Below are 42,036 nucleotides of genomic sequence, written 5' to 3'. Positions count from 1 at the left end.
GTTAATAGAGCCAAACAACTCTGCTCTACCAACTCCTTCTGGGCTTCGATGAACTGAAGCAAGTCGCTGTCGAATCTCGCGTAACCCTTTGTTTATCAAGGAGTTTTCCGTTTCGACTGCGCCGGAAGTGGGGCGAATTATAGACTTCCAGAATCTGCCGTCAACACCTTTTTTCACATTTCTGTCATATCGGTCAAAAAGCCCGCAAAAACGCGAAAGCCGGCCCCAAGGGGCCGGCTTTCTAGTTACCCAGCCTTACAGGCTAGGGAAGGCAAACTGCGACGCTTCATGACTGGCGCGCTGCGGCCAACGCTGGGTAATCGCCTTGCGACGGGTATAGAAGCGCACGCCATCCGGCCCATAGGCATGCAAGTCGCCAAACAGCGAACGCTTCCAGCCACCAAAGCTGTGATACGCGACCGGCACCGGCAATGGAACGTTCACGCCGACCATGCCCACTTCAATCTCGTCACAGAACAGCCGGGCCGCTTCACCGTCACGGGTGAAGATGCACGTGCCATTACCGTATTCGTGATCGTTGATCAGTTGCATCGCCGCTTCCAGGCTGCTCACCCGGACCACGCACAGCACCGGCCCGAAGATCTCTTCCTTATAGATACGCATCTCAGGCGTCACGCGGTCGAACAGGCTACCGCCCAGGAAGAAGCCCTCTTCATGCCCGGCAACACTCAAACCACGCCCGTCGACCACCAGCTCAGCGCCCGACGCCGCGCCGTCTTCTATATAGCCACTGACTTTATCCCGTGCCTGCCCCGTCACCAACGGCCCCATATCCAGGCCGCAGGATGTGCCCGCACCAATCTTCAGCGCCTTGACCTGCGGTACCAGCTTGGCGATCAACGCATCCGCCACCTGATCACCCACGCACACCGCCACCGAGATCGCCATGCAACGCTCGCCACAGGAACCATAGGCCGCGCCCATCAACGCGCTGACCGCGTTATCCAGGTCCGCATCCGGCATCAACACCGCATGGTTCTTCGCGCCGCCCAGGGCTTGGACGCGCTTGCCGCGTTTGGTTGCCTCGGCATAGATGTATTCGGCAATCGGCGTCGAACCAACAAAGCTCAGCGCCTTGACTTCTGGGGCCTCGATCAACGCATCCACCGCGCCCTTGTCGCCGTGCACCACGCTCAGCACGCCTTTGGGCAAACCGGCTTCCTGCAGCAGTTGTGCAATCAGTAGCGTCGAACTCGGGTCGCGCTCGGACGGCTTGAGGATGAAACAGTTACCGCAGACGATCGCCAGTGGGTACATCCACAGCGGCACCATCGCCGGGAAGTTGAACGGGGTGATGCCCGCCACCACACCCAACGGCTGGAAGTCCGACCACGCATCAATGTTCGGCCCGACGTTGCGGCTGTACTCACCCTTGAGAATTTCCGGCGCCGAGCACGCGTACTCAACGTTCTCGATTCCGCGCTTGAGCTCACCGGCAGCATCTTCCAGCGTCTTGCCGTGCTCTTCACTGATCAACTGCGAGATGCGTGCTTCGTTCTGCTCCAGCAATTGCTTGAAACGGAACATCACCTGGGCGCGCTTGGCCGGCGGGGTATTACGCCAGGCTGGAAACGCTGCCTTGGCCGAGTCGATCGCCTGTTGAATGGTTTCACGGCTGGCCAACGGCACCTGGTGAATGACCTGGCCGGTGGATGGGTTGTAGACGTCGGCACTTCGACCGCTGTCGTTGACCAACTCACCGTTGATCAAATGCTGGATAAGGCTCATGCAGGGCTCCTGAAAAGTTGTTCTATATAGAAGGAGAAATCAGTCGATCTTGTTCAGCACTTCGCCGACCGCATCGAACAGACGATCCAGGTCCTGCGGCTTGCTGTTGAAGGTTGGCCCGAACTGCAGGGTGTCACCGCCAAAGCGCACGTAGAAACCGGCCTTCCACAACGCCATGCCGGCCTCGAATGGACGCACGATCGCATCACCGTCACGCGGGGCAATCTGGATCGCACCGGCCAGGCCATAGTTACGAATGTCGATCACGTTCTTGCTGCCCTTCAACCCGTGCAGCGCATTCTCAAAGTGCGGGGCGACTTCGGCTACGCTCTGCACCAGGTTTTCCTTCTGCAGCAGGTCCAATGCCGCAAGGCCGGCAGCGCAGGCTACCGGGTGCGCCGAGTAGGTGTAGCCGTGAGGGAATTCCACCGCGTACTCAGGCGTCGCCTGGTTCATAAAGGTCTGATAGATCTCGCTGCTGGCAATCACCGCGCCCATCGGGATCGCGCCGTTGGTGACTTGCTTGGCGATGCACATCAGGTCCGGGGTCACACCGAAGCTGTCGGCGCCGAACATTGAGCCGGTACGGCCGAAACCGGTGATCACTTCGTCGAACACCAAGAGGATGTTGTGCTGGTCGCAAATCTCACGCAGACGCTTGAGGTAGCCCTGTGGCGGTACCAGCACGCCGGCGGAACCGGCCATCGGCTCGACAAACACGGCGGCGATGTTCGACGCGTCATGCAACTCGATCAGTTTGAGCAGCTCATCGGCCAAGGCAATCCCGCCCTGCTCCGGCATGCCACGCGAGAACGCATTGCTCGCCAGCAAGGTGTGCGGCAGATGGTCAACATCCATCAAGCCCTGGCCAAACAGTTTACGGTTGCCGTTGACGCCGCCCAGGCTGGTACCGGCGATGTTCACCCCGTGGTAACCACGGGCGCGGCCGATCATCTTGGTCTTGGTGGCCTGGCCCTTCAGGCGCCAGTAGGCACGCACCATCTTCACCGCCGTGTCGGCGCACTCGGAACCGGAGTCGGTGAAGAACACGTGGTTGAGGTTGCCCGGGGTCAGATCGGTGATCTTTTCTGCCAGCTGGAAAGACAACGGGTGACCGTATTGGAAGCCCGGGGAGTAGTCCAAGGTGCCCAACTGCTTGGCGACGGCCTCCTGGATTTCCTTGCGAGTGTGCCCGGCGCCACAGGTCCACAGGCCCGACAGCGAATCGTAGACCTTGCGGCCCTTGTCATCCGTCAGCCAACTGCCTTCGGCGGCGACGATCAACCGTGGGTCACGCTGGAAGTTACGGTTGGCCGTGTAGGGCATCCAGTGCGCATCCAACTTCAGTTGGCTGGCCAGGGACGAAGGGGCGTTTTCGGGCATGTTCATCAGCAAAACCTCGCAGGGCAAAAGGCAGCGTCGGGATTGAAAAGCGTTGTTGCAGCTAAATTGCCACGGGGATAAAGTCGGTGAAATCCAACTCTTCTAACCTTCAGTCAGGCCTTTACTAAACTATGAGCAGCCGTCGACCCGATCCTCTGGCCCAAGTCAGCGACTTCGATATTCGCCTGCTGCGCATCTTTCGCAGCGTGGTCGAGTGCGGCGGCTTTTCGGCGGCGGAGACCGTGCTCGGTATCGGCCGCTCCGCGATCAGCCAGCAGATGAGCGACCTGGAGCAGCGGCTCGGATTAAGACTCTGTCAGCGCGGCCGCGCCGGTTTTTCCCTTACCGAAGAGGGCCGCGAGGTCTACCAATCGGCGCTGCAGCTATTAAGTGCCCTGGAAAGCTTTCGTACCGAGGTCAACGGCCTGCACCAGCACCTGCGCGGCGAGTTGATCATCGGCCTGACCGACAACCTGGTCACCCTGCCCCACATGCGCATCACGCACGCGTTGGCGCAGTTGAAGGAACGCGGCCCGGACGTGCAGATCCAGATCCGCATGATCGCGCCCAATGAAGTGGAACAAGGGGTACTCGACGGTCGCCTGCACGTCGGCGTGGTGCCCCAGGCCAGCGCCCTCTCCGGCCTCGAATACCAGCCGTTGTACAGCGAACGCTCGCTGCTCTACTGCGCCGTCGGCCACCCGCTGTTCTATGCCGATGACAAGCAACTGGACGACGCGCGCATCGACACCCAGGACGCCATCGCCCCCACCTTCCGCCTGCCCGCCGAGATCCAGGCTCATTACCAGGCGCTCAACTGCACCGCCAGCGCCTCCGACCGCGAGGGCATGGCGTTCCTGATTCTGACCGGTCGCTACATCGGCTACCTGCCCGACCACTACGCCAGCCTGTGGGTGCAACAAGGCCGACTGCGTGCACTGAAACCGACTACACGTTTTTACGATTTGAGCCTCGCATCGGTCACGCGCAAGGGACGTCGCCCTCATTTGGTGCTGGAAAGTTTCCTGGAAAGCCTGGCAGCAACGCGCTAACTCGGGGCCTGCGCAAAAAGCTGAGCAGTTGGACAGTTTTTTGCAAGGGTACGAGGACCTTGAACCGTCCGCCTCGAGTTGCCCACCATGCCACCAGAATCCACCAGCCCCAGTGACCTGATCTACGGCCTGAATGACCGACCGAAACCGCTGCCCTCCCTGCTGGCCGCCTTGCAACATGTGTTGGCCGCTTTCGTCGGCATCATCACCCCGCCGCTGATCATCGGGTCCACGCTGGGCCTTACCGCCCACTTGCCCTACCTGATCAGCATGGCTTTGATGGTGTCCGGCGTAGGAACCTTCATCCAGGCCCGCAGGCCATTCGGCATTGGCGCCGGGATGATCTGCCTGCAGGGCACCAGCTTTGCGTTTCTCGGCGCGGTGTTGTCCGCAGGGTTCCTGGTCAAGCAACGTGGCGGCAGCCCGGAAGACATCCTGGCGATGATCTTCGGTGTGTGCTTTTTCGGCGCGGCGGTACAGATCGTGCTGAGTCGTTTCATCGGCCAGTTGCGCCGGGTCATCACCCCGTTGGTCACCGGGATTGTCATCACGCTGATCGGCATCAGCCTGATCAAGGTCGGCATCACGGATTTGGGCGGCGGCTTCAATGCCCCGGACTTCGGCGCCCCGACCAACTTGGCGCTGGGCCTGTTCGTGGTGCTGACGATCATCCTGCTCAATCGCTCCAACACGCCGTGGGTGCGCCTCTCGGCCATCATTATCGGGTTGGCCCTCGGCAGCCTGGCGGCATGGTTCAGTGGCAAGCTGGTGCCACACGCCCTGCCCGATTTGCCTCTGGTCAGCCTGCCGATACCGTTTCGCTTCGGCTTCAACTTCGACTGGAGCGCATTCCTGCCAATCGCGCTGATTTATCTGATCAGCAGTATCGAAACCGTGGGCGACCTCACGGCCAACTGCATGATCGCCCGTCAACCCATCAGCGGCCCTGCTTATATAAGCCGGCTTAAAGGCGGCGTGCTCGGCGATGGCGTCAGCTGCATGATCGCCGCCACCTTCAGCGCCTTCCCCAACACCACCTTTGCGCAGAACAACGGCGTGATCCAACTCACTGGCGTGGCCAGCCGTTACGTCGGGCTGTACATCGGCGTGGTGCTGTTCGCCCTGGGCCTGTTCCCGTTGATTGGCGCGGTGCTGCAGCAGATCCCCAAGCCGGTGCTGGGCGGTGCGACCCTGGTGATGTTCGGCAGCGTGGCCGCCGCCGGCGTGCGCATCCTGGCCCAGGCGCCGCTGGACCGGCGCAGCATGCTGATCATCGCCACTTCATTCGGCGTCGGCCTGGGCATTGCCGCCCAACCCAACCTGCTGCACTTGATGCCCGTCCTGGTGCAGAACCTGTTCGACTCGGCCATCACCAGCGGCGGGCTGACGGCGATTGTGTTGTGCCTATTACTGCCGGAAACCAAAGCGACCTCGGTTGCCGCAAACCGCGCGTCGGAAAGCGACAGCCTGGAACCGCTTTGACGGTTTTATTGCATCGGGACTTGTCTGAGGCTTGAGGGTGGGTTATCTGTGCACACGTCGCCATCATCGATCAGCACGGAAACCTCCATGAGCCTCGAAGTTCCTGCCCACAGCAACCCCGCCGGTAAACCCGCCAGCCGCATTCGGCAAAAGAACGAACAAGCGATTCTCCAGGCTGCTGAAGATGAGTTCGCGCGCCATGGCTACAAAGGCACCAGCATGAATACGATTGCCGCGAGCGCCGGGCTGCCCAAGGCCAACCTGCATTACTACTTCACCAATAAACTGGGCCTGTACATCGCGGTGCTCAGCAATATCCTGGAGTTGTGGGACAGCACCTTCAACGCCCTGACCGCCGATGACGACCCGGCTGTAGCCCTCACCCGCTACATTCGCACCAAGATGGAATTCTCGCGACGCCAACCCCAGGCCTCGCGGATCTTTGCGATGGAGATCATCAGCGGCGGCGAATGCCTGACCGAATATTTCAGCCAGGACTACCGCGCCTGGTTCAGCGGCCGGGCGGCGGTGTTCCAGGCCTGGATGGATGCCGGCAAGATGGACCCGGTCGACCCGGTGCACCTGATCTTCCTGTTGTGGGGCAGCACCCAGCATTACGCCGACTTCGCCACCCAGATCTGCCGTGTCACCGGGCGCACCAAGCTGACCAAGCAAGACATGGAAGACGCCGGGACCAACCTGATCCACATCATTCTCAAAGGCTGTGGCGTCAAGCCGGCCCCCTGAAGACGCGACTTATGCCTTTCACGCTTACCGGCCTTTGCGAGTTTCGCGAAGAAATTCGCAAAAGCCGCTTTATCACCCTCGCCGCACCGATCACCAGCCCGCAGGACGCCCAGGCGTTTTTCGAGCAACACAGCGACTTGAATGCCACGCATAACTGCTGGGCCTGGAAGCTCGCCGATCAATACCGCAGCAATGACGACGGTGAACCTGGCGGCACCGCTGGGCGGCCGATCCTTGCGGCCATCGAGGCACAAGGATTCGATCAGGTCGCCGTGCTGGTGATCCGCTGGTACGGCGGCATCCAACTGGGCACCGGCGGCCTCGCGCGCGCCTATGGCGGCGGCGCGAATAAATGCCTGCAGGCCGCCGAGCGCATCGAGCTGATCAGCCGCGTGCCGCTGAGTTGCGCCTGCAGCTTCTCCGAACTGAACCTGGTCAAGCTGCGCGTCGCCGAACTCGGCGGGCTCGTCGTCGAGGAAAACTTCACCGCCAACGGCGTGGAGCTGCAACTGGCCCTCGGCGAAACCCAGATCGACACCCTACAAACCCAGCTCGCCGACTTGAGCCGAGGACGTATCCTGCTGCAACGCTGAAACTGCTACTGTTGTGCACTGAATTCCCTGAACCGCGATTTCAAAGGAAGCCCTTCATGTCTACGCCAAAAACCGCACTGATCATCGGCGCCTCGCGCGGGCTGGGCCTTGGCCTGGTCAAGCAATTGCTCAAGGATGGCTGGGACGTGACCGCCACCGTGCGTGATCCGAACAAGGCCGATGCCCTCAAAGCCGTCGGCCCGGTGCAGATCGAGAAGCTCGACATGGACGATCAACAAGCCGTGATCGCCCTGAACCAGCAGCTCAAGGACCGCACCTTCGACCTGCTGTTCGTCAACGCCGGCGTCAAGGGCCCCGCCAATCAGGAGCCTGGTCATGCCACCCTGGCGGAAGTCGGCCAGCTGTTCTTCACCAACGCCGTGGCGCCGATCAACCTGGCCCAGCGCTTTGTCGGGCAGATCCGCAAGGACAGCGGTGTGCTGGCGTTCATGAGTTCGGTACTGGGCAGCGTAACCATCCCCGATGGCTCGGACCTGGCGCTGTACAAGGCGAGCAAGGCCGCGCTCAACTCGATGACCAACAGCTTTATCACGCAACTCGGTGACCACAAGCTCACCGTGCTGTCGCTGCATCCGGGCTGGGTGAAGACCGACATGGGCGGCGAAAACGCGCATATCGATGTCGACACCAGCGTGCGCGGCCTGGTGGACCAGGTGAACGCCTACACTGGCAAGGGCGGTCATCACTTCATCGACTACAAGGGCGACACCATCGCCTGGTAACGCCATTCCACTGTGGGAGCGTTTGCCGGCGATGGTCTCAAAGGCAGCGCGCTCCTACAGATAGACCCGAACATAGACTACAAGTAGACTCTGCACCTCGCCCTCACCGGCGACCCTGGATCAGCAGACAGGGCAACACTGAGCTGGCAAACCTGAACCCATCATTCAGAGGAGCCGGCCAATGCCTGCGACCCGTATCTGGTTAAAAAACCCCCTCGCTATTTTCACTGCCAACGGCCTCGACGCCCGTGGCGGCCTGGTGCTGCAAGACGGTGTGATCACCGAGGTGCTGCCCTTGGGCCAAGCCCCCGCACAACCCTGCGCGCAGGTGTTCGACGCGCGCGAACACGTAATCCTCCCGGGGCTGATCAACACCCACCACCATTTCTACCAGACCCTGACCCGCGCCTGGGCGCCGGTGGTCAACCAGCCGTTGTTTCCCTGGTTGAAAACCCTGTACCCGGTATGGGCACGGCTGACCCCGGAAAAACTCGCGCTGGCCACTAAAGTTGCACTCGCCGAGCTGCTGCTCTCGGGCTGCACCACGGCGGCCGATCACCACTACCTGTTCCCCGACGGCCTGGAAAATGCCATCGATGTGCAGGTGCAAAGCGTGCGCGAACTGGGCATGCGCGCCATGCTCACCCGCGGCTCCATGAGCCTGGGAGAAGCCGACGGCGGCCTGCCGCCACAGCAGACGGTGCAACAAGGCCAAGTGATCCTTGACGACAGCCAACGCCTGATCCGCGAATACCACCAGCGGGGCGACGGCGCGCAGATCCAGATTGCCCTGGCGCCCTGCTCGCCGTTTTCCGTCACGCCGGAAATCATGCGCGCCAGCGCCGAACTGGCCGACCAACTCGATGTGCGCCTGCACACCCACTTGGCGGAAACCCTCGATGAAGAAGACTTCTGCCTGCAGCGTTTCGGCCTGCGCACGGTGGACTACCTCGACAGTGTCGGCTGGCTCGGCCCGCGCACCTGGCTGGCCCATGGCATTCACTTCAACCCGGATGAAATCGCGCGCCTGGGAGCGGCCGGTACCGGCATCTGCCACTGCCCGAGTTCGAATATGCGCCTGGCGTCGGGCATCTGTCCGACCCTGGACCTGCTCGCCGCCGGCGCGCCTATCGGCCTGGGCGTGGACGGCTCGGCCTCCAATGATGCCTCGAACATGATTCTCGAGACCCGCCAGGCCCTGTACATCCAGCGCCTGCGTTATGGTGCCGAGAAGATCACGCCAGAAGGCGTACTGGGCTGGGCGACCAAGGGTTCGGCGCAGCTGCTGGGGCGCACGGATATCGGCGAGTTGGCCGTTGGCAAACAGGCCGACCTGGCGCTGTTCAAGCTCGATGAGCTGCGCTTCTCCGGCAGCCACGACCCGATTTCCGCCCTGCTGCTGTGTGGTGCAGACCGTGCGGACCGGGTGATGATCGGCGGCCAGTGGCGTGTGATCGACGGGCAGGTTGAAGGCCTGGATCTCAAAGGCTTGATTGCCGATCACAGCCAGGCGGCGCGTGAACTGATCAACCCAATTTAACGGAAGAAACGCCATCAACATGTGGGAGCGGGCTTGCTCGCGAATGCAGTAGATCAGTCAGCTTATGCATCGACTGACACACTGCCTTCGCGAGCAAGCCCGCTCCCACACTGGTTTCCAGGGTGCTCTGTAGAGCCGTTTACAAACCCAGCAACGACAGCATGATAAACGTCGCAAACAGCACAAAGTGGGTCATCCCTTCGATAGCGTTGGTTTCGCCATCGTTGAGGTTGATCGCGCTGACGATCAGCGTGATAAACACCATGACCGTCTGCACCGGCGTCATTGCCATCTGGAACGGCTGGCCGGTGTAGAGCGCCATGGCCTCCATCACCGGCACCGTCAGGATCACCGTCGACAAGGATGCACCCAACGCGATGTTGACCACCGATTGCATGCGGTTGGCCAGGGCGGCGCGCAAGGCCGTCAGGATTTCCGGTGCCGCTGAAATCGCCGCAACCACAATCGCAGTGATGACCGGTGGTGCTCCCGTACCTTCCAGGCCCAGGTCGAGCGTCTTGGACATCACCTCGGCCAGTGCGCCAATCACAATCACGCCAAACACCAGGGTGCCGATGGAGAACGCCAGGTTCACCGGCGGCGCCTGCTCCTCTTCCGGCAGTTTCTTGCGACGCTTTTCCGGGTAGCTGTAGCTGAAGAAATAACTGTGCGGCCCTACCTGCATTCTCAGGAACAGGGTGTAGAGCACCACCATCGCACCGATGGTGAAGGCCGAGTAGATTTTCCAGTCGGCCTCGGGGATAAATTCCGGCACCACCATCGACACGCCCATGGCGGTGAGGATCATCACGCTGTAGGTGCGTGCCGAATCATCGTTGTAGGACTGTTCGCCATGCTTGATGCCGCCCATCAACGCCGCCAGGCCGAGGATGCCGTTGATATCGAGCATCACTGCCGAATAGATGGTGTCGCGTACCAGGGTCGGCGACGGCTCATTACTCATCATGATCGCCAGGATCACCACTTCCACCAGTACGGCGGCGAGGGTCAGGATCATCGTGCCGTAGGGGTCGCCGACCTTTTCCGCCAACTGCTCGGCATGGTGAGCCACGCGCATCGAGGCCACCACGATAAACGCAATCAGCACCACGCCGGCCAGCAGCGCGACCATCTGCCCGCTGTGCAGCATCCAGTGCTCCAACGGGTAGGCGGCGATGGCGGCAATCAGCGCCAGCAACATGAATTTTTCTTGCTTGAGGGATGTGAGCATTCCGGGCCTTTTAGGACGGCAAATCAGTCATTGATGGGGTACAGACTGCGTCACGCCGCTAACGTTTCGTTACACCTTAGTTCACGCGGCCCTTGCGCGAACCCACCAAAACTCTTCTGCCGGTCAGGTTTTGCCGATTATTTCAGCCATGACCTGTAGAATGCCGCCATTGCACCTGATGAGAATTATAGAAATGTACGATTGGCTCAACGCCCTGCCCAAGGCTGAATTGCACCTGCACCTGGAAGGCTCGCTGGAGCCTGAGCTGCTGTTCGCCCTGGCCGAGCGCAACAAGATCGCGCTGCCGTGGAACGACGTTGAAACCCTGCGCAAGGCCTACGCCTTCAACAACCTGCAAGAGTTTCTCGACCTGTATTACAAGGGCGCCGACGTGCTGCGCACCTCCCAGGATTTCTATGACCTGACCTGGGCCTACCTGCTGCGCTGCAAAGAACAGAACGTGATCCACACCGAACCGTTCTTCGACCCGCAGACCCATACCGACCGTGGCATCCCGTTCGAAGTGGTGCTCAACGGTATCGCCGCGGCCCTCAAAGATGGCGAGCAGCAACTGGGGATCACCAGCGGCTTGATCCTCAGCTTCCTGCGCCACCTGAGCGAAGCCGAGGCCGAGAAAACCCTCGACCAGGCGCTGCCGTTCCGTGACGCGTTCGTGGCCGTGGGCCTGGACAGTTCGGAAATGGGCCACCCGCCGAGCAAGTTCCAGCGCGTGTTCGACCGCGCCCGCCACGAAGGCTTCCTCACTGTCGCCCACGCCGGCGAAGAAGGCCCGCCCGAGTACATCTGGGAAGCCATCGACCTGCTGAAAATCCAGCGTATCGACCATGGCGTGCGCGCCATCGAAGACGAACGCCTGATGCAGCGCATCATCGACGAGCAGATCCCGCTGACCGTATGCCCGTTGTCCAACACCAAACTGTGCGTGTTCGACGACATGGCGCAGCACAACATCCTCGACATGCTCGAGCGTGGCGTGAAGGTGACGGTCAACTCGGATGATCCGGCGTACTTCGGCGGCTATGTCACCGAGAACTTCCACGCGCTGTACACCTCGCTGGGCATGACCCAGGACCAGGCCAAACGCCTGGCGCAGAACAGCCTGGACGCGCGACTGGTAAAACCCTGACGTTGCCGGACGCGGGCTTGCTGGCGAAGGCGGCAGATCAGTCAAACACCGAGTGACTGACACGCCGCCTTTGCGAGCAAGCCCGCTCCAACGGCGACCTCTTCACCTCAAGCCTGCTCCGGCGCCGCGAGCCGAGTGATTTCCGCCAGCCCGGTCTCGCTGACCAGCAAGGCGCGGGACTCGTTGACCGCGCGAATCCAGCCCGACTGCACAAACAGTTGTAGCAACCCCGCACCCAACGCCCCTCCCAGGTGCGGTTGATGCTGGCTCCAGTCAAAACAATCGCACACCAGCGGTGACGCCAGCGCCGGCGTGAAAATACCCAGCCTCGCCAAACGCTGCGCGCCCTTGAACGTGACGTCGGTGCGCTGCTCAGCGCGCTCGATCCACCCTGCGTCGATCATCCGTTGATACAACCCCGCCGCCAGCTCGCCGCCCAGGTGACCATGGCATAACCGTGCGTGGCGCAGCGACGCAGGCGCCATCAAGGCCGGGGGCGACGACTCGGGGGCAGAACGCACGGCACTGGCCATGGTCGTCGTGGCCAGGGCATCGATGGCGCTGCTGACGTCCGCTGCCGCCATGCGAAACAGCCGCTGGCCGCGTCGAGCTTCGACCCGCAGCAGGCCGCTGCCGGTCAGCCGTGCCAGGTGTGCAGTGGCGGACGCCGGTGACAGCTCGGCGAGGGAGGCCAGTTCGGCGCAAGACTTGGCCGAGCCGTCCATCAATGCCCATAGCATGGCGGTACGCTTGGGCTCGGCGAGCAAGCTGGCGATCTGACTGATGCAAGGTGCCTGTTCCATCTATCCACTCCCTGTTGAATCATTTATCTGCTGCGGTTGGTGCCGAAGTATAGGTGCGCAAACCCGCGGTTCCGCGACGTCCGACAGCACGGATAGGGACAGGCTCTGAGTGAAATTTCCTGCTTTGATGGAGGCTACTGCGAAGCGCGCGGGCGCTCTGGCCTTTGCGCGGTCAATGTCGCACAGCGAGCCACAAGCATTTCCCGCAGCAGGTTGATGGGTTTACTCAACTGCGCACGGTGCGCGCACAGCAGATTCAGTGGCGTTCGCTCGCCGCGCAGCTCCGGCAGGATCAATCGCAGGCGCCCGGCCAGCACGTCGGTGCTCACATCCAGCCATGACTTGTAGGCAATGCCCACGCCAGCCACCGTCCAGCGCCGCACCACGTCGGCGTCGTCGCTGAAGCGATCACCCGAGACCGTCAGGCTGACTTCGCGCTTGCCGTCGTGGAAACTCCAATGGTCGTGGACCCGGCTGCCGAGCATGTACAACAGGCAGTTGTGCTGGGCCAATTGTTCCAGGTGCCGAGGCTCCCCGTGGCGTGCGAGGTAGCTGGGCGCGGCACACAGCACTCGGACATTCTCGGGAGCCACGGGCAGCGCAATCAGGCTTGAGTCCTCCGGCTCGCCATAACGCAAGGCGATATCCACCGGCTGGCGGAACAGGTCGGCGATCCGATCACCCAACAATAAACGTACGGTGAGTTGCGGGTGTTCACGCTGGAACTCATCCAGCCACGGCAGCAGCTGGTTGCGGCCGAAATCCGACGGCGCTGACAGTTGCAGCACGCCGCTGACATGGTCCTGGCCGCTGGCCAACAGGCGCCGCCCCTCATCCAGCGCGCCCAACGCGGCGCGCGCGTATTCGAGGAAACCCTCGCCTTCGGCAGTCAGGCGCAGGCTGCGCGTGGACCGGGCCAGCAGGCGCGTGCCCAGTTGCTCTTCAATCCGCTTGAGTGCTGCGCTGGCCACGGCGGGCGACAGGTCCATGACCCGCGCTGCAGCCGAAAGGCTGCCCAGGTCGGCTGCGCGAACAAACAACTGCAAATCGTCAAAACGCAGCATGCATCCCATCCATTATCAAAATTTCGTTGAAACAGACTGCTGTTTTAGCCGCTTTTATCTTCACGGGAAATAGCCAATCATCTGTGCATCCCGTTCATCACGTGTCTGGAGTTGCCATGTCCACTGCCTTTAACGTCATTGCCACGCTGATCGCCAAGCCCGGCCAACAGGCCACCCTGGAAACCCTGCTGCGCGGCCTGCTGGAACCCACTCGCCTGGAAGCCGGTTGCGAGCAGTACGACCTGCACCAGGACCTGCAACACCCCGAGACCTTCTACATGCTCGAACGCTGGGCCGATGACGCCGCACTGGCCGACCACGACCAGAGCGCACACATCCAGAGTTTTCGCGCCAAGGCCGCCGATGTGATCGAACACTTCGAACTCAAGCGCCTGAAATTTCTCGCCTGATCACTGCCCTTTTTCCGGAGCCATCATGAAAGCCATTGCCTACTACGCATCCCTGCCGATTAACGATCCCAGCGCCCTGCAAGACATCGAACTGCCAGCACCGGTCGCCGGTCCACGCGACCTGCTGGTGGAAGTCAAAGCCATCTCGGTCAACCCGGTGGACACCAAGGTCCGCCAGAACGTCGCCCCGGAAAACGGCGACGCCAAGGTGCTGGGCTGGGATGTGGCCGGTGTGGTCAAGGCCGTCGGCAGCGAAGTGACACTGTTCAAGGCCGGCGACAAGGTGTTCTACGCTGGCTCCCTGGTGCGCCCAGGTGGCAACAGCGAGTTGCACACTGTGGACGAGCGCATCGTCGGCCATATGCCCAAGAGCCTGGGTTTTGCCGAGGCTGCCGCGCTGCCCCTGACCGCCATCACCGCCTGGGAACTGCTGTTCGAGCGCCTGCAGGTCCGTGAGAGTAAAGAGGACGAGGGCCAGAGCCTGCTGATCGTCGGCGCGGCCGGTGGCGTGGGTTCGATCCTGACCCAGTTGGCCAGCCAACTGACAGCACTGAAAGTCATCGGCACCGCCTCGCGCCCGGAAACCCAGGCCTGGGCCAAGGACCTCGGCGCCGACCTGGTGATCGACCACAGCCAACCGCTGAGCGAAGCGCTGAAAGCCGCCGGCCACCCGCAGGTGACCCACGTTGCCAGCCTGACCCAGACCGACCATCACCTCGAACAACTGGTGGAAGCCCTGCAACCCCAGGGCAAGCTGGCACTGATTGACGATCCCAAGGCGCTGGACGTGAGCACACTCAAGCGCAAGAGCCTGTCGCTGCACTGGGAGTTCATGTACACGCGCTCGATGTTCGAGACTCCGGACATGATCGAGCAGCACAACCTGCTCAACCGCGTGGCCGAGCTGATCGACGCCGGTACCTTGAAAACCACGGTGGGCGAGCACTTCGGCGTGATCAACGCCGAGAACCTGCGCCGCGCCCATGCGCTGCTGGAAAGCGGCAAGGCCAAGGGCAAGATCGTGCTGGAAGGCTTCTAAAAACGGTCTGTCAGCGTCGTCCCTTATTCCTGTAGGTAAGGGACGACGCCGCTAGTCAGAGAGTTGATCTTTGTCATATTTGTGAGCGTATTCGGGTTTATATTGGCCGCCTTTGCCACGATTCTTTTACGTGAGGAAGTCAGCAATGAAAATCCTGATAAAAGCGTTAGCAAAATCCCCAGGCAATAAATGGCAAGTTCGTCTCGACGGCGACGCGTTTACGTTTCGCAGTGAAGCCGAGGCCCGAGCCTTTGCCGACACCTTGCAAGCCCGTATCCAGGCGCCCCACCGCTTCCCGCTCAGCCAGCAACGTTCCGCCGCTGGCTGACCCGCATTTCAGGCCTGCGCCTGCAGGGCCCTCGCCCGTTGCAGGCGCTGGGTCGACATCGCAATCGTCACCGCCAATACACCGCACAAGCTGATGACCATGGCCATCGGCATCGCCGTGCCGTCGTGCAATACACCGACCAACGACGCGGCGCCGGCCGCCACGCCAAACTGGATGCAGCCGAGCAACGCCGAAGCACTGCCCGCCCGGGCGCCCTGCCCAGCCATGGCGCAGGCCGAGGTGTTGGGCAAAATGCAGCCCAGGCTCGCGATGCAGATAAACAGCGGCACCAGCAGCGGCCACAGCGCGTCGGTGCGCAAGGCTGCGATACCCAGCAGCGTCAACGCGGCCAGCATGTAAAGCCAGACCGTGCGCGACAGTAAAAACGCCGGGCCGCGCTTGGCCAGCAGGCGTGCGTTCACCTGGGCCATCAGGATAAAGCCGGCTGCGTTGGAACCGAAGACCCAGCCGTAATGCTCGGCGGGCACGCCATACAACTTGATAAACACGAAAGGCGAACCGGCGATGTAGGCAAACATCCCGGCAATCGAGATGCCGCCGGTCAGCGCATAGCCGAGGTAGACCCGGTCTGACAGCAGCGAACCGTAGCGACGCAGCGATCCAGACAAAGGCTGGCGTGGTTGATGGGCCGGGAACGTCTCGGGCAACCCCACGGCCACGGCGACGGCGGCCATTACGCTGAAGATCGACAGCGCCAGGAAAATCGACTGCCAGCCCCACAAGCCGACCATCAGCCCACCGGCCAACGGCGCGAGGATCGGCGCCAGGCCGGTGACCAGCATCAGTTGGGAAAACACTTTGGCCGAGCCCACCGCATCACATTTGTCGCTGACCACCGCGCGGGAAATCACCATGCCGGCGCAACCGCCGAGGGCCTGCACGAAGCGCGCGCCGATCAGCCATTCCAATGACGGCGCAAAGGCGCAGGCGAAGGAGGCCAGGGTAAACAGGGTCACGCCGCTGAGCAGCGGGCCGCGCCGACCAAAGCGGTCCGCCAGCGGACCGTAGATCAATTGGCCGATGGCCAGGCCGCCGAAATACACCGCCAGGGTCAGCTGGATGTGTTTTTCGTCGGTCGCGAACGCGGTGGCCATGGCTGGAAAGCCCGGCAGATAAAAATCGATCGCCAGCGGCGCGAAGGCGCTCAAGGCACCCAGAATCAGGATTATACGGAGGTTCATCAGGCACCCAAGTGTGTCGGCAGCCCGACAGTCTAGCCGCGCTTGGGTGCATTTAACACGATAGCTCGCTAACTATTTGAGCGGATCACGCGAGCTTGGCGCTGTAGCCTTCTTCGCTGATCAGGCTGATCACCTGCTCGGCAGACAGACGGCTTTCCACCCCCACTTCCTTCGCCGCCAGGTCGACCTTCACGCTCGCGGCCGGGTCCTCGTTCTGCACCGCCTGGGTGACGGCCCGAACGCAATGGCCGCAGGTCATTCCTTCAACGCTGAATACTTGCATGACATGACTCCTTTGATGAGGTTGAACCCAGTCTCGACCTTGCCACGATGGCAAGGTCAAGTTCCAGGATGATCTGCCGGGCTGGTATTCGGCGGCGACGTCGGCCAAGCTTCACTCATCTTTGATTCAATCCACGGAGCATTCGCCATGCGCTGGTCGTTTTTTGGCCTTGTCGGCCTGATGAGCTTGTCTGCCGTTGCGCCCACGGCCAGTGCCGCAGAAGACTATGCGGTGCTGATCATTTCCCGCGAACGCCTGGAAGTGCCGACCAATTGCGAAATCGGCCTATATATCCAGGACCAGCTGGCAGGCCGGCTGTTCCAGGAGCAATCCACCTCATTCAACTTGCCCGCCGGCAACGTGTCGCTACGCCTGAAGCTGTTGCCGGGCCAGTCCCCGGGCTGCCTGCCGGGCATGCTCGCGCCACCGGCGCAGAACATCACGCTGAAGGTCGGCGACGTACGCAAATTGCGCATCGCGCAGGGCCCGGACGGTATGTACCTCAAGCCTGCCGCACTGGAATATTAAAGGCGCTTGACCTTCCCCACAGGTCAAGGTTGATCCTAGGGACAACTTCTCCTGGAGGACTGCCCCATGAATGGATCCACCACCTTTGACCTGCCCATCGGCGGCATGACCTGCGCCAGCTGCGCCGGGCGCGTCGAACGCGCGCTGGGCAAAGTGCCGGGGGTGCAAAGCGTCAGCGTCAACCTGGCCAACGAACGCGCGCATGTTGAAGTGCTCGGCCAGATGGACCCGAACGTGTTGATCGCCGCCGTCGACAAGGCCGGCTACAGCGCCAGCCTGCCCCAGAGCGAAGCCGCCACCGAGGTCGACCAGGCCCGGCGCCTGCACCGCGAGCGCTGGGCATTGCTGCTGGCGATCCTGCTGGCGCTGCCGTTGGTACTGCCGATGCTGGTGGAGCCTTTCGGCCTGCACTGGATGCTGCCGGCCTGGGTGCAGTTCGCGCTGGCGACGCCGGTGCAGTTCATCTTCGGTGCGCGCTTTTATATCGCCGCCTGGAAAGCCGTGCGCGCCGGTGCCGGGAATATGGACTTGCTGGTGGCCATCGGCACCAGCGCCGGCTACGGCCTGAGCATTTATGAGTGGCTCACCGCACCGGCCGGCAGCATGCCCCATTTGTACTTCGAGGCCTCGGCCGTGGTGATTGCCCTGGTGTTGCTCGGCAAATACCTGGAAAGCCGCGCCAAACGCCAGACCGCCAGCGCCATCCGCGCCCTCGAAGCGCTGCGCCCGGAACGCGCGATTCGCGTGGTCGACGGCCGCGAGGAGGACGTCGCGATCAACGCGTTGAAGCGCGGCGACCTGGTGCTGGTCAAGCCCGGCGAACGCTTCCCGGTGGACGGTGAAGTGGTCGACGGCCAAAGCCACGCCGACGAAGCGCTGATCAGTGGCGAGAGCCTGCCGGTGCCAAAGCAGCCGGGCGACTCGGTCACCGGCGGCGCCATCAACGGTGAAGGCCGCCTGCTGGTGCGCACCCTCGCCTTGGGTGCGGAAAGCGTATTGGCACGGATCATCCGCCTGGTGGAAGACGCCCAGGCCGCCAAGGCTCCGATCCAGAAGCTGGTGGATAAAGTCAGCCAAGTGTTCGTGCCGGCGGTGCTGGTGCTGGCGTTGATCACGCTGGTGGGCTGGTGGCTGTACGGCGCCTCCCTGGAGACGGCGATCATCAACGCGGTCGCGGTGCTGGTGATCGCCTGTCCGTGCGCCCTGGGCCTGGCCACACCGACGGCGATCATGGCCGGCACCGGCGTCGCCGCGCGCTACGGCATCCTGATCAAGGACGCCGAAGCCCTGGAGCGTGCGCACGCCGTGAGCGCCGTGGTGTTCGACAAGACCGGCACCCTCACCTCCGGCACGCCAAGGATTGCGCACCTGGCGGCGGTGGATGGCGACGAAGCATCATTGCTGCAGCACGCCGGTGCCTTGCAGCGCGGCAGTGAACATCCGCTGGCCAAGGCGGTGCTGGATGCCTGCCGCGAACGAGGACTGGATGTCGCCGATGTGAGCGCCAGCCAAGCCCTGACCGGGCGCGGCATTGCCGGCACCCTGGCGGGCCGGCAACTGGCGCTGGGTAACCGTCGACTGCTGGAAGAAAGCGGTTTGAACGCCGGTGAACTGTCCGGCTCCGCCACCGCCTGGGAAGCCGAAGGCCGGACCTTGTCCTGGCTGATCGAGCAAGGCCCGCAACCGCGTGTGCTCGGGCTGTTTGCCTTTGGCGATACCCTCAAGCCGGGGGCGCTTGCGGCCGTGCAGCAACTCAAGGCGCAGCAGATCAGCAGTCATCTGCTCACTGGTGACAATCGCGGCAGCGCCCGCGTGGTTGCGCAGGCGCTGGGCATCGAGGATGTGCACGCTGAAGTACTGCCCGCCGAAAAAGCCGCCACCGTCGCCGAGTTGAAAAAAACCGGCGTGGTGGCGATGGTCGGCGACGGCATCAACGATGCCCCGGCCCTGGCGGCTGCCGACATTGGCATCGCCATGGGCGGCGGCACCGATGTGGCGATGCATGCGGCGGGTATCACCTTGATGCGCGGCGACCCGCGCCTGGTGCCTGCCGCCCTGGAGATCAGCCGCAAGACCTACGCAAAGATCCGCCAGAACCTGTTCTGGGCCTTTGTGTATAACTTGATCGGCATTCCGCTGGCGGCGTTCGGCCTGCTCAACCCGGTGCTCGCGGGCGCGGCCATGGCCTTGTCCAGCGTCAGCGTGGTCAGCAATGCCTTACTGTTGAAAACCTGGAAACCCAAGGACCTGGAGGATCAACGCCCATGAACATCGGCCAAGCCGCCCGCCAGAGCGGGCTGAGCGCCAAGATGATTCGCTACTACGAATCCATTGGTCTGTTGAAAGCCGCCCACCGCACCGACAGCGGCTACCGCGTCTACAGCGGCGACGATTTGCACACACTGGCGTTTATCAAACGCTCACGGGACCTGGGGTTTTCCCTGGAGGAAGTTGGCAAGTTGCTGGCCCTGTGGCAAGACCGCCAACGCGCGAGCGCGGACGTGAAAGCCCTGGCGCGCCAGCACATCGATGAGCTCAATCAGAAAATTCTGGAGTTGGGGCAACTGCGCGACACGCTGCAGGACCTGGTGGAACATTGCCAGGGCGATCATCGGCCGGATTGTCCGATTCTCAAGGAGTTGGCTTCGGGCAGTTGCTGCGCCTGACTGAGCTTTACCCGCCCCAGACAGAACAAAATGTGGGCGCCAGCCGGGCTTGCCTGCGATGCAGGCACCTCGGTATGTCAGTCACACCGAGGTGATGCAATCGCCGGCAAGCCAGTGCCTACACCAGCCTGCTCCCACATCTTTGCGGGATCACTGCAGCCAAGGCGGCGGCGGTGGCTCGTCAGGTACTTTGCTCGGTGGCGCATCGTCCGCCGCGCGAATCGCCTGGCGACGCTCTTCATCCAGGCGCGCCGCTTCGATCTCGCGGATCACTCCGCCGACATCCGCCAGCTCTTCCGGTTCGTCGAACTCACCGGTCAACACGCTGGCCGGGTGCAAGGTGCCGGCTTCGTACAGCGCCCACATCTCCTTGGCGTACTTGGTCTTCTTCAGTTCCGGAGCAAAACGGCCGAAGTAGGACGCCATGTTGCCCACGTCACGCTCCAGCATGCTGAACGCGTGGTTGTTGCCCGCCGCATCCACCGCCTGAGGCAGGTCGATGATCACCGGCCCGGTTGGCGTGAGCAGTACGTTGAACTCGGACAGGTCACCGTGCACCAGGCCGGTACACAGCATCAGCACGATCTGGGAGATCAGGAAGGCGTGGTATTCGCGCGCCTGATCCGGCTCCAGCACCACGTCGTTCAGACGCGGTGCTGCATCGCCGTACTCGTCGGCTACCAGCTCCATCAACAGCACGCCTTCAAGGAAGTCGTACGGCTGGGGCACGCGAACGCCCGCACCGGCCAGGCGGAACAACGCCGCCACTTCAGCGTTCTGCCAGGCATCTTCGGTTTCTTTCTTGCCGAACTTTGAGCCCTTGGCCATGGCCCGGGCCTGCCGGCTGTTACGGACCTTACGGCCTTCCTGGTATTCGGACGCCTGACGAAAACTTCGTTTGTTCGCCTCCTTGTAAACCTTGGCGCAACGCAATTCGTTGCCGCAGCGCACCACATAAACAGCTGCTTCTTTACCACTCATGAGTGGGCGCAGCACTTCGTCGACCAGACCGTCTTCGATCAGGGGTTCAATGCGTTTAGGAGTCTTCATCAGCTTTTATTGTGGGTCCTTTATTACCAAATACGCGTATGGCACTCGTTATACGGCAATCGGCTCGCCGGTGGGAGAGGCTACCGACCTCTGACCCGTCAAGAATGCATCCAATATGCCAATTTTTATCGCAATCAGCGTTCGATGATCGCCGTGACCCCTTGCCCGCCCGCCGCACAGATCGAAATCAGCCCCCTGCCCTTGCCCGCCGCGTCGAGCAACTTGGCCAGATTGGCGACAATGCGCCCGCCCGTGGCGGCAAACGGGTGGCCGGCTGCCAGGGAGCTGCCCTTGACGTTCAGCCGGCTGCGGTCGATGGCGCCCAACGGTGCATCCAGCCCGAGGCGAGTCTTGCAGTAGTCCGCATCTTCCCAGGCCTTGAGCGTGCACAACACTTGGGCAGCGAAGGCTTCGTGGATCTCGTAGTAATCGAAGTCCTGCAGCGTCAGGCCATTCCTCGCCAGCAGGCGCGGTACTGCGTAGACCGGCGCCATCAACAAGCCTTCGGCACCGTTGACGAAATCCACCGCAGCCGCCTCGCCATCGCGCAAATACGCGAGGATTGGCAAGCCGCGCTCCTGGGCCCAGGCCTCACTGCCCAGCAGCACCAGGGACGCACCGTCGGTGAGCGGCGTGGAGTTGCCAGCGGTGAGCGTGCCCTTTTCGCTACGCTCGAAGGCAGGCTTTAGGGCGGCGAGTTTTTCCAGGGTCAGGTCGGGGCGCAGATTGTTGTCGCGGGTCAGGCCGAGAAACGGCGTCAGCAAGTCGTTGTGCCAGCCTTCGGCGTAGGCGGCGGCCATTTTCTGGTGACTTTCCAGCGCCAGTTGGTCTTGCTCGGCGCGAGGGATCTGCCATGTCTGTGCCATCAACTCGCAATGCTGGCCCATGGACAAACCGGTGCGCGGTTCGCCATTGCGCGGCAGTTCGGGCTTGAGGTGATGAGGACGAAGTTGTAACAGGAGTTTTAATTTGTCCGCCATGGACTTGCTGCGATTGGCCTGCAGCAGGAGCTTGCGCAGCCCTTCATTCACGCCGATCGGGGCGTCGGACGTGGTGTCGACCCCGCCGGCAATCCCGCATTCGATCTGGCCCAGGGCGATCTTGTTGGCCACCAGCAATGCGGCCTCAAGGCCGGTGCCACAGGCCTGTTGAATGTCGTAGGCCGGGGTTTGCGGCGACAGGCGCGAGCCGAGCACGCATTCGCGGGTGAGGTTGAAGTCGCGCGAGTGCTTGAGCACCGCACCGGCAGCCACTTCGCCCATGCGCAGGCCGTGCAGGTTGTAGCGCTCGATCAGGCCCTCCAGGGCCGCAGTCAGCATCGCCTGGTTGCTCGCCGTGGCATACGGGCCATTGGAACGGGCGAAAGGAATGCGGTTACCGCCAATGATCGCTACACGGCGCAATTGAGTCATGAAAAGCTCCCTCGGTCTGTTATGGGCTGGCTGCTGTGGTTGGATAACAGAGCCTAGTCGAACGACTGCTACCCTGGGATGGTCAACCCTTTGAACCCCAGTCTTCGGAGAGCGTTCCATGTCTGACCGTTATATCGACTTCGCCAACTCAAGCCTCGGCCATCGCCTGGTCGCTGCCATTGGCCTGCCGTCACCGGTACGCCTCGAACGCTGGCAAGCCGGGCGCCTGCGCCCGGTAGAAGGGGCATTGTTGCTCGGTGGCGGCGCGCTGGCGTCCAAGGTGCTGCCGTTTGCCAATAAGCTCACTGACGCGATCTACAGCTACGGCACCGACGCCTCGACCGCCCCGGCGTGGATTCCCGGCCACGGGCCCAAACTCAAGGCGGTGGTGTTCGACGCCAGCGACTTGCAGCACACCGACCAGCTCAAGCAACTGCGTGAGTTTTTCCAGCCGCTGCTGAAAAACCTGGATAACAGTGCGCACCTGGTGATCCTCGGTCGCGCGCCGGAAAGCCTCGGCGATCCGTTTGCCGCCAGCGCCCAGCGTGCCCTCGAAGGCTTCAGCCGTTCACTGGCCAAAGAGTTGCGCAACGGTGGCGTGCTGCAATTGCTCTACGTTGGCGAGGGCGCCGAAGACCAGCTGGAAGGCGCGCTGCGGTTTTTCCTGTCGCCCAAGAGCGCCTACATTTCCGGCCAGGTTATCCGCCTGCAGGCCTGTGCCACGCCGGTCGAGGACTGGACGCGCCCACTCGCCGGGCGCAAGGCGCTGGTCACCGGTGCCGCCCGTGGCATTGGTGCGTCCATCGCCGAAACCCTGGCCCGCGACGGGGCCGAGGTGATCCTGCTGGACGTGCCCCAGGCCAAGACCGATCTCGAAGCCCTGGCCGCGCGCCTGGGTGCACGTTCCGTGCTGCTGGATATCTGCGCCGAAGACGCCGCCAGCCAGTTGATCGAACACCTGCCCGACGGCCTCGACATCCTGGTGCACAACGCCGGGATCACCCGCGACAAGACCCTGGCCAACATGACCCCGGAATACTGGGACGCGGTGCTGGCGGTCAACCTGAATGCCCCGCAAGTGCTGACCAAGGCGCTGCTCGACAGCGGCACCCTGCATGACAACGCGCGCGTGGTGCTGCTCGCGTCCATCAGTGGGATCGCCGGCAATCGCGGGCAAACCAATTATGCCGCGAGCAAGGCCGGGTTGATCGGCCTGGCCCAGGCGTGGGCGCCGCTGCTCAAAGAACGGGGGATCAGTATCAACGCCGTGGCCCCAGGCTTTATTGAGACCCAGATGACCGCGCATATTCCGTTCGCCCTGCGTGAGGCCGGGCGCCGCATGAGTTCGCTCGGCCAGGGCGGCTTGCCACAAGACGTCGCCGAAGCCGTGGCCTGGCTTGGCCAGCCGGGCTCCGGAGCGGTCAGCGGGCAAGCGCTGCGGGTGTGTGGGCAAAGTCTATTGGGAGCGTGAGCATGCAATGGCAGACAGTGGGCAGTCCCCCGTTTCTCGCGCCGCTGTACTGGCGCGCCGCGCTCAAGCGCAAGATCACCGGCACTGCGTTGCCCGAGCAGGGCTTGCGCTGCCGGGTCAGTGTCAATCCCAAAGCGGTCGCGGCGTATCGCAAGGTCTGCGGGTTTGCCGAGAGCGCAGTGCTGCCGGCGACTTATCCGCACATCCTCGCGTTCGGCTTGCAGATGCAGTTGCTCACGGCCAAATCGTTTCCGTTTCCGCTGCTGGGGTTGATTCACCTGAGCAATCGCATCCGTATTCATCGTCCGCTCGGCGGTGTCAGCGACCTGTTCATTGGTGTGCATGCGCAAAACCTCAAGCCGCATGCGAAGGGCGCAACGTTTGACCTGGTGACCACCGTCGAGGATTCCCTCGGCCTGCTGTGGGAGGCCGAGAGTCGCATGCTCTGTCGCGGCGTGAAACTGGAAGGCGCAGCGAGCGACGAGGCGCAATCCCCCCCCACCCAGGTCAGCGAAGTGAGCCGCTGGAAAGCCCCCGCCGATATCGGCCGCCGGTATGCGCGGGTGTCCGGCGACTACAACCCGATCCATCTCAGCGCGCTCACGGCCAAGCTGTTCGGCTTCCCCCAGGCCATCGCCCACGGACTGTGGAACAAGGCGCACACCCTGGCGGCCTTGGGTGAACACCTGCCGGCCGCGAACATCGAGATAAACGTCGAGTTCAAGAAGCCGGTACGCCTGCCCAGTGAGGTCACCTTATGGGCCAGTGCGCCCGGGTCCAGCGGGGAGTTAGTGTTGAAAGGCGCGGGTGACATTGAACACATGGTGGGCAAATGGCAGCCGATCGCCTGAACAACCACTGATTAATTGTATATATACATCCTGGGTTATAGCGGACTTTCTCAAGTCCGCTTTTTTATTCAACTCTTTGATTTTTAATACATATATATCTTGATACATCCACCCCTTATACCCTTGGTATTAGTCGCTTAACCGGTACATCCGCGCCGTATATAAATCGTTAATACCAAGTAGAGCATTGTGAGAAAGAGCGCCCGGGCTTGTTATAGCCACACGGACAAACGCATCGCTATCCCTAGAAATAGCGAGCGTTTGAGACAACCAAGGTTGTACAGGTGCAAGGAACTCAATCATGAAAGCTCAAGTAGTGTTTTGGAAAGCAAGTACCGCGCTGGCCCTGGCAGTAGCAATGACGCTCGGCGGCTGCAGCAGCGGTGGTGGTGGGCATCACAGTGGCGGCTCCGCTTCCTCACCGGACGCATCCACTGGCGGTGGCGGTACCGGCGGCGGGGGTACTGGTGGTGGCGGCACAGGAGGTGGCGGTACCGGCACCACCAGCACCCTGGTCACGGCTAACGTGGCCGATACCCTCGGCGATACCGTAACCGGCCTCGGCGGCACTGTCAGCAGCCTCGGTACCACACTCGGCAGCCTGCCGATCGTGGGGGCTACCGCAGGTGGCCTGGTGACCTCTGTCGGCACCGCTGTCGGCAGCATCGGCACGGGCGTGTCGGATGGCCTGGGCACACTGGGTACCGACAGCAATGCACTGGGCAAAACCGTGGCCGGCGTGGCCAACGGAGTCGCCGATCTCGGCACCGGTGTCTCCACGACCGGTCAAAATGTGGCGACACTGCTGGGGCAAGTGCCCGTGGTCAGCGGTGCCGCCCCCGTTGTCGGCAATGTAGTGGGCAAGGTCGGCAACGCCGTGACCATGCTCGGCGACACACTCAGCACGGCGAGCACCACCGGCCCACTGGGCTCGGTCACCAACACCGTCGGCGCGAAAGTACTGGTGCCCGTGGTGTCCCTGGTGGAAAAAACCACCGGCAAAGTCGGCACCACCACAGGCCTGGATACGCCTGTCGGCGGCCTGCTGCAAAAAGTCGGCGATACCGTTGACGGCCTGGGCGATAAAGTCGCCGATGCCGGCGGCACCGGCAACCCTGTCACTGGCGCTGTGGGCAATGTGCTCAATGGCGTGGGCACCGTGGTCGGTAAAGCCAGCGGCTATGTCGACCCGGCTGACGACAGCAGTGGCGGCAGTGGCGGCGGCACGGGTGGTGGCACTGGCGGTGGCACCGGGCAACTGGGCCTGGCGGAACTCATCGGTGGTGTGATCGCAGGCGCCGGCAGCGGCCTGGATGCAGGCAGCAGCAATGGCGTGGTCAGCGCGACCGGCGTCACTGGCGTCAAAGCGGGCGGTACCGTGGCATCGCTGGGTACCCTGCTGGGTGGCAGCGGCACACCGAACACCGCGGCAGGCGCACCGGTTGCTGCCCTCACCAATCAGGTCGGCGGCGCCCTGAACCCTATCACCAGCGGCGTTACCAGCCTGACCCAAACCGTCGGCAACGCCACCGGCCTGGGTGCTCCCGTCAACGGCCTGGTGACCAATGTCGGCGGCGCCGTCAGCAGCCTGGGCGGCAAAATCAGCGGCACTAACGCCAACCCGGTCACCAACGCCTTGGGCGGTACCGTGAGCGCAGTAGGCGGCACCGTGGCCTCGATCGGCGGGCTGGTGACCGGCGGCACCAACACCGGCGGTGGTTTGCTCGGCGGTGGCCTGAACCTGGGAGCCGGCGCATCCGCCTCCGCAGGTGCAGGTGCCAGTGCAAATGGGGGTCTGCTGGGCGGCCTGATCGGTGGCCTTACCGGCAAAAAATAGAATTGCACCTGGCCGATTAGACGGCCTCACCTACAGCGCCTACGCTTGGTTGAGACGAGAGACCCCAATAAGTCTCTCGTCTTTTTTTATGGGTCAATGATCGATCCCTGAAAACACCCGAACCGCGCCTCCAGAGCCCGGCGGGACCCTGCAATACGCTGCTGCAGTTTTGACCATGGAGTGTCCTATGCGCGCTTTGACGCCGTTGTTATTGCTCACCCTCAGTGCTTACGCCCACGCCGATACCCTACCCAGCTTCCTCAATAGCAACGACACCATTCGCAACCTGCCCGTGCCCAACCTGCCCGCCGATGCGTATCGACCGGTGACCCCGCAGACCCAGTTGCCCACCCCCGCTGCCACCGCCGCGCAACCCCTGCTGATGGACACCAAGGTGACTATTCGCAAGCTGCAGATCGACGGCGGCACGGTCTACCCGCTGAAGGAAGTCGCCCAGGCCTTCGAACCCCTGATCGGCCATGAAACCAACCTGGCGCAATTGATCGAAGCCACCCGCAGCATCACCCGTCGCTACCAGGAAGACGGCTATTTGCTGTCCTACGCCTTCCTGCCGGAACAACGCTTTGAAGGCGGCCTGGTGCACGTGGTGCTGGTCGAGGGTTATATCCGCGATTACGACCTGCAGGGCGACATCGGCTCGGTGTCGGCCTACGTCGACAAACTCGCGGAAAAACTCAAGGCCGAACGCCCGCTCACCCGCAAGACCTTCGAGCGCTACACCACGCTGATGAGCGCCATCCCCGGGGTGACCCTGCAGGCGCAGGTGCCGCCGCCCGGCACCACTGATGGCGGCACCCATATGCAAATCACCGCCAGCCGCAAACCGTTCACCACCAGCATGAGCCTGAACGAGGCCAGCCGTGGCGGTACGCAAGCGCTGCTGACGGCCACCAGCAATTCGTGGACATCCATGGGGGAACAACTGAGCCTCAGCGGGCTGTTCCCACCGGGCGACGACAAGGAGCATTACTACCGCGCCGCCTACAGCCAGTTCATCAATGCCGAGGGCACGCAGTTGGTGTTGTCGGGCGAGCGCTACCGCGCCGACCCACGCACCAGCCTGCAATTGGGCGACGGCTTCGAACTCAAGCCGCACCAGGAAATCGACCGCTACTCCATCGGCTTCAGCCACCCCGTGATCGCCTCGCCCAACGAGTCCCTGAGCCTCGGCGCCCGCTACTACGCGGTCGACCAGACCACCCGCTACAAACTCGAAGGTTTCCCCCAGCGCCTGGAGCTGCAAACCGACCTGCGCGCCTTGGCGTTCGAGGGTGATTGGCGCAAGGCCGATACCACCCAATTGCGCATCCTCAGCGCTGGCCTGTACCAAGGCATCAACGGCATGGGCGCCAAGACCCGCAGTGACTTCGGTGGCCTCAAGCCGGACCTCGATTTCTTCCGCCTGCGCCTGTCCGGCGTGCAGAGCAACAAGCTCTTCGATAACTGGCAAGGCGTGCTGTCCGGCGCGCTCTACTGGAGTGATGACACCCTGCCCGACAGCGAGCGCGCCACCTTCGGTGGGCAGAACTTCGCCCGTGGCTACCCCGATGACCAGGGCTCGGGCGACAAGGGGTGGGGCGTGGCGTATGAGGTCAACTACAGCTACAACCGCGCCGGCGAATGGGTGCGCATCCTGCAGCCTTATGTGGTGTTCGACCGCGCCAAGACCTGGTTCAACGACCTGCCGATCAAGGGCAACAACATGTCATCGGCCGCCGTCGGCCTGCGCTTCGGTGACGCCAAGTACTACAACATCTCCCTGGAAGCGGCCAAGCCGATGTCGGAAGTGGCGCTGGACAACTTTGATCGGCGTCCGCGCTACACGTTGAGCTTCAGCTACCAACTCTGAACCTCGCACTGCGCTCACCTGCCGGGTGGGCGCAACCAGCCGCGCGGGCGATCTCACGGACGCCAGCACCGGCAAGGCGACCGCTACTCAGTGAATTTCTTTGCGAGAGGGAACAGGTTGTTCAAGGTATCGATCAACCGCACCAGGTAGATCGGCTTGCGGAACAGGTCGAGCACTTGCAGCCGCAGCATATCGCTGACGTCGTCCATCTCGGCATGGCCCGACATGACAATCACCGGCAGGTGCGAGCGTGAGGTGTGTTCGCGCAGACGCTTGATCAAGGAAATGCCACTTTCCTCGGGCATGCGCAGGTCAGTGATGACCAGGGCAATGTCAGGGTGGAGTGTCAATTCTTGCAGGGCGAAGGTGACAGAGTTGGCGGTAAAACAGACAAATCCCTCGTTACCGAGGGACTCGGCAAGTTCGATCAGGGCGTCTTCTTCATCGTCCACCAATAAGATTTGTTGGCGACCCGAAGAAGATGCGCTCATGACCGTACCTGCCCGTGGATTAAGGGGGTGGCTTTACACTTTAACTCAGGTCACGGTGGTCATCTTGTTGGCAATACCGTTGAACACCGAGGCGATCTTGGTGCCCAGCCCCGAGCCTGCACCGACAATAACAATCGCCACCAGCGCCACGATAATGGCGTATTCAATACCTGACGCGCCCTCTTTGCGTTTGAAGAATAGTTGTGTCTGAACATAGAACTTCAACATCAGGTCAAGGAACATAAGACTTCTCCCTAAGAACGCCACTGAAAGCCGAAGGGCTCTAGATCCAGATAATCACGGCGTGCCACTAGAGCATTGTCAACAAACCCCAGGCTCACAACTGTAATAACGCATTAATCAGAAAGTATTAGTCACAACGTTGGCGCCATAAACCCGCTGTTCAAAAGGCAACGCCTTGGCGTGCAGATAAATTTTCTGTCAGGTAATGGCATTTCGTCCTAGCTGAGCTACCTTCAAATAGCCAAATCGTTAGTTGTTCATCACAGCCAGGTTGCGAATTAACTCGATTGGATTAACGAGTGTGTAATGCAACGGGAAAGGGAGAGCCGTCATGAACAGTCGTATCAGCATGGTCCTGGCCGGCTTGTTGCTGATCGGGGCATTGATTGCAGGGTACTGGGGGCTGGTACTGAGTCGCTCGCCGGAGCCCGTCACGGCACCCACCGCACCTGTCGTTTCCGTGGAAAAAACCGTCGCTGCCGTCGAAGACCAGAACCGCACCCCCGTCGTGGTATTGGTGCATGACGTCCCTGCTTTCGTACCACTGACCGCTGCTGACCTGGCCGTGGAAAAACTGCGCACCGTACCCGCCGGCAGCCTGACGCAACTGGACCAGGCGATCGGACGCAAACCGCTGCGCATGCTGGCTGCGGGCACCTGGCTCAACGAAGAGAGCTTCAACGCCGGCGGCCCGCTGGCCCGCATGATTCGCCCAGATGAGCGGGCGCTGGCCGTCGCGGTGGATGAAGTCATCGGCGTCGCCGGCCAGTTGAGCCCAGGCGACTACGTGGACGTGCTGCTGTTCCTGCGCCAGGACAACGGTAATACCGAGCCGTCAGCCCAAATCGTCCTGCCGGCCATGCGCCTGCTCAGCGTCGGCGATCAAATGGGCCTGGCCAATGACGGCACGCCTGCGGTACCGCCACCGGCCACGCCTGAAGAACGCGCCCAGGCCGCGCAACGCCGTGCCGGTGCCCGCACCGTAGTGCTGGCTGTACCGGAAGCCTTATTGAGTCGCCTGATGCTCGCGGCCCAGGCCGGCACCCTGCGCCTGGCCGTGCGCAGCGCCGACGAACAGCTGCTCAGTCGCTACTGGGCCGGCGAAAGCGACGCACCGGACAAACTGGAAAGTGCCAACCGCGACCTCTATCAATTCACCCAGCTGGCTCTGATCGGCCCGCCCAAGCGGGTAGCCACAGTCGCCGGCGAGCCCGGCGCACGTCGTGGCATTGAAGTGATTCGCGGTGCCCAAGCAGCCCCACAAACCCCGTGATTGAGCAAGGATGCCTTGAATGAGCCATCGCTACACTGCCATGTTCACGCACCTCGCCTGGACCCTGATGCTGTCGAGCCTGCCGGCGGGCATGGCCTTCGCGGCGCCGGGCAATTGCAGCGCCCTGGGCCAGTTGCCCGCCGTGGTCGAGGTGGGAGAAGGCCTGCAACAGGAACTGCAATCGCCGGTGGCAATAACCCGCCTGGCGATTGGCGACCCGAAGATCGCCGATGTGCGCGTCAACGGCGACCGTAACTTCCTGCTGACCGGCGTCGGTGTCGGCGCGACCAGCCTGATGGTGTGGACCGCCTGCGCCAGCGCGCCGCGCCAGAGCATGGTGTTCGTCAAGGGCAAGGCCACCTCGGCGCTGACCAGCTTGTCGCTGTCGCCTTCCGAGGACCCGCTGCTGCCCAGCCAGGTGCAGACCGACATTCGCTTTGTCGAGGTCAGCCGTACCAAGCTCAAGGAAGCCAGTACCTCATTGTTCGGCCAAGGTGGCAATTTCCTGTTCGGCAGCCCGGGCAATGGCACGATCCCCGCCACCACCGCCAACAGCTTTCGCGGGCAGGCAGTGAACAATGGCTTTTTCAACATCGGCTTCGGTGGCGGGCGGATCTCGGCGATGATCAACGCCCTCGAACAGAGCGGCTTCGCCTATACCCTGTCGCGTCCCAGCCTGGTAGCCCTGAGCGGGCAGAGCGCAACCTTCCTGGCCGGCGGCGAAGTGCCCATTCCGGTGCCCAGCAGCGGCAGCGACAGTATCTCCATCGAGTACAAGGAGTTCGGCATCCGCCTGACCCTGACCCCCACGGTGATCGACCGCAATCGCATCACCCTCAAGGTCGCGCCGGAGGTCAGCGAACTCGACTACAGCAACGCCGTGCAGATCCAGGGGATCCAGGTGCCCGCCCTGACCGTGCGTCGAACCGACACCAGCGTGTCCCTGGCCGATGGCGAAAGCTTCGTGATCAGCGGCCTGATCAGCAGCACCAACCGCTCCACCATCAGCAAGTTTCCAGGCCTGGGCGACATCCCGATCCTCGGCGCGTTTTTCCGCGATTCCAACATCAGCCGCGAAGAAAAAGAGCTGCTGATGATCGTCACGCCGCACCTGGTCCAGCCGCTGGCCGCGAATGCGCAACTGCCTTCCCTGCCCGGCGAGAAACTGCGCACCTACGACCCGAACTGGTACCGCCTGTTCTTCCTGGAAAACGGCAACTTCGATCGTCGCAGTGGACTTTCCCAATGAGCGATAGCCTGAGCCAGACATTTCTGGCAATTACCCGCAACACCACCGACCTGGAATGGCTCCAGGGCGCACTCGCGCCCCTTGGCCAAGTGGTCAGTGCCGGCGGTGGCAGCCTGGATGAGTTGCTCGCGCTGGTCGACGTGACCTTCGCCAACCTGGTGTTCGTCGGCCTCGACCGTGAAAACGTGGTGGCCCAAAGTGCGCTGATCGAAGGGGCCCTGGAGGCCAAGCCGATGCTCGCGGTGGTCGCCCTCGGCGATGGCATGGATAACCAATTGGTACTCAATGCCATGCGCGCCGGCGCCCGCGATTTCGTCGCCTATGGCTCGCGCTCGAGTGAAGTCGCAGGCCTGGTGCGGCGCCTGAGCAAGCGCCTGCCGCCGGTGACTTCGAGTGCGCAGTTGGGCGGCCTGACCGTGCTGTTTGGCACCCAGAGCAACGCCGATGGGGCGATGCTGGCGACGCACCTGGCGCTGGTGGTGCAAAAAAGCGGGCAACAGACCCTGCTGCTCGACCTGGGCCTGCCACGCAGTGACAGCCTGGCGCTGCTGGGGCTGGAAAGCACGTTCAACTTTGGCGATGCATTGCGGCACCTGCGCCGTCTCGATACCACCTTGATCAACAGCGCCTTCACCACAGCCCTGGATGGCCTGCGCATCCTGGCCTATGCCACCGGTGACGAACCGCTCAAACTGACCAGCGCCGCCGAGCTGTACATGCTGCTCAGCGCGTTGCGCCAACACTTCCAGCACATCGTCGTGAACATTACCGGGCAACCGGACAGCGAGGCGCTGCGTACCTTTGTCAGCCACTGCGACAAACTGCTGTGGTGCACTGACCAGAGCGTACTCGATTGCCGCCGCAACCTGGCGGTGCTCAACCGCTGGCGCGACAAAGGCATGAAACTCGAGCACGCCAAGCTGGTGGTCGACCGCTATATCAAATCCTGTGCACCCGACACCGAAGCCCTGGAAAAAAGCTTCGGCCTTGAGTGCATCGCCGTCCTGCCGCTGAGCGCCGAACTGCGCCTGAACGTCAAGAACCAGGGCCAGACCCTGTTCGCCCTGGCCCCGCGCGAACCCCTGACCCAAGCCGTACGCACCTTGGGCGAACGCCTGGCGAAACGCTCCGAGGGTCTGGAAAAACCCTCGATGCGCTGGTTTGAACGCTTCCTGGGGTCGGGACGATGACCAGCGAAAAACTCTTCGGCGGCCCGGCCCGCAGCGTCAGCGGCAACAGCGACCATGATGGCCTGAAGCTGGTGCTGCACCGCTACATCATTGACGCCATCGAGGAGTCAGGCAAAAACCTGCTCGAAGGCACGCGCCAGTCGCTGGCGCAGTTTGTCACCGACAAAGTCTCCGAATACATCACGCGCATGCGCCTGGCGATCTCGCGCTATGAAATGGAACGCCTGGCCGAAGAAATCGTCGACGAACTCACCGGTTTCGGCCCACTGGAAGTGCTGCTGCGCGATCCCTCGGTGACCGAGATTCTGGTCAACGGGCCGCACCGGGTGTTTATCGAGCGCGACGGCCTGCTGCATCAGAGCGACCTGCGCTTTATCGACGATCACCACGTCGAGCGCGTGATGCAGCGGATTCTCGCGCCGCTGGGACGGCGCCTGGACGAGTCCTCGCCGATGGTGGATGCGCGCCTGCCGGACGGCAGCCGGGTCAACGCGATCATCCCGCCGATTGCCTTGGACGGGCCGTGCCTGTCGATTCGAAAGTTTCGCAAGGACATGCTCAAGAGCAGCGACCTGGTCGCCATGCAGACCATCGACCAGAGCATTTTCGAGTTCTTTCAGGAGGCCGTCGGCAAGCGTTGCAACATTCTCATCAGCGGCGGTACCGGCACCGGCAAGACCACACTGCTGAATATCCTCAGCCAGTTGATCAACCCGCACGAGCGCCTGGTGACCATCGAGGACGTCGCCGAGCTGCAACTGGGCCACCCCCATGTGGTGCGCCTGGAAACCCGGCCGCCAAACGCCGAAGGCCATGGTGAAGTGCGGTCCAGCGACTTGATCCGCAACGCCCTGCGGATGCGCCCTGACCGCATCATCCTCGGCGAAATCCGAGGCGTGGAAGTGCTCGATGTGATGACGGCGATGAACACCGGCCACGACGGTTCCATGAGCACCGTACACGCCAACAATGCCCAGGATGCCCTGCTGCGCCTGGAAACCCTGGTGGGCCTGACCGGCCGGGTGATCGCGGAAAAAACCCTGCGCCAGATGATCTGCGCCGCCCTGGACGTGGTGATTCAACTGACACGCATGCCCGATGGCCGCCGCTGCGTCAGCGAAGTCGTCGAGGTGGTGGGCGTGCGCGACGACGTGTACGTCACCAATACCCTGTTCCGGCTGGACCGGCGCACCGGCTTCGGTTTCCTGCGCGAAGCCATCAACCCGGCCGGTGACAAACTGCGCCGCGAATCGGCCTTGCCGTTATAGGGGGCGCCTGATGACCGGACCTATGTTGCTGCTTTTTTGCCTGCTGCTGATCGGGCTGTCGCTCTGGCAGTTTCAGCACGGCCTGCGCAAGGCCCAGACTGACCGCGTGCTGGAGCGCCTCGGCGACGGCCAACCCGAGGCCCGTGAAGAACCCACTCGCTGGTCCGGCCTTGAGCGCATGTTTCTGCGCGCGGGGCTGGGCAAGCCGACTGATCGACTGGGCCTGTGGCTCAGCGGTTGGATCGTCGGCGCGTTGTTCGGCTACCTGATCGCCGACGGGCTGGGCCTCGCAGTGATGGTGTTGGGGCCGCCCATTCTGTTGCGCGTCTACATCAGTTGGCGTTACCAGCGGCGGGTGCAACGCATGGTCGAACAGTTGCCACAGTTGCTGGACCACAGCGTACGCAGCCTGAAATCCGGCAGGACCCTGGCCGACGCCGTATTGGGCGGTATCGAGAATATTGATAACCCGCTCAAGGAGGCCATGGGCCGTGTGCAGCGCAACGTGCGCATGGGCGTGAGCCTGCCGGACTCGGCGAGTGACTTTGCCGAATTCTACGAACAGGATGAATTTCGCCTGTTTGCCCTGGGCCTGAAGGTCAACCATCGCTACGGCGGCAACGCCAGCGAACTGCTGGAAAACCTGATCAAGATGATTCGCGAGCGTGAACAGGGAGCCCGCCAACTCAAGGCCATGACCGGTGAAACCCGCATGACCGCGTACCTGCTGGGTGGCTTGCCCGTTTTGCTGGTGAGTTACTTCATGCTGGTCAACCCTGGCTACCTGTTGACCATGTGGAACGACGACACCGGGCGCACCCTGCTGTTCGTCGCCCTCGCGATGGACCTGACAGGCACCTTCGCCATGTGGCGCATGTTGAGGAGTGTCTGAGATGGTGCTTCTGGCTGGCGCCTTGATGTTCCTTGCCGCCCTGGTGCTGGTGGGTGGCCAGGTCCTTGAGCATCGCCGGCGCGATCGTCGCGTCTCCGAACGGTTGCAGGGGCGGACCGGCAGCGATGACAAAATCGGCGCGTTCATGCGCCAACTCGGCGGCAGCAGCCTGGCCCAGCGCTCGGTCAGCCTGGACAATGAAACCCAGGTGCTGCTCAACCGAGTCGGTTGGCGCAAGGCCAGCCAGCGCTCGCTGTTCGCAGCCTTCCAGGTCGGCGTGCCGATTGTATTAATGGGCCTGACCTTCCTCGGCCAGGAGCTGTTTTTCCCGCAGGCCGCCCCTGTGTGGATTGCCCCCGCGGTTGCCCTGGGCATCGGCTACCTGCTGCCCAAGCGCATACTCGCCGCGGCCGCCAAATACCGCCAGCAGCGGATCGCCAGAGAGATCGCCACCTTCATTCCACTGCTGCGCATCCTGTTCGAATCGGGCATGGCGGTTGAACAGTCTCTGCGCGTGCTGGGTAACGACGCGCAGCGCTTACTGCCGAGCCTCACGCACGAGCTGCGCCTGATCCTGGCCCGGGTCGATTCCGGCCTGGAGCTGGGCGAAGAACTGGGCAAGACCGCCCGCCTGCTTGAAGTGGACGAGTTCACCGACACCTGCATCATCCTTCAGCAATTGATCCAGCAAGGCGGCGGCGCGATGAAATCCCTGCTGGCGCTCAAGCAATTGCTGGATGACCGCCGGCTGACCCGCCTGCAGGAATACATTTCGAAGATGTCGGCAAAAATGTCGGTGGTGATGATGGTGTTTCTGTTTCCAGCCTTGCTGATCGTGCTCGGCGGCCCCGCCTTTATCGGCATCGCCCGCGCCTTGAGCCACTTTTGAGGAAACCCTGATGAAAGTACTGATCGCCGGCCTGGCCCTGTTGATGCTCGGTGGATGCGCCACCAACGGTCAATCGCCCTGGGCGGCGTTGACCACACCCGGCAGTTGCAGCAAGCCCAGCGCCGACCAGGAACTGGCGTTGAACCTGTCCGATGACCTCGCCAACGAAGGCAAGCTGCACGCCAGCCTGGCCAACCTGCAGAACCTGCCGGACACCTTGCCCCAGGTGCGCCAGCGCAAGGCGCGTAACTACCGTTTGTTGGGCCGCAGCGAGGCTGAGCCGCTGTACCGCAGCCTGCTCGGCACCTGCATGACGGCCGAGGGCGAGCACGGCCTGGGACAACTGGCCGCCGCCAAGGGTGACAACGGCCAGGCGATGGCCCACCTGCAAAGGGCTGCACGCCTGGCACCTACCGACGAAAAAATCCGCAATGACCTGGGGGTGGTGTACCTCAACCAATTGCGCCTGGAAGACGCGCGCTTCGAGTTCATGACGGCCATCGAACTCAAGCAGGGCGAACCGTTGGCGGCCGTGAACCTGGTGACCCTGCTGATCTATCAGGATGACTGGGGGCAAGCGGCCAAAGTGGTCAGCCAGTTGGGCCTGAGCCCGGAACAGGTCACTGAGGCCCAGGCTCGCGCGGTGAAACTCAAGGAGTCCAGCGCGGCAGCACGCAACGTCGCGGCAGTCAGTGATGCGCTGCCGGTGACCATCAAATAAGGAGTCGACGATGAAAGCCTATTACCTGGTTTACCTGGCGTTGCTGCCGATGAGCGCAGTGGCCATTCCACCCGGCCCTTCGTCTCCACAGCAGGCAGAGACGGAGAACTGGATGGCGCTGCAGATCAATGGCCGAGCCGCCTCGCCGACACCGCAAAAGACCACGCCCACCGAAAGGGAGCAGGCCATGCAGCGTTGGCTCGACAGCAACAAGCATCCGATTCCGGAGTTCTTCGAAGCGTCATCCAAAGGCGGGAAGAGTCAATAACGCTGCGCGCGTCAGTGGGCCGTCACCCGCTGGCGCATTGCCGAATTGTTCGGCGACAACGCCAATGCCAGTTGGGTGCGGTTATGCATATGGGTCAGGCGCAAGACCTGGGACACATACAGCTTGACCGTGTTTTCGGTGATGCCCAGCTCGCAGGCAATCTGATAGTTGGTCTGGCCCTTGCCCACCAGCCGCGCCACGTCCAGCTGACGGGGCGAGAGCTGATTGAAGATGGTCGGGATTTCCACCGGCCCGGCCTCTTCGGCTGACTCGCCATCGTCGGACAGCCCTGCATTCGGGCTGCGACGTACTTTGTCGAGGTCCTGGTACAAGTCATTGATCGACTCGGAAAGGTACTGCAGCTTCTGGTTAAGGTGCCCCAGTTGCAGCTCTTTTTGCCGTTCCTCCAACGCCGCTTCCTGGCGTTGCAGGCCTTCGAGCAATTCATCGAGGTTGATCGGCTTCTGGTAGTAATCGGATATGCCCGCGCGCAGGGCCTTGATCACGTCCTGCTTGTCGGCACGTCCGGTGAGCATGATCGCTTCGAACGCGCGCTGCTTGCCGGCGACCTTTTGCATGGCCTGGACCAGCTCGATGCCATCCATGTCGGGCATGTGCAGATCACACAGCACCAGGCCGATCTCGGCGTCTTCGGTGAAACGCTTCAAGGCGTGGCGGCTGGACTCACACGGGACACAACGATAACCACTGTTTTCGAGAAATTCGCAGAGCTCTTCCACGATCAGCGGCTGATCGTCGACCACGAGCACTTTTACTGCCGATGTGAGCTTGTTCACGCGCTACTCCATGCCTGGAAAGCCAATAGATTGACCTATCCCTTTCGACGAAGAATCCTATACATCTACTCAATAAACGTAGACCTACTTTATGACTATGTACATAGCGATAAAGGCGTTGTGCGACTAATGGATCCAAAATAAATACAGTGCAAAACCTGTCAATAAAAACGGCGCAAAAGGCTGTTTTGTTGACGCCTCCACACCCGGGTTCGCGTGGCCCGCGCTAACCCATTGATGGATAAGCAGCCACGCGCCCAGGACGGGTGCAGCGCCGATCAGCGACCACAACAAAGGGTCCACCGTGGTGGCCATTCCCAACGCGGCCAACAGCTTTACATCGCCCGCGCCAAAGCGTCCCAGCACATAGCCCGGCAGGCCCAACAACAGCGCCAGGGCAAAAGCCCAGCCACCCTCCTTCGCCGGCGCACCCAGCCAGGTGACACCCGTCCAGCTCAAATAAAGTAAGGCCAGCAGCCCAACCCCCAAGGTCAACCCATTGGCGATCTGTCGCTGACGCATATCCTGCACCGCACAGAGCCCCAGCCAGAGCACTATCACCACGCCATGGATCACGTAAAAAACATCCCTTTTTGCTGATTGATTCTATGCTGATATCAGGTAGTAGCCGTCAGGGTAGACGCAGTCATGAAAACAGGCCTCCCCAGAAAGCAAAAAGGTGCTGCGGCGATCGAGTTCGCCTTGGTCTTCGGGATCTTCTTTGCCGTGTTTTATGGGTTGGTCAGCTATAGCCTGCCGCTGTTATTGATGCAGTCATTCAACCAGGCCGCCGCCGAGGGTGTGCGCCAGGCCATGTCGATAGACCCGGTCGCGGCCGGAACCGCCTACCCGACGCAGGTCACCCAGCGCGCGAAAGATACCGTCGCCGCACAATTGAGCTGGATCCCCGCAAGCTTCCAGTTCCAGCCCTCCTTCGTCAGTGCCACCTACACCGGCACCACGCTGACCGTCGCGATCACCTACCCCAGTGCCAACCTCAACTCGGTATTCCCGGCGCTGGTGATCCCCGGCATAGGCAACGTACCGAGCCTGCCGACCAACCTGACGGCCAGTTCGAGTATCCAGTTTTGACCGCGGGGGATAACCTTTTCGGGCGCCTATCGGGCCGCACCCGCCCGCAGGTTCTCGAGCCGCAAGCGGTGCCGGCTGCCGGGCTGCATGTGCGACTGGATCACCAAGGCCGTGTCGTCAGCCTCAGCGGCACGCTGCGTCAGCAATTGGCCGCGCAGAGCGTGGCCGAAGCCCGGCCATTATTGCGAGACCTGCTGTGTGCCGGCAGCGCGCTGAGCGTCGAAGGCCACCCCGCCGACTGGCTACGTCAAAGCCTCGACCTGGATTTCCAGGGCATCGGGCAGGTGCTGCACACCCGCGGCTGGGTCGAGCCAGAGGGTGACGGCTGGATCCTGCGCTTGCTCGACATCGGTGACTTGCTGACCGGCAGGCAACAGGCCGGGCAGCGCGAGCAGAACCACCAACTGACTGGCCGCATGAGCGAGCAGTTGCGCGTCTGCAGCCTGGGTCGCTTGCCCGACATGGTCACCGAGCAGCTGCGCAACCTGGCACAGCACTGGCGAATCCCCTGTGTTGCCCTGGCAGTGCCCGATGACGACGAGCGGGGTTGGCGGATTTACAGCCAATACACCGCCCATGACGCACCGGCCCTGTGGCAAACCGGCCAGCACGTCGGCACCGGCCTGGACGGCGTCAACGGCAACGTATCGCTGAGCCTGGCCGAGGCACGCAATGATCACCCGCGCCTGCTCAGCCTCTTCGGCCATGCCGACGGGTTGCTGGTGCCGTATCGTGACGCCGAGGGCGTTGCCGCCTGGCTGCTGTGCGGCTGCTACATCGGCGAGCCACAGACCCGCGAACGCGACTGGCTGGATCTTGCCGCCGCCCTCGCCGCGCCGTTGCTCAGCCGCCTGCGCGAACAGCGCGCGCACCAACAATTGGAACGCATGGAAGCCCTGCAAGGCCTGCTCGGCACCGGTTGGTGGGAACTGCTGCCCGCCACCGAGGAAATCCAACTCGCCCCGAGCCTGTTGCGCAGCCTCGGCCAGGAAGACGGCGCGACGCGCCAGGCGCTGGGCCTGTGGCTGGAGCTGATTCATCCCGCCGATCGCCAGGAACTCAACAGCCGCCTGCAGGATTTACAGGCCCTGGGCAAGCCCCTGCTGACCAGCGTCCGCCTGCAACGCACCGACGCCGACCAGCCGCTCTGGTATCGCGTCCAGGGCCAGGTACTGGGCGCGGGCGACAGTCGGCGCTGGATCGGCTTCATGCTCGACATCAGCGACATCAAGAACCAGCAACTGCAAGCCGCCGCCGCCCATGCGCGCCTGGACAACGTGATCGCGAGTTCTCCGGCGGTGATCTACGTACAACGCTACGTCGGCGGCGCGTTGCACCCGGCCTTCTTCAGCGACAGCCTGCTGCCCGTGCTGGGCTGGACCCTGGACGATTGCAGCCATGACAGCCTGGCCGCACTGATCCACCCCGAAGACCGCGACCTGTACTTTGATCGCACCCGCCAACTGCTGCGCGAAGGCAATGTGCGCAGTCGCTACCGGGTGCGTGACAAGCAGGGTGCCTACCATTGGCTGCTCGACGAGGCCAAGTTGCTGCGCGATGACCTGGGCCTGCCGGTAGAAGCCGTCGGGCTGTGGCTCGACGTGACCGAGGCGACCCTGGCCGCCGAGCAGATCAAGCAGAGCGAAGAACGCTATCGCATCCTGGTGGAAGACTCGCCGGCGATGATCTGCCGCTATCGCCCGGACTTGACCCTGACCTTCGGCAACACGCCACTGGCCAACTACCTGGAGTGCCGGCCAGAGCAACTGCCGGGGCTTCACCTCGGTGATTGGTTGTCGGACGAACAGCGCCAGGCATTTATCCAGCGCATCCGCCAACTGACCCCGGAATTCCCGGTGAGCACCGCCGAAATCAGCCTGCAACTGCCGGGTCGGGAACATGCCTGGTGGGTGTGGTCCGACCGTGGTGTATTCGATGAGCAAGGCGTATTGGTGGAAGTGCAGGCCGTTGGCCGCGATAACACTGAGGTACGTCGCTCCCAGCAACAACTGACCCAGAGCGCGAAGATGGCCACCCTCGGGGAAATGGCCACGGGCCTGGCCCACGAGATCAACCAGCCGCTGAATGTAATGCGCATGGCCATCGTCAATGTGCTCAAGCGCCTGGGCAACGGCGACGCGCAGATCGACTACCTGACGGAAAAGCTCCAGCGCATCGACGCCCAGGTCCAACGCGCGGCGCGTGTGGTGGACCATATGCGCGTGTTTGGCCGCCGCTCGGAAATCGAACAGCAGCCCTTCGACCCCTCCCAGGCCGTGGAGGGCACGCTGTCGCTGCTCGGCGAAGGGCTGCGCGGCAAGGGCGTGGACCTGCGCGTCACCCCGGCGGACTTCAGCGTGCAGGTCAAAGGCTACGCCGACCAGCTTGAGCAGGTGCTGATCAACCTGATGGTCAACGCCCGTGATGCGCTGCTGGGCAAACGTGAAAACAACCCGCAGTTCCGCCCCTGGATCGCCGTGCACTGCGAGCACGACAGCCGGCACGTACGCATTTGGGTCGAGGACAACGGCGGCGGCATCGACCCACGCTTGCTGGAGCGGATTTTCGAGCCGTTTTTTACCACCAAGCCCATTGGCGTCGGCACGGGCTTGGGGCTGTCAGTGAGCTATGGGATTGTGGAAAACATGGGCGGACGGCTGAGCGTCACCAATGGCGAGCAAGGCGCGCGGTTTTGTGTGGAATTGCCGGTGGTTCAGCCAGGTTAGATCACCAGGTAGGCGCGGCCCATGTGGCAGGTGAGGTTGGCGCCGACCTCGGCGTTGCCGGCGGTGATCCCCAGTGCATTGAGCAAACTATTCACAATCGGATCCAGCACCGGTGACAAGACGCCTTTGACCGCAGTGATCAGCGTATTCGTGATCATTGTAAGCAGCCCCGAGACCCCTGCCAGCGCACCCCCCGATACGTTGCCTGCAGGCGGGGGGACATAAGTCACTTGGATCGCACCCAACGTATTGACCAAGCCAGCGACGACATTTGAAGCGGGCAGAACCGGTTGATAGGTCGGCGCCTGATTCATCTCATTAAGGGGCGAAAAAAGCATGCTCTGGCTTGTCCCGCCGACCTGCGCATGAACCACCGATAGCAATAAGCTGCCTCCCGCACCGGCTCGGCGTGGGGCACAACCGAAAATCCCCGTGCAGGTCTGTATGCCAATATCG

At 62.5% G+C, this 42,036-nt stretch carries 41 protein-coding genes (1 of these 41 cut by a window edge); 27 read left to right on the top strand and 14 right to left on the bottom strand.

Annotated elements, in window-relative coordinates:
* Positions 1-255 precede the first annotated feature (255 nt).
* Positions 256-1,749, bottom strand: coding sequence for a CoA-acylating methylmalonate-semialdehyde dehydrogenase (locus tag AC07SI_RS27490; protein WP_495006910.1), 1,494 nt, complete (start codon positions 1,747-1,749; stop codon positions 256-258).
* Positions 1,750-1,788: 39 nt separating this feature from the next.
* Complete coding sequence (gene aptA / locus AC07SI_RS27485) at positions 1,789-3,138, bottom strand: omega-aminotransferase AptA (protein WP_065900385.1); 1,350 nt, start codon at positions 3,136-3,138, stop codon at positions 1,789-1,791.
* A 125-nt stretch (positions 3,139-3,263) separates the two neighbouring features.
* On the opposite strand from aptA, the gene AC07SI_RS27480 reads away from it, so the two are divergent.
* The 6 genes from AC07SI_RS27480 to AC07SI_RS27455 all read left to right on the top strand — a co-directional run bounded on the left by AC07SI_RS27480 (position 3,264) and on the right by AC07SI_RS27455 (position 9,289).
* Positions 3,264-4,184, top strand: a complete 921-nt coding sequence (locus AC07SI_RS27480) for a LysR family transcriptional regulator (RefSeq protein WP_065900383.1) — start codon at positions 3,264-3,266, stop codon at positions 4,182-4,184.
* Between the two features lie 87 nt (positions 4,185-4,271).
* On the top strand, positions 4,272-5,666 hold the full coding sequence (locus AC07SI_RS27475) for a uracil-xanthine permease family protein (protein ID WP_065900381.1): 1,395 nt from the start codon (positions 4,272-4,274) through the stop codon (positions 5,664-5,666).
* Between the two features lie 87 nt (positions 5,667-5,753).
* The gene (locus AC07SI_RS27470; protein ID WP_065900379.1) at positions 5,754-6,413 is read left to right on the top strand and encodes a TetR/AcrR family transcriptional regulator; all 660 of its coding nucleotides are present in this window, start codon (positions 5,754-5,756) and stop codon (positions 6,411-6,413) included.
* 11 nt (positions 6,414-6,424) lie between these two features.
* Complete coding sequence (locus AC07SI_RS27465) at positions 6,425-7,006, top strand: IMPACT family protein (RefSeq protein WP_106805251.1); 582 nt, start codon at positions 6,425-6,427, stop codon at positions 7,004-7,006.
* Positions 7,007-7,062: 56 nt separating this feature from the next.
* On the top strand, positions 7,063-7,749 hold the full coding sequence (locus tag AC07SI_RS27460; RefSeq protein WP_495006909.1) for an SDR family oxidoreductase: 687 nt from the start codon (positions 7,063-7,065) through the stop codon (positions 7,747-7,749).
* Between the two features lie 181 nt (positions 7,750-7,930).
* Positions 7,931-9,289, top strand: a complete 1,359-nt coding sequence (locus tag AC07SI_RS27455; protein WP_282398116.1) for an 8-oxoguanine deaminase — start codon at positions 7,931-7,933, stop codon at positions 9,287-9,289.
* 139 nt (positions 9,290-9,428) lie between these two features.
* Here AC07SI_RS27455 and AC07SI_RS27450 read toward each other — a convergent pair whose 3' ends face one another.
* Positions 9,429-10,520: a calcium:cation antiporter gene (locus tag AC07SI_RS27450; RefSeq protein ID WP_065900373.1), complete on the bottom strand. Its 1,092-nt coding sequence runs from the start codon at positions 10,518-10,520 to the stop codon at positions 9,429-9,431.
* Between the two features lie 193 nt (positions 10,521-10,713).
* Here AC07SI_RS27450 and AC07SI_RS27445 point away from each other — a divergent pair, with 193 nt between their 5' ends.
* A complete protein-coding gene (locus tag AC07SI_RS27445) occupies positions 10,714-11,667 on the top strand; it encodes an adenosine deaminase (protein WP_012722045.1) in 954 nt (317 codons plus the stop codon).
* 107 nt (positions 11,668-11,774) lie between these two features.
* On the opposite strand, the gene AC07SI_RS27440 is transcribed toward AC07SI_RS27445, so the two are convergent.
* Positions 11,775-12,470 carry an ArsR/SmtB family transcription factor gene (locus AC07SI_RS27440; RefSeq protein ID WP_262135940.1) on the bottom strand — a complete coding sequence of 232 codons (696 nt, stop codon included), beginning with the start codon at positions 12,468-12,470 and terminating at the stop codon, positions 11,775-11,777.
* A 134-nt stretch (positions 12,471-12,604) separates the two neighbouring features.
* Positions 12,605-13,534, bottom strand: coding sequence for a transcription regulator VimR (gene vimR / locus AC07SI_RS27435; protein ID WP_495006908.1), 930 nt, complete (start codon positions 13,532-13,534; stop codon positions 12,605-12,607).
* Between the two features lie 116 nt (positions 13,535-13,650).
* Here vimR and AC07SI_RS27430 point away from each other — a divergent pair, with 116 nt between their 5' ends.
* The 3 genes from AC07SI_RS27430 to AC07SI_RS27420 all read left to right on the top strand — a co-directional run bounded on the left by AC07SI_RS27430 (position 13,651) and on the right by AC07SI_RS27420 (position 15,311).
* Positions 13,651-13,944 carry a putative quinol monooxygenase gene (locus AC07SI_RS27430; RefSeq protein WP_065900367.1) on the top strand — a complete coding sequence of 98 codons (294 nt, stop codon included), beginning with the start codon at positions 13,651-13,653 and terminating at the stop codon, positions 13,942-13,944.
* Between the two features lie 25 nt (positions 13,945-13,969).
* Positions 13,970-14,983 carry a zinc-binding alcohol dehydrogenase family protein gene (locus AC07SI_RS27425; RefSeq protein ID WP_065900365.1) on the top strand — a complete coding sequence of 338 codons (1,014 nt, stop codon included), beginning with the start codon at positions 13,970-13,972 and terminating at the stop codon, positions 14,981-14,983.
* 145 nt (positions 14,984-15,128) lie between these two features.
* A complete protein-coding gene (locus AC07SI_RS27420; protein ID WP_027607955.1) occupies positions 15,129-15,311 on the top strand; it encodes a hypothetical protein in 183 nt (60 codons plus the stop codon).
* An 8-nt stretch (positions 15,312-15,319) separates the two neighbouring features.
* Here the strand turns inward: AC07SI_RS27420 and AC07SI_RS27415 are convergent, their stop codons facing one another.
* Complete coding sequence (locus tag AC07SI_RS27415; RefSeq protein WP_065900361.1) at positions 15,320-16,513, bottom strand: multidrug effflux MFS transporter; 1,194 nt, start codon at positions 16,511-16,513, stop codon at positions 15,320-15,322.
* A gap of 85 nt (positions 16,514-16,598) precedes the next feature.
* Positions 16,599-16,796, bottom strand: a complete 198-nt coding sequence (locus tag AC07SI_RS27410; protein WP_106805256.1) for a heavy-metal-associated domain-containing protein — start codon at positions 16,794-16,796, stop codon at positions 16,599-16,601.
* Positions 16,797-16,943: 147 nt separating this feature from the next.
* On the opposite strand from AC07SI_RS27410, the gene AC07SI_RS27405 reads away from it, so the two are divergent.
* The 3 genes from AC07SI_RS27405 (at position 16,944) to cueR (ending at position 19,990) form a co-directional block, all read left to right on the top strand.
* Positions 16,944-17,324: a hypothetical protein gene (locus AC07SI_RS27405; RefSeq protein WP_106805257.1), complete on the top strand. Its 381-nt coding sequence runs from the start codon at positions 16,944-16,946 to the stop codon at positions 17,322-17,324.
* 66 nt (positions 17,325-17,390) lie between these two features.
* Positions 17,391-19,592: a heavy metal translocating P-type ATPase gene (locus AC07SI_RS27400; RefSeq protein ID WP_065900355.1), complete on the top strand. Its 2,202-nt coding sequence runs from the start codon at positions 17,391-17,393 to the stop codon at positions 19,590-19,592.
* Entirely contained in the window at positions 19,589-19,990 is a 402-nt protein-coding gene (cueR, locus tag AC07SI_RS27395) for a Cu(I)-responsive transcriptional regulator (RefSeq protein WP_065900353.1), read from the top strand. Before AC07SI_RS27400 ends, cueR begins: the two co-directional genes overlap by 4 nt.
* A 150-nt stretch (positions 19,991-20,140) precedes the next feature.
* Here the strand turns inward: cueR and AC07SI_RS27390 are convergent, their stop codons facing one another.
* The gene (locus AC07SI_RS27390) at positions 20,141-21,040 is read right to left on the bottom strand and encodes a PA4780 family RIO1-like protein kinase (protein WP_065900351.1); all 900 of its coding nucleotides are present in this window, start codon (positions 21,038-21,040) and stop codon (positions 20,141-20,143) included.
* Positions 21,041-21,174: 134 nt separating this feature from the next.
* Complete coding sequence (locus AC07SI_RS27385; protein WP_106805259.1) at positions 21,175-22,452, bottom strand: acetyl-CoA C-acetyltransferase; 1,278 nt, start codon at positions 22,450-22,452, stop codon at positions 21,175-21,177.
* Between the two features lie 118 nt (positions 22,453-22,570).
* On the opposite strand from AC07SI_RS27385, the gene AC07SI_RS27380 reads away from it, so the two are divergent.
* The 4 genes from AC07SI_RS27380 (at position 22,571) to AC07SI_RS27365 (ending at position 28,481) form a co-directional block, all read left to right on the top strand.
* A complete protein-coding gene (locus AC07SI_RS27380; RefSeq protein WP_495006907.1) occupies positions 22,571-23,923 on the top strand; it encodes a 3-oxoacyl-ACP reductase in 1,353 nt (450 codons plus the stop codon).
* A gap of 2 nt (positions 23,924-23,925) precedes the next feature.
* On the top strand, positions 23,926-24,774 hold the full coding sequence (locus tag AC07SI_RS27375) for a MaoC family dehydratase (RefSeq protein ID WP_495006906.1): 849 nt from the start codon (positions 23,926-23,928) through the stop codon (positions 24,772-24,774).
* Positions 24,775-25,075: 301 nt separating this feature from the next.
* Positions 25,076-26,611 (top strand): collagen-like triple helix repeat-containing protein, encoded by a 1,536-nt coding sequence (locus AC07SI_RS27370; RefSeq protein WP_201143469.1) that lies wholly within the window; start codon positions 25,076-25,078, stop codon positions 26,609-26,611.
* A gap of 187 nt (positions 26,612-26,798) precedes the next feature.
* Entirely contained in the window at positions 26,799-28,481 is a 1,683-nt protein-coding gene (locus AC07SI_RS27365; RefSeq protein ID WP_495006905.1) for a ShlB/FhaC/HecB family hemolysin secretion/activation protein, read from the top strand.
* A gap of 83 nt (positions 28,482-28,564) precedes the next feature.
* Here AC07SI_RS27365 and AC07SI_RS27360 read toward each other — a convergent pair whose 3' ends face one another.
* Both AC07SI_RS27360 and AC07SI_RS27355 read right to left on the bottom strand, forming a co-directional pair.
* On the bottom strand, positions 28,565-28,972 hold the full coding sequence (locus AC07SI_RS27360) for a response regulator (RefSeq protein WP_495006904.1): 408 nt from the start codon (positions 28,970-28,972) through the stop codon (positions 28,565-28,567).
* 45 nt (positions 28,973-29,017) lie between these two features.
* On the bottom strand, positions 29,018-29,215 hold the full coding sequence (locus AC07SI_RS27355) for a Flp family type IVb pilin (protein ID WP_065900340.1): 198 nt from the start codon (positions 29,213-29,215) through the stop codon (positions 29,018-29,020).
* A gap of 331 nt (positions 29,216-29,546) precedes the next feature.
* Here AC07SI_RS27355 and cpaB point away from each other — a divergent pair, with 331 nt between their 5' ends.
* Genes cpaB through AC07SI_RS27315 form a run of 8 tightly spaced genes read left to right on the top strand, consistent with a single transcriptional unit; the run spans position 29,547 to position 36,965 of the window.
* Complete coding sequence (cpaB, locus tag AC07SI_RS27350; RefSeq protein WP_106805265.1) at positions 29,547-30,488, top strand: Flp pilus assembly protein CpaB; 942 nt, start codon at positions 29,547-29,549, stop codon at positions 30,486-30,488.
* A gap of 19 nt (positions 30,489-30,507) precedes the next feature.
* Positions 30,508-31,737, top strand: a complete 1,230-nt coding sequence (locus AC07SI_RS27345; RefSeq protein WP_106805266.1) for a type II and III secretion system protein family protein — start codon at positions 30,508-30,510, stop codon at positions 31,735-31,737.
* On the top strand, positions 31,734-32,927 hold the full coding sequence (locus AC07SI_RS27340) for a CpaE/TadZ family protein (protein ID WP_065900335.1): 1,194 nt from the start codon (positions 31,734-31,736) through the stop codon (positions 32,925-32,927). The genes AC07SI_RS27345 and AC07SI_RS27340 overlap by 4 nt, the downstream gene beginning before the upstream one ends.
* Positions 32,924-34,195: a TadA family conjugal transfer-associated ATPase gene (locus AC07SI_RS27335; protein WP_065900334.1), complete on the top strand. Its 1,272-nt coding sequence runs from the start codon at positions 32,924-32,926 to the stop codon at positions 34,193-34,195. Before AC07SI_RS27340 ends, AC07SI_RS27335 begins: the two co-directional genes overlap by 4 nt.
* Positions 34,196-34,205: 10 nt before the next feature.
* Positions 34,206-35,087 carry a type II secretion system F family protein gene (locus AC07SI_RS27330; protein ID WP_065900333.1) on the top strand — a complete coding sequence of 294 codons (882 nt, stop codon included), beginning with the start codon at positions 34,206-34,208 and terminating at the stop codon, positions 35,085-35,087.
* 1 nt (position 35,088) lies between these two features.
* Positions 35,089-35,976: a type II secretion system F family protein gene (locus AC07SI_RS27325; protein WP_495006903.1), complete on the top strand. Its 888-nt coding sequence runs from the start codon at positions 35,089-35,091 to the stop codon at positions 35,974-35,976.
* 10 nt (positions 35,977-35,986) lie between these two features.
* On the top strand, positions 35,987-36,697 hold the full coding sequence (locus tag AC07SI_RS27320; protein WP_065900331.1) for a tetratricopeptide repeat protein: 711 nt from the start codon (positions 35,987-35,989) through the stop codon (positions 36,695-36,697).
* Between the two features lie 10 nt (positions 36,698-36,707).
* A complete protein-coding gene (locus tag AC07SI_RS27315; protein WP_495006902.1) occupies positions 36,708-36,965 on the top strand; it encodes a DUF3613 domain-containing protein in 258 nt (85 codons plus the stop codon).
* Between the two features lie 11 nt (positions 36,966-36,976).
* Here AC07SI_RS27315 and AC07SI_RS27310 read toward each other — a convergent pair whose 3' ends face one another.
* Both AC07SI_RS27310 and AC07SI_RS27305 read right to left on the bottom strand, forming a co-directional pair.
* Positions 36,977-37,762 (bottom strand): response regulator transcription factor, encoded by a 786-nt coding sequence (locus AC07SI_RS27310; protein WP_201143465.1) that lies wholly within the window; start codon positions 37,760-37,762, stop codon positions 36,977-36,979.
* Positions 37,763-37,888: 126 nt separating this feature from the next.
* Positions 37,889-38,338, bottom strand: coding sequence for a prepilin peptidase (locus AC07SI_RS27305; protein WP_495006901.1), 450 nt, complete (start codon positions 38,336-38,338; stop codon positions 37,889-37,891).
* A 72-nt stretch (positions 38,339-38,410) separates the two neighbouring features.
* Between AC07SI_RS27305 and AC07SI_RS27300 the strand changes: the two genes are divergently transcribed.
* Together AC07SI_RS27300 and AC07SI_RS27295 are read left to right on the top strand one after the other, a co-directional pair.
* On the top strand, positions 38,411-38,854 hold the full coding sequence (locus tag AC07SI_RS27300) for a TadE/TadG family type IV pilus assembly protein (protein WP_120447545.1): 444 nt from the start codon (positions 38,411-38,413) through the stop codon (positions 38,852-38,854).
* Positions 38,851-41,580: a PAS domain-containing sensor histidine kinase gene (locus AC07SI_RS27295; protein ID WP_495006900.1), complete on the top strand. Its 2,730-nt coding sequence runs from the start codon at positions 38,851-38,853 to the stop codon at positions 41,578-41,580. Before AC07SI_RS27300 ends, AC07SI_RS27295 begins: the two co-directional genes overlap by 4 nt.
* Here the strand turns inward: AC07SI_RS27295 and AC07SI_RS27290 are convergent.
* On the bottom strand, positions 41,577-42,036 hold the 3' portion of the coding sequence (locus AC07SI_RS27290) for a pilus assembly protein TadG-related protein (RefSeq protein WP_495006899.1). It continues 1,499 nt past the right edge of the window; only the last 460 of its 1,959 coding nucleotides appear in the window; its start codon lies off the right edge, out of view — the gene reads right to left on this strand; its stop codon occupies positions 41,577-41,579. The two genes, AC07SI_RS27295 and AC07SI_RS27290, sit on opposite strands and share 4 nt — an antisense overlap.

Source organism: Pseudomonas sp. GW821-FHT05D12 (assembly GCF_059419825.1).
This window is presented reverse-complemented; position numbering and strand designations above follow the sequence as displayed.

What these genes read in the sequence shown, in the direction of transcription:
- AC07SI_RS27370 (WP_201143469.1), top strand. Translation starts at nt 25,076, where the DNA reads ATGAAAGCTCAAGTAGTGTTTTGGAAAGCAAGTACCGCGCTGGCCCTG.
- cueR (WP_065900353.1), top strand. Translation starts at nt 19,589, where the DNA reads ATGAACATCGGCCAAGCCGCCCGCCAGAGCGGGCTGAGCGCCAAGATG.
- cpaB (WP_106805265.1), top strand. Translation starts at nt 29,547, where the DNA reads ATGAACAGTCGTATCAGCATGGTCCTGGCCGGCTTGTTGCTGATCGGG.
- AC07SI_RS27400 (WP_065900355.1), top strand. Translation starts at nt 17,391, where the DNA reads ATGAATGGATCCACCACCTTTGACCTGCCCATCGGCGGCATGACCTGC.
- AC07SI_RS27480 (WP_065900383.1), top strand. Translation starts at nt 3,264, where the DNA reads ATGAGCAGCCGTCGACCCGATCCTCTGGCCCAAGTCAGCGACTTCGAT.
- AC07SI_RS27315 (WP_495006902.1), top strand. Translation starts at nt 36,708, where the DNA reads ATGAAAGCCTATTACCTGGTTTACCTGGCGTTGCTGCCGATGAGCGCA.
- AC07SI_RS27335 (WP_065900334.1), top strand. Translation starts at nt 32,924, where the DNA reads ATGACCAGCGAAAAACTCTTCGGCGGCCCGGCCCGCAGCGTCAGCGGC.
- AC07SI_RS27325 (WP_495006903.1), top strand. Translation starts at nt 35,089, where the DNA reads ATGGTGCTTCTGGCTGGCGCCTTGATGTTCCTTGCCGCCCTGGTGCTG.
- AC07SI_RS27330 (WP_065900333.1), top strand. Translation starts at nt 34,206, where the DNA reads ATGACCGGACCTATGTTGCTGCTTTTTTGCCTGCTGCTGATCGGGCTG.
- AC07SI_RS27460 (WP_495006909.1), top strand. Translation starts at nt 7,063, where the DNA reads ATGTCTACGCCAAAAACCGCACTGATCATCGGCGCCTCGCGCGGGCTG.
- AC07SI_RS27475 (WP_065900381.1), top strand. Translation starts at nt 4,272, where the DNA reads ATGCCACCAGAATCCACCAGCCCCAGTGACCTGATCTACGGCCTGAAT.
- AC07SI_RS27390 (WP_065900351.1), bottom strand. Translation starts at nt 21,040, where the DNA reads ATGAAGACTCCTAAACGCATTGAACCCCTGATCGAAGACGGTCTGGTC.
- AC07SI_RS27320 (WP_065900331.1), top strand. Translation starts at nt 35,987, where the DNA reads ATGAAAGTACTGATCGCCGGCCTGGCCCTGTTGATGCTCGGTGGATGC.
- AC07SI_RS27385 (WP_106805259.1), bottom strand. Translation starts at nt 22,452, where the DNA reads ATGACTCAATTGCGCCGTGTAGCGATCATTGGCGGTAACCGCATTCCT.
- AC07SI_RS27365 (WP_495006905.1), top strand. Translation starts at nt 26,799, where the DNA reads ATGCGCGCTTTGACGCCGTTGTTATTGCTCACCCTCAGTGCTTACGCC.
- AC07SI_RS27440 (WP_262135940.1), bottom strand. Translation starts at nt 12,470, where the DNA reads ATGGAACAGGCACCTTGCATCAGTCAGATCGCCAGCTTGCTCGCCGAG.
- AC07SI_RS27420 (WP_027607955.1), top strand. Translation starts at nt 15,129, where the DNA reads ATGAAAATCCTGATAAAAGCGTTAGCAAAATCCCCAGGCAATAAATGG.
- AC07SI_RS27410 (WP_106805256.1), bottom strand. Translation starts at nt 16,796, where the DNA reads ATGCAAGTATTCAGCGTTGAAGGAATGACCTGCGGCCATTGCGTTCGG.
- vimR (WP_495006908.1), bottom strand. Translation starts at nt 13,534, where the DNA reads ATGCTGCGTTTTGACGATTTGCAGTTGTTTGTTCGCGCAGCCGACCTG.
- AC07SI_RS27375 (WP_495006906.1), top strand. Translation starts at nt 23,926, where the DNA reads ATGCAATGGCAGACAGTGGGCAGTCCCCCGTTTCTCGCGCCGCTGTAC.
- AC07SI_RS27360 (WP_495006904.1), bottom strand. Translation starts at nt 28,972, where the DNA reads ATGAGCGCATCTTCTTCGGGTCGCCAACAAATCTTATTGGTGGACGAT.
- AC07SI_RS27450 (WP_065900373.1), bottom strand. Translation starts at nt 10,520, where the DNA reads ATGCTCACATCCCTCAAGCAAGAAAAATTCATGTTGCTGGCGCTGATT.
- AC07SI_RS27425 (WP_065900365.1), top strand. Translation starts at nt 13,970, where the DNA reads ATGAAAGCCATTGCCTACTACGCATCCCTGCCGATTAACGATCCCAGC.
- AC07SI_RS27455 (WP_282398116.1), top strand. Translation starts at nt 7,931, where the DNA reads ATGCCTGCGACCCGTATCTGGTTAAAAAACCCCCTCGCTATTTTCACT.
- aptA (WP_065900385.1), bottom strand. Translation starts at nt 3,138, where the DNA reads ATGAACATGCCCGAAAACGCCCCTTCGTCCCTGGCCAGCCAACTGAAG.
- AC07SI_RS27340 (WP_065900335.1), top strand. Translation starts at nt 31,734, where the DNA reads ATGAGCGATAGCCTGAGCCAGACATTTCTGGCAATTACCCGCAACACC.
- AC07SI_RS27415 (WP_065900361.1), bottom strand. Translation starts at nt 16,513, where the DNA reads ATGAACCTCCGTATAATCCTGATTCTGGGTGCCTTGAGCGCCTTCGCG.
- AC07SI_RS27405 (WP_106805257.1), top strand. Translation starts at nt 16,944, where the DNA reads ATGCGCTGGTCGTTTTTTGGCCTTGTCGGCCTGATGAGCTTGTCTGCC.
- AC07SI_RS27490 (WP_495006910.1), bottom strand. Translation starts at nt 1,749, where the DNA reads ATGAGCCTTATCCAGCATTTGATCAACGGTGAGTTGGTCAACGACAGC.
- AC07SI_RS27345 (WP_106805266.1), top strand. Translation starts at nt 30,508, where the DNA reads ATGAGCCATCGCTACACTGCCATGTTCACGCACCTCGCCTGGACCCTG.
- AC07SI_RS27465 (WP_106805251.1), top strand. Translation starts at nt 6,425, where the DNA reads ATGCCTTTCACGCTTACCGGCCTTTGCGAGTTTCGCGAAGAAATTCGC.
- AC07SI_RS27355 (WP_065900340.1), bottom strand. Translation starts at nt 29,215, where the DNA reads ATGTTCCTTGACCTGATGTTGAAGTTCTATGTTCAGACACAACTATTC.
- AC07SI_RS27430 (WP_065900367.1), top strand. Translation starts at nt 13,651, where the DNA reads ATGTCCACTGCCTTTAACGTCATTGCCACGCTGATCGCCAAGCCCGGC.
- AC07SI_RS27470 (WP_065900379.1), top strand. Translation starts at nt 5,754, where the DNA reads ATGAGCCTCGAAGTTCCTGCCCACAGCAACCCCGCCGGTAAACCCGCC.
- AC07SI_RS27445 (WP_012722045.1), top strand. Translation starts at nt 10,714, where the DNA reads ATGTACGATTGGCTCAACGCCCTGCCCAAGGCTGAATTGCACCTGCAC.
- AC07SI_RS27380 (WP_495006907.1), top strand. Translation starts at nt 22,571, where the DNA reads ATGTCTGACCGTTATATCGACTTCGCCAACTCAAGCCTCGGCCATCGC.
- AC07SI_RS27300 (WP_120447545.1), top strand. Translation starts at nt 38,411, where the DNA reads ATGAAAACAGGCCTCCCCAGAAAGCAAAAAGGTGCTGCGGCGATCGAG.